The organism is Anaerolineae bacterium (assembly GCA_013178165.1).
In the GTDB taxonomy this organism is placed as follows: Bacteria; Chloroflexota; Anaerolineae; order Aggregatilineales; family Ch27; genus Ch27.
The window spans coordinates 1-57,671 of the sequence record JABLXG010000042.1 but is presented as its reverse complement, the minus strand read 5'-3'; the positions used below and the strand labels follow the sequence as shown (position 1 = coordinate 57,671).

51 protein-coding genes, 1 tRNA gene and 1 rRNA gene (1 of these 53 running past the window's edge) are annotated in these 57,671 nt (G+C 61.9%); 31 read left to right on the top strand and 22 right to left on the bottom strand.

All coding sequences use genetic code 11. From position 1 onward, the window contains the following. The 3 genes in view from HPY64_17205 to HPY64_17195 are tightly spaced (at most 18 nt apart) and all read left to right on the top strand, a layout consistent with a single transcriptional unit that may run on beyond the window. Positions 1-966: the 3' portion of a site-2 protease family protein gene (locus HPY64_17205; protein NPV68869.1), read on the top strand. Its footprint begins 219 nt before the window's first position; only the last 966 of its 1,185 coding nucleotides appear in the window; its start codon lies off the left edge, out of view; it ends in the stop codon at positions 964-966. 18 nt (positions 967-984) lie between these two features. Then, positions 985-1,554, top strand: coding sequence for a 2'-5' RNA ligase family protein (locus tag HPY64_17200; protein NPV68868.1), 570 nt, complete (start codon positions 985-987; stop codon positions 1,552-1,554). Further along, the gene (locus HPY64_17195; GenBank protein NPV68867.1) at positions 1,551-2,348 is read left to right on the top strand and encodes a hypothetical protein; all 798 of its coding nucleotides are present in this window, start codon (positions 1,551-1,553) and stop codon (positions 2,346-2,348) included. The genes HPY64_17200 and HPY64_17195 overlap by 4 nt, the downstream gene beginning before the upstream one ends. Before the next feature lie 6 nt (positions 2,349-2,354). Here HPY64_17195 and HPY64_17190 read toward each other — a convergent pair whose 3' ends face one another. From HPY64_17190 to HPY64_17165, 6 genes are all read right to left on the bottom strand, one after another. Beyond that, the gene (locus tag HPY64_17190) at positions 2,355-2,849 is read right to left on the bottom strand and encodes a toll/interleukin-1 receptor domain-containing protein (protein ID NPV68866.1); all 495 of its coding nucleotides are present in this window, start codon (positions 2,847-2,849) and stop codon (positions 2,355-2,357) included. Positions 2,850-2,889: 40 nt separating this feature from the next. After that, the gene (locus HPY64_17185; protein ID NPV68865.1) at positions 2,890-3,279 is read right to left on the bottom strand and encodes a thioesterase family protein; all 390 of its coding nucleotides are present in this window, start codon (positions 3,277-3,279) and stop codon (positions 2,890-2,892) included. A 17-nt stretch (positions 3,280-3,296) separates the two neighbouring features. Then, positions 3,297-4,913: an MFS transporter gene (locus HPY64_17180; GenBank protein NPV68864.1), complete on the bottom strand. Its 1,617-nt coding sequence runs from the start codon at positions 4,911-4,913 to the stop codon at positions 3,297-3,299. 2 nt (positions 4,914-4,915) lie between these two features. Then, a complete protein-coding gene (locus HPY64_17175) occupies positions 4,916-5,623 on the bottom strand; it encodes an LppX_LprAFG lipoprotein (GenBank protein ID NPV68863.1) in 708 nt (235 codons plus the stop codon). 85 nt (positions 5,624-5,708) lie between these two features. Beyond that, positions 5,709-5,987 carry a hypothetical protein gene (locus HPY64_17170; protein NPV68862.1) on the bottom strand — a complete coding sequence of 93 codons (279 nt, stop codon included), beginning with the start codon at positions 5,985-5,987 and terminating at the stop codon, positions 5,709-5,711. A gap of 16 nt (positions 5,988-6,003) precedes the next feature. Then, positions 6,004-6,429: a hypothetical protein gene (locus tag HPY64_17165; protein NPV68861.1), complete on the bottom strand. Its 426-nt coding sequence runs from the start codon at positions 6,427-6,429 to the stop codon at positions 6,004-6,006. A gap of 153 nt (positions 6,430-6,582) precedes the next feature. On the opposite strand from HPY64_17165, the gene HPY64_17160 reads away from it, so the two are divergent. The 4 genes from HPY64_17160 to HPY64_17145 all read left to right on the top strand — a co-directional run bounded on the left by HPY64_17160 (position 6,583) and on the right by HPY64_17145 (position 10,595). After that, positions 6,583-7,422, top strand: coding sequence for a LysM peptidoglycan-binding domain-containing protein (locus tag HPY64_17160; protein NPV68860.1), 840 nt, complete (start codon positions 6,583-6,585; stop codon positions 7,420-7,422). Between the two features lie 198 nt (positions 7,423-7,620). Beyond that, complete coding sequence (locus tag HPY64_17155) at positions 7,621-8,541, top strand: hypothetical protein (protein NPV68859.1); 921 nt, start codon at positions 7,621-7,623, stop codon at positions 8,539-8,541. A gap of 239 nt (positions 8,542-8,780) precedes the next feature. Beyond that, the gene (locus HPY64_17150; GenBank protein ID NPV68858.1) at positions 8,781-9,890 is read left to right on the top strand and encodes a glycosyltransferase family 4 protein; all 1,110 of its coding nucleotides are present in this window, start codon (positions 8,781-8,783) and stop codon (positions 9,888-9,890) included. 72 nt (positions 9,891-9,962) lie between these two features. Further along, positions 9,963-10,595, top strand: coding sequence for a dual specificity protein phosphatase family protein (locus HPY64_17145; GenBank protein NPV68857.1), 633 nt, complete (start codon positions 9,963-9,965; stop codon positions 10,593-10,595). A gap of 24 nt (positions 10,596-10,619) precedes the next feature. On the opposite strand, the gene HPY64_17140 is transcribed toward HPY64_17145, so the two are convergent. The 5 genes from HPY64_17140 to HPY64_17120 form a co-directional block, all read right to left on the bottom strand. Beyond that, on the bottom strand, positions 10,620-11,144 hold the full coding sequence (locus tag HPY64_17140) for an ECF transporter S component (GenBank protein NPV68856.1): 525 nt from the start codon (positions 11,142-11,144) through the stop codon (positions 10,620-10,622). A gap of 114 nt (positions 11,145-11,258) precedes the next feature. Then, positions 11,259-12,095, bottom strand: a complete 837-nt coding sequence (locus tag HPY64_17135; GenBank protein NPV68855.1) for a hypothetical protein — start codon at positions 12,093-12,095, stop codon at positions 11,259-11,261. Positions 12,096-12,212: 117 nt separating this feature from the next. Then, the gene (locus HPY64_17130) at positions 12,213-13,142 is read right to left on the bottom strand and encodes a proline dehydrogenase (protein NPV68854.1); all 930 of its coding nucleotides are present in this window, start codon (positions 13,140-13,142) and stop codon (positions 12,213-12,215) included. 176 nt (positions 13,143-13,318) lie between these two features. Next, positions 13,319-15,100, bottom strand: coding sequence for a methionine--tRNA ligase (locus HPY64_17125; GenBank protein ID NPV68853.1), 1,782 nt, complete (start codon positions 15,098-15,100; stop codon positions 13,319-13,321). A gap of 259 nt (positions 15,101-15,359) precedes the next feature. Then, positions 15,360-16,433 (bottom strand): glycosyltransferase family 9 protein, encoded by a 1,074-nt coding sequence (locus tag HPY64_17120; protein ID NPV68852.1) that lies wholly within the window; start codon positions 16,431-16,433, stop codon positions 15,360-15,362. 433 nt (positions 16,434-16,866) lie between these two features. Between HPY64_17120 and HPY64_17115 the strand changes: the two genes are divergently transcribed. The 11 genes from HPY64_17115 to HPY64_17065 all read left to right on the top strand — a co-directional run bounded on the left by HPY64_17115 (position 16,867) and on the right by HPY64_17065 (position 35,298). Continuing rightward, positions 16,867-18,366, top strand: a 16S ribosomal RNA gene (locus HPY64_17115). 239 nt (positions 18,367-18,605) lie between these two features. Beyond that, complete coding sequence (locus HPY64_17110; GenBank protein ID NPV68851.1) at positions 18,606-22,880, top strand: hypothetical protein; 4,275 nt, start codon at positions 18,606-18,608, stop codon at positions 22,878-22,880. A 38-nt stretch (positions 22,881-22,918) separates the two neighbouring features. After that, positions 22,919-24,049 carry a hypothetical protein gene (locus tag HPY64_17105; protein NPV68850.1) on the top strand — a complete coding sequence of 377 codons (1,131 nt, stop codon included), beginning with the start codon at positions 22,919-22,921 and terminating at the stop codon, positions 24,047-24,049. A 34-nt stretch (positions 24,050-24,083) separates the two neighbouring features. Beyond that, positions 24,084-26,450, top strand: coding sequence for an SH3 domain-containing protein (locus HPY64_17100; protein NPV68849.1), 2,367 nt, complete (start codon positions 24,084-24,086; stop codon positions 26,448-26,450). Positions 26,451-26,502: 52 nt separating this feature from the next. Beyond that, positions 26,503-27,354 carry a hypothetical protein gene (locus HPY64_17095; protein ID NPV68848.1) on the top strand — a complete coding sequence of 284 codons (852 nt, stop codon included), beginning with the start codon at positions 26,503-26,505 and terminating at the stop codon, positions 27,352-27,354. A 24-nt stretch (positions 27,355-27,378) separates the two neighbouring features. Further along, complete coding sequence (locus tag HPY64_17090) at positions 27,379-30,300, top strand: molybdopterin-dependent oxidoreductase (GenBank protein ID NPV68847.1); 2,922 nt, start codon at positions 27,379-27,381, stop codon at positions 30,298-30,300. 113 nt (positions 30,301-30,413) lie between these two features. After that, positions 30,414-31,244 (top strand): hypothetical protein, encoded by an 831-nt coding sequence (locus tag HPY64_17085; GenBank protein NPV68846.1) that lies wholly within the window; start codon positions 30,414-30,416, stop codon positions 31,242-31,244. Positions 31,245-31,441: 197 nt separating this feature from the next. Next, positions 31,442-32,491, top strand: a complete 1,050-nt coding sequence (gene coxB / locus HPY64_17080) for a cytochrome c oxidase subunit II (GenBank protein ID NPV68845.1) — start codon at positions 31,442-31,444, stop codon at positions 32,489-32,491. A gap of 70 nt (positions 32,492-32,561) precedes the next feature. Then, positions 32,562-34,205, top strand: coding sequence for a cytochrome c oxidase subunit I (ctaD, locus tag HPY64_17075; GenBank protein ID NPV68844.1), 1,644 nt, complete (start codon positions 32,562-32,564; stop codon positions 34,203-34,205). Next, entirely contained in the window at positions 34,198-34,947 is a 750-nt protein-coding gene (locus HPY64_17070; GenBank protein ID NPV68843.1) for a heme-copper oxidase subunit III, read from the top strand. Before ctaD ends, HPY64_17070 begins: the two co-directional genes overlap by 8 nt. Positions 34,948-34,974: 27 nt before the next feature. Continuing rightward, positions 34,975-35,298 carry a cytochrome C oxidase subunit IV family protein gene (locus tag HPY64_17065; protein ID NPV68842.1) on the top strand — a complete coding sequence of 108 codons (324 nt, stop codon included), beginning with the start codon at positions 34,975-34,977 and terminating at the stop codon, positions 35,296-35,298. 82 nt (positions 35,299-35,380) lie between these two features. On the opposite strand, the gene HPY64_17060 is transcribed toward HPY64_17065, so the two are convergent. Then, the gene (locus HPY64_17060) at positions 35,381-36,331 is read right to left on the bottom strand and encodes a sugar phosphate isomerase/epimerase (protein ID NPV68841.1); all 951 of its coding nucleotides are present in this window, start codon (positions 36,329-36,331) and stop codon (positions 35,381-35,383) included. Positions 36,332-36,356: 25 nt separating this feature from the next. Further along, positions 36,357-37,880: a protein kinase gene (locus HPY64_17055; protein ID NPV68840.1), complete on the bottom strand. Its 1,524-nt coding sequence runs from the start codon at positions 37,878-37,880 to the stop codon at positions 36,357-36,359. Between the two features lie 311 nt (positions 37,881-38,191). On the opposite strand from HPY64_17055, the gene HPY64_17050 reads away from it, so the two are divergent. Beyond that, the gene (locus HPY64_17050; protein NPV68839.1) at positions 38,192-39,337 is read left to right on the top strand and encodes a hypothetical protein; all 1,146 of its coding nucleotides are present in this window, start codon (positions 38,192-38,194) and stop codon (positions 39,335-39,337) included. Between the two features lie 84 nt (positions 39,338-39,421). Here HPY64_17050 and HPY64_17045 read toward each other — a convergent pair whose 3' ends face one another. The 4 genes from HPY64_17045 to HPY64_17030 form a co-directional block, all read right to left on the bottom strand. Continuing rightward, a complete protein-coding gene (locus tag HPY64_17045) occupies positions 39,422-39,769 on the bottom strand; it encodes an IS1 family transposase (GenBank protein NPV68838.1) in 348 nt (115 codons plus the stop codon). Positions 39,770-39,813: 44 nt separating this feature from the next. Then, a complete protein-coding gene (locus tag HPY64_17040) occupies positions 39,814-40,170 on the bottom strand; it encodes an IS1 family transposase (GenBank protein ID NPV68837.1) in 357 nt (118 codons plus the stop codon). After that, positions 40,167-40,394 carry a hypothetical protein gene (locus HPY64_17035; GenBank protein ID NPV68836.1) on the bottom strand — a complete coding sequence of 76 codons (228 nt, stop codon included), beginning with the start codon at positions 40,392-40,394 and terminating at the stop codon, positions 40,167-40,169. The genes HPY64_17040 and HPY64_17035 overlap by 4 nt, the downstream gene beginning before the upstream one ends. A 110-nt stretch (positions 40,395-40,504) precedes the next feature. Then, positions 40,505-40,577, bottom strand: a tRNA-Asp gene (locus tag HPY64_17030). Between the two features lie 242 nt (positions 40,578-40,819). Between HPY64_17030 and HPY64_17025 the strand changes: the two genes are divergently transcribed. The 4 genes from HPY64_17025 (at position 40,820) to HPY64_17010 (ending at position 44,790) form a co-directional block, all read left to right on the top strand. Further along, on the top strand, positions 40,820-41,704 hold the full coding sequence (locus HPY64_17025) for a YitT family protein (GenBank protein NPV68835.1): 885 nt from the start codon (positions 40,820-40,822) through the stop codon (positions 41,702-41,704). A 76-nt stretch (positions 41,705-41,780) separates the two neighbouring features. Continuing rightward, positions 41,781-42,887, top strand: coding sequence for a methyltransferase domain-containing protein (locus tag HPY64_17020; GenBank protein ID NPV68834.1), 1,107 nt, complete (start codon positions 41,781-41,783; stop codon positions 42,885-42,887). Between the two features lie 30 nt (positions 42,888-42,917). Continuing rightward, complete coding sequence (locus HPY64_17015; GenBank protein NPV68833.1) at positions 42,918-44,027, top strand: P1 family peptidase; 1,110 nt, start codon at positions 42,918-42,920, stop codon at positions 44,025-44,027. Between the two features lie 79 nt (positions 44,028-44,106). Next, positions 44,107-44,790, top strand: coding sequence for a ribulose-phosphate 3-epimerase (locus tag HPY64_17010; GenBank protein NPV68832.1), 684 nt, complete (start codon positions 44,107-44,109; stop codon positions 44,788-44,790). Between the two features lie 88 nt (positions 44,791-44,878). Here the strand turns inward: HPY64_17010 and HPY64_17005 are convergent, their stop codons facing one another. Next, on the bottom strand, positions 44,879-45,064 hold the full coding sequence (locus tag HPY64_17005; GenBank protein NPV68831.1) for a 50S ribosomal protein L28: 186 nt from the start codon (positions 45,062-45,064) through the stop codon (positions 44,879-44,881). Positions 45,065-45,533: 469 nt separating this feature from the next. On the opposite strand from HPY64_17005, the gene HPY64_17000 reads away from it, so the two are divergent. From HPY64_17000 to HPY64_16970, 7 genes are all read left to right on the top strand, one after another. Then, positions 45,534-45,893: an Asp23/Gls24 family envelope stress response protein gene (locus HPY64_17000; protein NPV68830.1), complete on the top strand. Its 360-nt coding sequence runs from the start codon at positions 45,534-45,536 to the stop codon at positions 45,891-45,893. Between the two features lie 31 nt (positions 45,894-45,924). Beyond that, complete coding sequence (locus HPY64_16995) at positions 45,925-47,622, top strand: DAK2 domain-containing protein (protein NPV68829.1); 1,698 nt, start codon at positions 45,925-45,927, stop codon at positions 47,620-47,622. Between the two features lie 92 nt (positions 47,623-47,714). Continuing rightward, a complete protein-coding gene (locus tag HPY64_16990; GenBank protein ID NPV68828.1) occupies positions 47,715-48,578 on the top strand; it encodes a DegV family protein in 864 nt (287 codons plus the stop codon). Positions 48,579-48,582: 4 nt separating this feature from the next. Beyond that, a complete protein-coding gene (locus HPY64_16985; protein NPV68827.1) occupies positions 48,583-49,425 on the top strand; it encodes a DegV family protein in 843 nt (280 codons plus the stop codon). A gap of 15 nt (positions 49,426-49,440) precedes the next feature. After that, complete coding sequence (gene recG, locus HPY64_16980) at positions 49,441-52,203, top strand: ATP-dependent DNA helicase RecG (protein ID NPV68826.1); 2,763 nt, start codon at positions 49,441-49,443, stop codon at positions 52,201-52,203. A gap of 24 nt (positions 52,204-52,227) precedes the next feature. Beyond that, the gene (coaD, locus tag HPY64_16975; GenBank protein ID NPV68825.1) at positions 52,228-52,755 is read left to right on the top strand and encodes a pantetheine-phosphate adenylyltransferase; all 528 of its coding nucleotides are present in this window, start codon (positions 52,228-52,230) and stop codon (positions 52,753-52,755) included. A gap of 22 nt (positions 52,756-52,777) precedes the next feature. Continuing rightward, positions 52,778-53,311, top strand: a complete 534-nt coding sequence (locus tag HPY64_16970; protein NPV68824.1) for an ATPase — start codon at positions 52,778-52,780, stop codon at positions 53,309-53,311. Between the two features lie 143 nt (positions 53,312-53,454). On the opposite strand, the gene fdhD is transcribed toward HPY64_16970, so the two are convergent. Genes fdhD through nuoF form a run of 3 tightly spaced genes read right to left on the bottom strand, consistent with a single transcriptional unit; the run spans position 53,455 to position 56,754 of the window. After that, positions 53,455-54,279: a formate dehydrogenase accessory sulfurtransferase FdhD gene (fdhD, locus tag HPY64_16965; protein NPV68823.1), complete on the bottom strand. Its 825-nt coding sequence runs from the start codon at positions 54,277-54,279 to the stop codon at positions 53,455-53,457. Positions 54,280-54,282: 3 nt separating this feature from the next. Continuing rightward, entirely contained in the window at positions 54,283-55,002 is a 720-nt protein-coding gene (locus HPY64_16960) for a 2Fe-2S iron-sulfur cluster binding domain-containing protein (protein ID NPV68822.1), read from the bottom strand. Positions 55,003-55,038: 36 nt separating this feature from the next. Next, positions 55,039-56,754: an NADH-quinone oxidoreductase subunit NuoF gene (gene nuoF / locus HPY64_16955; GenBank protein NPV68821.1), complete on the bottom strand. Its 1,716-nt coding sequence runs from the start codon at positions 56,752-56,754 to the stop codon at positions 55,039-55,041. Positions 56,755-56,912: 158 nt separating this feature from the next. Between nuoF and HPY64_16950 the strand changes: the two genes are divergently transcribed. Then, a complete protein-coding gene (locus tag HPY64_16950) occupies positions 56,913-57,335 on the top strand; it encodes a DUF393 domain-containing protein (GenBank protein ID NPV68820.1) in 423 nt (140 codons plus the stop codon). A gap of 40 nt (positions 57,336-57,375) precedes the next feature. Here HPY64_16950 and HPY64_16945 read toward each other — a convergent pair. Further along, a partial coding sequence (locus HPY64_16945; GenBank protein NPV68819.1) for a response regulator occupies positions 57,376-57,671 on the bottom strand: 296 nt, incomplete at its 5' end.

Genomic DNA, 57,671 nt, shown 5'->3' with positions numbered 1-57,671 from the left:
CCCCTGAACCAGTTGCCCCTGTTCCGTGAGAGCGGTGGGAGGCATGTGGTGCGGGTGGTTCCGGGGCGTTTCAACCCGCGCCCGCGCGCCTGGTGGCCCAACGCCATCCTGTTTGTCCTGACGGTGCTTAGCCTGCTCTATACAGGTACGGCCATTGCCCTGGGAGAGGCGTTGCTGGAAAACCCGGAGCGCCAGCTTGCCGAGCTGTGGCGTGGCTGGCCCTATGCGCTGGGGATGGTGCTCATCCTCGGGGCGCATGAACTGGGGCATTACTTTGCGGCGCGTCACCATGGCGTGCCGGTGACGTTGCCTTACTTCATCCCGCTACCGTTTGGTTTCTTTGGAACCCTGGGTGCCTTCATCCAGCTTCGCGCGCCGCTGCGCAACCGCAAGGTATTGCTGGATGTCGGCGCGGCTGGCCCGCTGGCGGGGATGCTTTTTGCCGTGCCGATCCTGTTGATCGGTCTGGCGGCAGCGGAGGTCCGGCCCTTGCCGACGGATATCCCGTTTGTGCTGGAAGGCAACTCGATCCTGTACGCGCTGGCCAAGCGACTGACTTTTGGTCGGTTCCTGCCGGATGGACACCTCGATGTGTTCATGAATCAACTGGCTCAGGCCGGCTGGACGGGGCTGTTCATCACCGGTCTGAACCTGATCCCGGTGGGGCAACTGGATGGCGGGCATGTGGTCTATACGCTGCTGGGGGAACGGGCGCGGCTGCTGTATTTCCCGGCGATTCTGATCATCGCCGGTCTGGCGCTGGCTGTTTCGGATGCGTGGTTTTTGTGGCTGCTGCTCCTGACGATCTTCGGGCGAACTTACGCCACAACGCTGGACACCATCACCCCGCTGGATAACCGCCGCAGATGGGTTGCCATCCTGGCGCTACTGGTGTTCCTGCTGGTGTTTGTCCCTGATCCGCTGCGCGTGGTTCAGCCGCTGAATGTGCCGGTGGAGATGTTCTGAAAGCGGGTGCGAGCGTTGATGGAAGCGAGCGAGGATAGAACACTGGCTTCGGCCATCGTGATCCCGGCGCCGCCGCCTGTCGCCGAATTCGTGGCCGCGTTCCGCAGGGAACACCCCGGCCAGGAGTCGTATGCCCTCCCGCCGCATATCACGGTGATGTGGCCGTTCATCTCGCCGGGGACGCTGGACGATGAGCCAGACGAAGCCTTGTTGCGCCAGACAGCTGACCGCCTGCGCCGGATTTGTCGCTTGATCGCGCCGTTTACGGTTACGCTCGATCGCTACGGGACATTCCCCGGCGGTGTGCTTTACCTGGCCCCCCGTGACCCGGCGCCGATCATCGCCCTGCATAGCCATATCCTGGCGCAATTTCCTGAGTATCCGCCGTATGGAGGCGAGTACGGGGAACTGGTGCCCCATATGACCCTGGGAATCTTCGCGCCGGAGGACGTATCGGCTATTGCCGGGCGTCTGACGCTGGAACCGCTGGCCTTTGTGGTGGACCGTCTGTGTTTCATGTATGGGGATCAGCGGTTCTCGCAGCCATGGAAGACCGCCGCTGTGATTCCGCTGGGAGTAGGGCGATGAACCAGAAACGGGGTGTCCTGCTGCTGGCGTTGCTCCTGCTACTGACTGCCTGCCGGGGATTGGGACAGACGCCGCCACCGCCGCCCTTCAGCCCGGAGTCGCTGGCGACAGCCCTCGCGCTCACGGAGAATGCGCCCCCGCCGGGTCTTGAGACCGCTTCCTTCCCGCAGGTTGACCTGGGGCTGAAGGACCTGCCCGGCTATCGGTACGTGCTGGAACTGCGCTTTGAGGGCACGTATGACCATAACCTGCAGCCGGTTGGCGGTACGATCCGGGCTGAAGTGTGGTGGGATGGCAATGCTCCAGCACGGCGGGTTGTACTGGCAGTCGAAGGGGAAGCTTTCGCTGCCGAAGCGAGTCGCGTCGAAGCGGTGCGCATTGTCGATGACTACTACGTGCTGGCCGGGGCAGGGCGATGCTTGGTAAACCCGGACGAAGCGTTGCGTGCGGTGGCCGACCTGGACGCCGGCGCGTTGATCGGCGGCGTTACGGCGGCGCCATATGGCGGGGTGAAGGCGATCCTGAACGGGGAGCAGGCTTACCGCTACGAGGTCAGCGCCACTATGGCCAACCTTCCGGCGATCCATCAGAGAGCAGGCAACCCGTTCGGGATGGTCGGGGAGCTGTGGGTTGCGCCCCAGGCAGGGGTTGTCGTGCGCTACTATGCTAACGCGGATGTGGCCGGGGTGCGCCTGCTGGATAGCACAGAGACCGTCAGCGGGCAACTGTACATCCGTTACGATGTCTTCGACCTGGGAGTTGTGCCCAATATCAGCATTCCTTATGGTTGCTGAGTCGCATTAGCGCCGCAGCAGCTTGCCCAGGATCGAGCGGTGCGGTTGCTTCCCTTGAGTCTTCGGCGGTTTGGCCCTGTCCTGCTGGTGGAGCCACTGCTCGGCTTCGTCGGCGGAGGCATTCGCGCGTGCTGCGCCGGTGATGTTCAGCATCAGCGCGTCAAGCCCCGCTTCATAGCTGGCCGTAAAATCGGCGACGGAAAGACCGGCCATCCAGTCGCGCCAGGGGATGCGGCGCGTCACCGCCAGATAAACCTGTTTGCCCGCTGTAAAAGCCTGCTGGACTTCGCGTCGCATATGGTCCCGGCGCAAGGCTTCCGGGGATAGCACGGCGATCAGCCCTTCACTAGCTTCAATGGCGGCCCGCTGGGCGGCTTCCCAATCGGCAGTGGCGCTGATCTCCTGCAGGTCCAGCCAGACCTCAACGCCGAGGTCATTCAAGTCTTCGGCAAGCTGGACGGCGAACAGCGCGTCTTCCCGTGTGTAAGCGATGTAAAGCACGATCCGGTTTCCTTTGCCCGACGATGTCTGGTAGCAGAGTCTAGCGTTTTTGTGCCGCTTTTGCCTCAAAACGAGTCTGGTCGACGATCACGCGCTCGTGGGTGGCGCGCCCGATCATCTCGTGGTCATCCCACGCTTCGATTGCAAAGAACAATCGGCGGCCGTCAATGTTAGTCAGCGTGGCGACGGCGCGGACGGTAGCGCCGACAGGGGTGGCCGCCAGATGCTGCACATCGATCCGCGTGCCAACTGACGTCATCCCGGTTGCCAGGCGCCCTTCAAGAGCATTCACAGCGGCGGTTTCCATCAGGCCGACCAGCATCGGGGTGGAGAAGACGGCCACCAGACCGCTGCCGATGCGCGCGGCGGTCATCGCTTCGGTGACCTGCCAGGAAGCCTGCCCGGTCAGACCAGGTTCCAGTACGCTCATGCTCAGTCTCCTTTGTGTCAGGGCTGTGTATTGGCCTGCCCGCCACGTAGCAGCAGAGCCGGGATCAGCGCTAGCAGGCACAGCAACGCCCCCAGCAGCGCCAGTTCGCGGATGACCTGAGCGGTCAGCATGACATAGATGTTGACAGCTTCCTGGGTCATGGCGATGGTCTCGCCGATAGCGGTAGCAGCAAGCGTGGAAATTCGCCGCAGGGCGATGGTTGTCAGAGCGGAGGCGGCCAGGGTCATCCCCAGCAGGCGCAGCATATCGTCGATGGCGGCAGCGATGCCACGCCGATCATCCGGGGCGGCGTTAAGCACGGCGGCGCTGGTGGGCGACATGGTCAGACCCAGGCCAATCCCGGCCAGGATCATGTGAGCGGCCATCTCCTCGTGGCTGACCGCCTCTGTCCAGCGTAGCCCGGCCAGCGTGAACCCCATGGCGGCCACGATCAAACCGGTGGCAGTAGGCAAACGATAGCCAAACCGGTCGCTGAGCCAGCCGCCGGGTATGGCGCTGAGGGCCATCGGGATGGTCAGGGCGCTCATCACGAGGCCGACGGACAGGGCGGTCTGTGTCAGGGTGTCCAGACTTTCCGCCCGGATGTTGATGAGAATCGGCACGATCACCAGGCCGATCATCAATGCAAAACCCACGATCAGGCTGGTGAGATTGCCGGCGGCGAAGTTGCCACGGCGGAAAAGGCCGAGGTCGATCAGCGGGTGAGGGTGGCGACGTTCGATCCAGAGGAAGCCCAGCAAGGCAGCCAGGCCTGCCATTAGCGCCGGTCCGGCGTAAGGCGGAAAGGCAGTCAGTTCGGCGAAGGTGGAGGAGCCGACTGTCACATCGGTATTGGCTCCTAGCCCGATGCTGAAGCACAGCAGAGCCAGGGCAAGCGAAAGCGCGCCGGGAAGGTCAAAGCCGCCACTGGCAAGCGGTTGCTCGACGCCGCGCAGCAGGCGGAGAATCAACGCGAAGATCAGCAGACTTATGGGGATATTGAGCCAGAACAACAGCCGCCAGTCGACAAACTGCACCATGATGCCACCGTACAGATGGCCGACCACCCAGCCAGCCATGTCGATCGCGCCAATCAGCCCCAGCGGCTGGGCACGGCGCTGCGGCGGGAAGAGATCGCCGACCAGTGCCATACTGATGGGCACCAGCGCTCCGCCGCCAAAAGCTTGAATCACCCGTCCGATCACCAGGGATAGCAGGGCAATGGCGGTTGGGTCGGGGCGCTGTCCTAGCCGGCGGGCCAGGTTGTACAGCCATCCGGCGGGCAGCCCATCCGCCACAGCAACCCAGATTGACCCGGCAGTGAAGATCGCCAGGCAGATCAGGTAAGCCCGGCGCCGCCCGATCAGGTCGGAGACGCGCCCCATGAACGTCATCGAGATCGTATAAGCCAGCAAATAACCACTGACCAGCCAAGCGGTGTCATCGAGGCCGCTTTCCAGCGGAATCTGAAATTCAACAATCACTTCTGGCAGGATAGCGGAGATGATCGTCAGATCGAGCGCACCGATAAAAACGGGCAGGCTCACCAGGGCCAGCACCAGCCAGGGTGAAGGCGGCCTGGCCAGGGATGGGGCAGGGTGGGCGAGCGAAGGCTGGGACAGACGCATAGACATGTCTACTCCGGACGCTCGATGCGGTGGCCGCCGTTGTAATCAAAGACTTCAATAGTCCAGGTGCTGGGTTCGGGCTGTGTCGCGTTGACGGTATCAGGCTGGACGATGACCATCCGTTCCGGGTGATGATCGGGGACGCGAATGTACAGATCAACCTGCACATCAGCCCGCGCCGGAATCAGGCCAATGGTCAGCGCGGCAACCTCGCTGCCCGCCGCTGTACCGGTCAGGTGCCAGACGTCGACGCCATCCAGGTTTTCCGCGCCCTGCAGGCGCAGGTCCTTGATCGCGGCCATGGCCCGGGCCAGACCGCTCTCCGACCGGACCAGCTGCTCAGCATTGAAGCCGGGCGAGAACTCCGCATTGATCCAGCGCCCGCCGGTCAGGACGGCATGGCGGTAGAACTGGTCGTCCCCGATGGCAATCACGTCGATATCCCCGGCGATGCCGCTGATGAGCACGCGCACACGCGCCTGAACACGGTCAGGGGCCACGTAGTGGCCGCTGGCGCGGACGAACTCAATCAGACCCGCGGCATCGATGAAGACCGGAGCGCCGCTGCGGACAATGGTGACCGCGAAGCTTTCCGCCTCCTGGATGTGTTGCCCGGCTTCGGTGACCAGTTCAAGCGGATCGGGTGGCTCACCTGCGGCAGGGGCGCAGGCAGCGCACAACAACGGGATGGCCAACAGCGCAAACCAGGTTCTCATCGCTTCAATCTTTCAGTCGGTCAGGCGCGGGCAAGCGGGCTTTCTGTCTCTCTGTACGCAGCCCGGTGAGCGCCGTTGTGTTTGCCTACAGAAAGAAGTCTTTCAGCGCAGCGTCGATCTGATCGATCAGGGCAAACAGCTCAATATCCGGGTGATGGGTGATGATCAGATCATTGCCCGTGATGGTCAGGGCAGCGATGCCGTTGACAGCGAACAGCGTCTGTGCCAGCGGTGAGCCGGTTTCGCCACTGGCAGGGTCCGGGTAGTGTTCTTCTCCTGCCGGGGCCAGGTTCTGGTTGGTGTGAATGATGACTACCTGTGGGTCTTCGGTTGGCTCAACGTCAATAGTGATATATTCCGACATGGTGCTTTCTATCCGATCAGCGTCGCAGGGCAGCAGCGATAATGGCTGGCAACTCTTCCGGCGCGTCCAGCAGGGTGCCGGTGTAGTAAGCGGCACAGTTGAGGTCGTCAAGACACGTTTTGCGCAGGCTCTCCTCGCGGCGGGTGCTCCAGACAATCACTGGCGTGGTCGGGAAGGCCGCCTGTAGCTCCTGGATGACCGTCAATCCGGGGGCGGGGTTGCCCTCCTCCGGAAACGGGGCGCACAGGATCACCTCCGGTGCGGGGTAGCCGCGAGCGCGATATTCCTCAAGGTTGCGAGCAACGTAAAGCCGATGGTTGTACGCCTCTTCCAGCGCCTCATAGAAATTGTCGTAAATCTGCGCCTGCAGCCCGTGTAGTCCATCGCGGGAAGGGGCATTCAGTACCCGGAAGAGACTCTGAATCAGCGCGACGGTCGCCATGGTTACCTCATCAGGTTGTGGGTTTGCCAGGCAGTAAATTATACAGCGGGTACGGGCTAACGGTCACAGGATTTGTCGCGCTTGCGATGCCGCCGTCTCCGGCGCATAATGGAACACGTAGCGGGTTGATAAGGGATGGGTTTGGAGTGAGCAATGGTCAAAGCGACGTTTAGTCGTAGCATTCGCTGGTTGCTGTTGGCGCTGGTGCTGACAGGCTGCTTCCGGCAGGCCGGGCCGAATCTGGATACCCCGATCAGTACGGTGTCGCCGACACCCCTGCCGACCAGCCCGGTCGAGATCACGCCATTTGTCACGCCGTTCGTGCCTGGCGCAGGGCCGGAACTGACGGCGATGCCTACGCTGGCCGGGCCGGAGCCAACCCTGGCACTGATCCAGCCCGGTGCTATTGAACCGACTTTGACTCCCGGCAGTGAGGCGGCAGTGGGTCCTGCACCTTCCGCCACGATCCCGTTTGCTGCCGGGCCGACTTACACGCCGGTGCCCGGTGCGCCGCCAGTGAATCTGAATCCCAACCTGCCTGCCGGTAACCAGACCACTTCGTCGACCTCGACCCAGCCTGTGGCTGACTGCATCTACGCGGTAGAGGCAGGCGACACAGCGTTTTACATTGCCTCAAAGTACAATATTACCCTGGCCGAACTGATCGAATACAACAAGCTGGAGAACGCCAACTACCTGTATGAGGGCCAGGAGCTGAAGATCCCGAATTGCGGTGTGCGTGTGGAGCCGACGGAATCCGGCCTGCCCACGCCCAATATCCCTCCACCTGGTCCGACCCCGACAAGCCCGATCCCACAGACCACTGCTGACGGCCAGATCATTCACGTGGTTGAGCCGGGCCAGAACCTGTTCCGGATTTCCCTGCGTTATGGCGTTACCGTCCAGGAGATTGTGGACGCCAACAACCTGGGTAGCGCCAATGCGATTCTGTCGATTGGCCAGCAGTTGATCATCCCCCGGAAGGCCGATTAGCCGGCGCTGAAGACAACCCTGGGTCAGTTGTGCCGGGGCGATCTGTGATGATCGTCCCGGTGTTTTTTGTCCGGTGGTCGCTGGCGCAGTAAGCCGGTTGGGCTGTACCGCTTCGGTGTTCTATACTAGGGCAAAGAGACCCTGAACCGGTGTCTGCAGTGCGGATAGACGCCGGGCCTACCAGAAACGAGGCGGGCCGTGAGGTGGCGGCTTCATCTTTCAACCCAGCCGGTAGCGGCAGTGCAGTTGATTCCTTCTGATAAACCTCTGGTGGCGGTCTGGGATAGCCGGCATACCGTTCATTACTATACCCAAGCGGATGCGACCCCATCCGGTGAACAGCCTTTTGATCAGGCGCCTCTGCCAGACGATCTGGCAGCTGACTTCTGGCAGGAATTTGCAGCCAGCCTGCAGGCGCCCAACGGGCAGTACCTGCCAACGGTTTTCATGAGCGGGTTGAGTATCTACCAGAGCCGGGATGGCCGGCTGCGACTTTACCATTTTCATGATGGTGATCTTGTCCTGGAGGTGGAAGGCCGCCATATTACCCTGGATCGGGATGGGGATGGCCGCTTCCTGGCTGTGGGGCTGGATCGTTCGCTGGGGCTGTGTGCGGCGATCAGCGAGCGGGGCGGGCTGCATATCTTCCAGCAGCACATCCGGATCACCAGGGTGGCGCTCGATCTGACGCTGGGGATGGAGGCACGTCTGAGCCTGGCGATGCCTGATGGACTTGGCTGGCTGCTGATCAGCGATGGCCGGCGGGTCATGATCGTGGACTCTGCCGGGCGCATCCTGCATCAGTTTGAAGCACATTTCGCCGTAGGGACGCTGGCCGTCTCGCCTAACGGCCAGTATATCGCCCTGGGGGATGTTGACGATAACCTGGTCCGGGTCTACGACAACACCCTGCGACCTACTCACCAGAAGCATGCTATCGATCTGATCGCCAGCGCCAGGCAGGTGCAACTCATTGCCTCTCTGCCGGGGCGCAAGATAGGGATATCGGCGGTAGATATCTCAGATAAAGGGGTGATCGGCTTTGCACTGGGGGGCGTGGTCTGTGTGGTTGACCTGAAGGCGCTGGATGTTCTGCCGCAACCGCGCCCGCTCCTGTGAAGGAAAACGCAACGGGCCTTGCGCGGAGAAGGCCCGTGCACCGGCATGGTTGCACCGCCTGCTAACAGTTAATCTTATAGTCAGCCCAACGTCAATTTTGTCGATGTCCGGTTCAGGGGCGCAACCATGCGATATTATCAGGTTGCCGTGGCGGGACACCTATAGGATAAAAGTCATATTTTGAATGTAAATTATCGGATATTACCCGATGTGATCGGGCGGGTATCTGGAGCTATGCTGTGGATGTTGCTGTTGATGCCAGCCGGGTGACCGTAGCTCGGCGCACCGGCACAGAGCGTTACGCGCTGGAACTGCTACGGGCGCTGCTGGCGCGGGATACGGTCAACCGCTACCGCCTGTATTTCCGCGACACGCTGCCAGCAGAGTTACTGCCTGCCGGGCCGCAGATCACGACCTGCGTAATCCCGTGGCCGCGTCTGTGGACACACACGCGCTTTGCGGCGGCACTCTGGGCCAGCCGCCCGGATGTCACGTTTGTGCCGGCGCATACGTTGCCGTTCGCCTTTCCGGGGCCTGCCATCGTGACGATTCACGATCTGGGCTACCGGTTCTTTCCGGAAGCACATACGGGCTGGTCGCGACGCTACCTGGAGTGGTCGACGCGTCACAGCGCGCGCCGGGCGACCATCGTCTTGGCCGATTCAGAGGCCACCCGCCGCGACCTGACCGTGCTGTATGGGATTCCGGCGGAAAAGGTGCGGGTGGTCTACCCCGGTGTGGATGAGCGCCTGGCTCCGGTGACGGATGGGGCGACGCTGGCGGCAGTGCGGACGCGCTACGGGCTGCCCGACCGCTACCTGCTCTTCGTGGGGACCCTCCAGCCGCGCAAAAACATTCAGCGGCTGGTGCAGGCTTACGCCGTTGCTGAGTTGCACCAGCGCGGGATCGGGCTGGTGCTGGCCGGAGGCCGGGGCTGGCTGTACAATCCGGCCTGGACAGCCGGGGTGCCTGGTGTAGTGGAAACCGGTTACGTAGCGGACGATGACCTGGCGGCGCTGTACAGCGGCGCAGAGGCGCTGGTATTCCCCTCGTTATATGAAGGCTTTGGTTTCCCGGTGCTGGAGGCAATGCACTGCGGGACGCCAGTGATGGCCAGCTGTACGTCCAGCCTGCCAGAACTGGCCGGTGAAGCAGCTCTGCTGGTTGATCCGCTCGACGTAACAGCGATGGCGGCGACGATGCTCCGTCTAACGTCGGATCGGGCGCTGCGTGTCCGGTTGATCGCTGCAGGGAGGGCACAGGCGGCGCGTTTCACCTGGGATCGCGCTGCTGACGCCGTCCTGGCGGTGCTGGTGGAGGCAGCAGAAGCCGGGCGGCGGGGCAGGTAGGTCACGATATTCTCCTGCGCTTGTGGTAACGTTGGTTTCTCGGTGTCTGGCTGACAGTCATGGTGGTTGCCTATGTATCAGCAAGCTGCTGAATCATCGCTGGTTCGCAATGCGCTACGCAAACTCACATTTGCTGTGCTGGTACCGGTCTGGCGTGTTGCCCGGCAAGGGCCGCGCAACACGCTGATCTGGGCATTTGTGCGCCTGCGGCTGGCCCTGACCGGCGTTTCCACCGAACGCTATGCCCGGATCACTCCCACCCTGTATGTCGATGGGCAAATTGGCCGCGAGGGCTGGCGGCGGTTGCAGGCCGCCGGAGTGACGGCGATTGTTAACATGCGCCGCGAACACGACGACCGGGCGGCGGGCATCCCTGTGCCGCCGGAGAACTACCTGCATCTGCCGACCGAGGACGATACCCCCGTTTCCCTGGAAGACCTGCGGCGCGGGGCGGACTGGATCGCCGATCAGATTGCACAGGGTGGGGCGGTGTACGTCCACTGCGCAGCTGGTTCGGGGCGCGCGCCCAGCATGGGCGCGGCCTATCTGATTGCACACATGGGCATGACCACCGATCAGGCCCTGGCAACGATCAAAGCCCGGCGTCCGTTTATCATGCCCAAACCGGCGCAGGTTGAGCGCCTGCGCGAATTCGAGGCGTGGGTGCGTCCGGCTGACCGCGCCCGGGAGAACCCTGCCGAGTAGCGCCGGAATCGAAGGCTAGCCCGGCTAGTCCCTGGTGTTGTGCCAGATCAGCGGCGGGTAGGCGCGGCGCACGGCGTAGTAGAGCGGCACGCTGACAATCGAACCGGCGACGATCTGGGCAAGGTTAGGGGCGATTTCCAGGGCAGCCTGCATCCCTGCCAGGATCAGCCCGGCGACAAAGTAGCCCACAATCAGGATTATCCCGGCAACCACGCAACCCAGAATCAGCCGCCAGAAATTTCCTTCGCCGCGCACGATCATGCCGGCGGCCAGGCCCATCAGCCCATGGATGAGCAGGGTGAAAGGCGCCCACTGGGCATACGGTGAAGTCAAATCGGCCAGGGCAGTGCCCAGCGCCCCGGCGATCGCGCCAACGACCGGACCGAAGGCGAAACCGGTGAACAACACGCCAGCGTCGCCAAGATGGACGTAGCCGCTGATGGGCGTCGGAATCTGTACCGCGCGGGTCAGGATGAAGATGATCGCGGTCATCACACCGGTCAGGGCCAGCGTACGGGGATCGCTGAAAGTCTCACGTTTAAACATCATTCCCTCCAGAAGCGTATGCTGTGATGCGTTGGACAGTCTGCTGAAAGCCTGGCGGCAGCATATCATCGCCGGGTAAGACTGTGCAGGCAAGCAGAATAAGTCACCAGTGCACCCTCAAATCGGCTCGATGTGTTTCTCCGCCCAGGCGTCATAGGCGGCGCTGATCCGCCGGGTTAGCGGGCCGGGCGTGCCGGTTCCGATCGGGATGTCGTCGATGGCGACGATGGGAATCACGCCCCGGCTGCTACTGGTCAGGAAAGCTTCGCTCAGCGCCGGGATATCCGCCAGCGTGACGGCCTGCTCCTCTACTGGCACGATTTCTGGCGCGACCTCCAGCACGATCCGGCGGCTGATGCCGTTGAGGATGCCCGCACCCGCCGTGCGCAGGCGGCCCCCCAGAATGGCGTAGAAATTGCTGCTGAAGCCTTCCAGTATGGTGCCATCGGAGTCGACCAACAGCCCTTCATACATGCCGGGGCGCATCTGCACCTGCAGGGCAGCGCGGCTGGCCATCCAGCTGGTTGACTTGGCGGCGGGATTGGCGCGCCGGGCAGCGAAGGTCTGGACGGCGACGCCGTCGCGCTTGACCGATTCCGGGACAGGCGTCAGTGGTTCGAGCGCGAAGTAGACCTGCTCCGGCGTCTCGGCAGCGATAGTGATGCGGAAGCGCGTCTCAGGATATCCGGCGCGTTCGATCAACGTGCGCAGCGCCGTGCGAATCGCGGCCCGGCTGTGCTGTACGGGGATGCCAGTCAGGCGGGCCGATTCCTCCAGGCGGGCGAGGTGCGCGTCAAGCTCCAGAGCGCCGGTGCGGTGAAAAGTCCGCGTCACGGTATATACGCCGGCCGGCTCATAGCGGATGGCATCATGCAGTGATGCCGCCGTGTAAGGCGTTGGCTTAAGCCCGTCCGGGGTCAGGATGGCGGTCAGGATATGCGCTTGCTCGTTCATGGCGGGCGGATTCTAACGTCAGGTCAGCGGAATAGCAACGCGACCGGCTTGTGTCCGATCGCGTATACAGCGGAATCATAGAATGTCGTGTGCGGCCAGGGCGTTCCTGGAACCTCCTCAGGAACGGAAGAAGTTGCTGATGAAGAACCACAGGTTAGCGGGCCGTTCCGCCAGCCGGCGCATGAAGTAGGGATACCACTGGGTGCCAAAGGGCACATAGACACGCATGGTATACCCTTCCTGGGCCAGCTTGCGCTGCAGGTCGGAGCGGATGCCATAAAGCATCTGGAACTCGAAGCGGTCGCGCGGGATGTTGTTACTGGCGGCATAGGCACGCATCGCGTCGATGATCCGCTGGTCATGAGATGCAACACCCAGGTAAGCGCCGGTGGTGCCGTCAGCGTCGATGAAAGCATGCATGAGCTTGAGGAAGTTGGCGTCAACATCGGCCTTGCGGGGGAAGGCCACATCGGGCGGTTCCTTATAGGCGCCCTTGCATAGCCGCACAAATGCACCCTCCGCCTTGAGGGCGGCCATATCCTGTTCGCTGCGGTAGAGGTAAGCCTGGATCACGGTGCCGACGTGCGCCCTGCCGAAAGCACGATGCATCTCGTAGAAGATACGCAGGGTAGCGTCGGTGTAATGATGGCTTTCCATGTCGATCGTGACATGGTTGTCGAGTTCTCTGGCATGTTCGACGATGCGCCGGAGGTTACCCAGGCAAAGTTCCTCCGAGATGTTCAGACCCAGCTGGGTGAGCTTGAGGGAGACTGTCGCCTGGAGGTTGTTGGAGGCGATCGTATCCAGGATGTGAATGTACTGGTCAGCGGCCTCGCTGGCATCCTGGGCGGACTGCACGGATTCGCCCAGGTAGTCCAGGGTGACTACCAACCCGTCAGCGTTAAGTTTCCTGACCGCCTGTATAGCTTCAGCCAGGGTTTCCCCGGCGACAAAACGCCGAGCGACCCGCCGTGCGACAAAGAAGCGGGTGATCAACGCCTTCGCCCAGGCGGCCTCAGAGAGGTACAGCAAGACGGAACGTAGCATACAGCAGCCCTCCATGCCGCTGATTCCTGCCCGCACAAATAACCTGAACTCATTGTACATCTCGCCCCGGGTCGTATACGCTGATGTTTGACGGCAATAGTCATTGACGATTGGCCGTATCCAGCCGCCGAAACGACTACCCCCGACTGGACAGGCGGTCGGGGGTAGTTGTGGGGCTAAACGTTATGTGGCTTGCCCAGCCTGGCCCGTTCTTCGTCAATCAGGGATTCATCCAGCTTGACGAAGAGCGGTGTGATCGCGCCCAGGCGCTGGCCGGGCGGCAACTCGCTTGGTTCCCACCTGCCGGTTGCGCCTGCCGCATCATAGATCAGGGCTTCGTGACTGCGGCCATCTTCATCATAGGTGACGATCCGTTGCTCGCCAAAGAGCCGACCGGAGTAGCCGAGCATTTCGTGCAACTGCTGCGCACTGAACGGCAAGAAAGGCGCAAGGACGATCTTGAGATTGTCGATCACGCGCAGGATGGTGTAGACAACGGTGGCGGTATCCTGGGGATCTTCCTTGATCAGCTTCCAGGGCTGGCGGCGATCGAGGTAGACATTGGCTTCCTGCACGACGCGCAGCGCTTCCTGCAGGGCGGCGCGCAGCTTGACCGCGCCGAGCAGGTCGCCGACCGAGGTTAGCGCGGCCACGCTCTGGGCCAGGATAGTCTGATCATCTTCGGTCAGGGTCCCCGGCGCAGGCACTGCGCCGTCGAAACGCTTGCTGGCAAAGCCGAGCATCCGGTTAACCAGGTTGCCCCAGGCGGCGACCAGTTCGTTGTTCACGCGGCTGACAAATCCATCCCAGGAAAAGTCGGCGTCGCGGCTTTCGGGGAAGGTCATGGCGACGTAATAGCGGATAGCGTCGGCCTGGTAGCGTTCCAGGATGTCCGGCAACCAGATTGCCCAGTTGCGGCTCTTGGAGAACTGGCGACCTTCGATGTTCATGAATTCATTGGCGGGGACATCATAGGGCAGGTTGATCGATGCGCTGCCGTCGTGGTAAATCCCATCGATGCCCAGCAATTCCGCTGGCCAGATCACGGTGTGGAACGGGATGTTGTCCTTGCCGATGAAGTAGAACATCCGGGCCTTGGGGTTGTACCACCAATCCTTCCAGGCGTCGGGTGTGCCCCGGTTGGTCGCCCACTCGATGCTGGCTGAGAGGTAGCCCATCACAGCTTCGAACCACACATACAGCCGCTTGCTCTCCCAGCCCGGCAGGGGAACATGAATGCCCCAGTCCAGGTCACGAGTGATGGCCCGCGGCTGCAGGTTGGCGACATAGTTGCGGCTGAAATTGAGGACGTTGTCGCGCCAGTGACCGGCTTTTTCTGCCCGGTTCAGGTAATCCTGCAGCGCTTCAGCAAAGCGCGGTAGGTCCAGAAAGTAATGCTCAGTCTCGCGCACGACCGGCGTAGAGCCGTCGATCTTGCTGCGCGGGTTGATCAGGCGCGTGGCATCAAGCAGGGTGCCGCAATTGTCACACTGGTCGCCGCGGGCGTCGGTAAAGCCACAGACGTAACAGGTGCCTTCCACCAGGCGATCGGGTAGGAAGCGGTTCTGGGTTTCACTGTAGAGTTGCTGCTGGATCTGCTTAAAGAGATACCCGCGTTCCAGCAGGATCGTAAAGACATCCTGCGCTACCCGGTGGTGGTTGGCCGTATCGGTGTGGGTGAAGAGATCATAGCTGATGCCGATGTCGCGCTGGGTGGTCAGGAAGCGTCGGTGATACTTCTCGAACAGCTCGCGCGGGCTGATGCCCACTTTGTCGGCCTCGACCGAGATCGGGGTCCCGTGGGAGTCTGAGCCGCTGACCATCAGCACGTGGTTGCCTTTGAGGCGGTGGTAACGGGCGAAGATATCAGCCGGGAGATAAGCGCCCGCCAGATGGCCGATGTGCATGTCGCCGTTGGCATAGGGCCAGGCGACTGATACGTGAATGTACTCAGGCATACTGTGAACTCCTTGCTTGCGTAGACCGCCGGGTATTATGCTGCAGCAGACCGGAATGGCAACAAAAAACCGCCTGCGAGACAGGCGGTTGGTTTACCGAGCCGCTGGGTCGTGTGGCTAGGCAGGCGCGCACGACCGCTGCCAGACGGGAGTCTCGCATCCTGTCCGGCACGGCTCGTTACACATCATGCCCATCACAGTATTCTGCCGTATCCACACGTTCATAATGCCCGTAGTGTACGGGGTTGGGGCATTGTTGTCAAGCAGACTCATTTCCGTTGTTTGCACGATCTAGCAGGGTCTGGGCCGCTTCCCAGACTCCCTGTGCACTGACGCCGTGCCTTTCCCATGACCAGTCTGTGGGCGGCCCGGCGGCAACCCCGCCTTCCGGCAGGGGATAGGGCTTCCAGGCAACGGCGGCGCGCCCCGGTGGCACGAATGGCCCGTAGCGACGAGGATCGGACGGCCCGAAGATCATCACCGTGGGCGCGCCAGCGGCAGCCATCAGATGCAGTACGCCGGTATCCGGGCCGATGGCCAGGGCAGTGACCCGGCTGAGCGCCGCAATTTCGGCGAAGCTGAGCACCCCGACCAGCGAGAGCAGGTTCATGCCGGGCAGGGCGGCGTGCAATTCATCGGCGCGGGGGCGGTCTTCGGGGCCACCAAGGATGGCGATACGGGTCTTCAGGTGGGCGGCGGCGCGGGCAGCGACGGTGGCCAGTAACGCTACTGGTGGGCGCTTCTCCGTCATGATCATGCCAGGATTCTTGCCGCCGCCGACATGGACTACCACCAGACCATTGGCAGTGCGGAGAGGATGGGGCAGGGCGGTTACCTGTTCCTCGCTGACCGGTAGATTAGCCCAGCAGTTGGCCGTATCGAGGTTAAGGGCACGGGCGATATCCAGATAGATCTCGGCTTCGTGACGGACCACGCGGGGATCGACCGGGACTTTGACACTGTAGAATCGCCCACGCCCGGCTGAGTCCAGCCCGGCGCGGGCACGGATGCCAGCCAGCCAGACGGCCAGTGCAAGAGCTGGAGAGCGGTCGGGCACCACGGCCAGGTCAAACCGCCCCTGGCGGAGCTGGAGCGCCAGGCGAAGGAGGCCGGCAGGCGAGCGGGCAGGATTGGCGGCTGGGCCGGTGGGCAGAACAGCATCCAGCAGCGGGTGATTCTCAATCACGGGTGCGCTATGGGTGCCTACCGCCCAGGTGATATGCGCAGCAGGAAAGGCGCGGCGCAGGGCAGCCAGTAGCGGCGTGGTGAACACCACGTCGCCGATGCAGCATGGTTTGAGCAGCAACAAGCGGGAAGGTTGGGGAGAGGGCATCTTTACACGGAGGCTTTCTATGACATAATAGGGATGTACTCTACCATAAACCGAGCGTTGTACCGGGAGGGTATCGGCTGCCCGGCAGCAGATACACCTTGCCTGAGGATTATAGCAGGGGGCAAAGTCCCGCCGAAAAACGGGAAATTGCCTCTTGCGCCCAGACCAAAACACTGTATAATGCAAAGTACAGTATGGGCAGTGCGAATGTGGCGCTGCGCATCGCTAAAAACTGAACAAGGGGGAGGTGGCAAACACAACGACACACCGAAGTTACAGGCTGTTGTTCTCGTGTGTTTGCGACCGACAGAAGTGTCGGTTTTTGTTTCCCCCGTTGCCGGTGGAACTGGCCCTGCACCTTAACAAGAGAATAGTGGGAAGGAAGGACGCCAGACGAGGCTCAAGTCCACCTGAAGGGTGGATGAGGTCGAATACGGAGAGTTTGATCCTGGCTCAGGATGAACGCTGGCGGCGTGCCTAACACATGCAAGTCGAACGGCAGCCTTGACTCAGGTTGAGGCGAGAGTGGCGGACGGGTGAGTAACACGTAGCTGACCTGCCCTGGAGAGGGGGATAACTGCTGGAAACGGCGGCTAATACCCCATATACTCGTGGAGGTTAGAGGGCCACGAGGAAAGCGGTAGTGCTCCAGGATGGGGCTGCGGTCCATCAGCTAGTTGGTAGGGTAAAGGCCTACCAAGGCGAAGACGGATAGGGGGCCTGAGAGGGTGACCCCCCACACTGGGACTGAGACACGGCCCAGACTCCTACGGGAGGCAGCAGTGAGGAATATTGCACAATAGGCGGAAGCCTGATGCAGCAACGCCGCGTGGACGATGAAGGCCTTCGGGTTGTAAAGTCCTTTTCTGTGGGAAGAGGCGGACGGTACCACAGGAAGAAGTGTCGGCTAACTACGTGCCAGCAGCCGCGGTAAAACGTAGGACGCGAGCGTTATCCGGATTTACTGGGCGTAAAGCGCGTGCAGGCGGTACCCAAAGTCGTGCGTGAAAGCTCCCTGGCTCAACCGGGAGAGGTCGTACGAAACTAGGGGACTAGAGGGCAGCAGAGGCGTGTGGAATTCCGGGTGTAGTGGTGAAATGCGTAGATATCCGGAGGAACACCAGAGGCGAAGGCGGCACGCTGGGCTGTACCTGACGCTCAGACGCGAAAGCGTGGGGAGCGAACGGGATTAGAAACCCCGGTAGTCCACGCTGTAAACGATGTGCACTAGGCGTATGGTCGGAAAGGGCTGTGTGCCGAAGCAAACGCGATAAGTGCACCGCCTGGGGACTACGGCCGCAAGGCTAAAACTCAAAGGAATTGACGGGGGCCCGCACAAGCAGCGGAGCGTGTGGTTTAATTCGAGGCTACACGAAGAACCTTACCTGGGTTTGACATAACGGTGGTAGGGAACCGAAAGGGGACCGACCTTCGGGAGCCGTTACAGGTGCTGCATGGCTGTCGTCAGCTCGTGCCGTGAGGTGTTCGGTTAAGTCCGGTAACGAGCGCAACCCTCGTCGCTAGTTACACGATGTCTAGCGAGACTGCCCGTGATAAGCGGGAGGAAGGTGGGGATGACGTCAAGTCAGCATGGCCTTTATGCCCAGGGCTACACACACGCTACAATGGCCGGTACAATGGGTCGCCAACCCGTGAGGGGGAGCCAATCCAGGAAAGCCGGTCACAGTTCGGATTGCAGGCTGCAACCCGCCTGCATGAAGTCGGAGTTGCTAGTAACCGCGCGTCAGCCATAGTGCGGTGAATACGTTCCCGGGCCTTGTACACACCGCCCGTCACGTCATGGAAGCTGGTCATGCCCGAAGCCGGTGTGCTAACCGCAAGGGGGCAGCCGTCCAAGGCAGGGCTGGTAACTGGGACGAAGTCGTAACAAGGTAGCTGTAGCCGGAAGCTGCGGCTGGATCACCTCCTTTCTAGAGTTGTTGTCATGGCTTCACTTGCTGAAGGCCATGACTACCCATCACCAGTTTCTCTCTCCCGCGCCCTTCCTCCCACTACTCTCTCGTTAAGGTCAAATCGCTTCTCAAAACGCCGCCTGATGTGTTCAGGTGGCGTTTCTTTTTGCCTGAGTGGCCTCCCCCCTTTTAAGGCTGCTGGTTTGACGCCGGGTGTCCCCCGCGTACAATAGAAGGCGGCTCAGGAGGGGGTGTGTGCATGACCCGTGAAAACCTGTTTGATGGTCGCTATCGCTACGATCATATTTACCCCCGTGGTCGCAGCGGCGAGGTCTTGCGCGCGGTTGACACCCATCAGAATGACCGGCCGGTGGTGATCAAGCGTCCGGCGCCGCATGACGCGCCGCCAATTCGGGCCGGTCAGGAGGTCAACATCCGTACGGAGCGGCGCGCCCTGCTGCAGCTTAAGGGCCATCCTGTGCTCACCGACCTGCTGGCCGAGGGGACTTTTCACGTTGGCGGGCAGGCGCACCTTTACATTGTCCTTGAGCGCGCTGAAGGCGTGATGCTGGAACAAGAGGTTCTGGAACTGGCCAAGGCTAACGAACGATTGCCAGAACTGGAGATGCTGGTCATCGTTGACCGGTTGCTTGATCTGCTCACCATTGCCCATGAGCATGAGATTGTTTACAACGATGTTGACGCCAAGCATCTGTTCTGGGACCGCGCCAGCTACCAGCTGAAGGTGATTGACTGGGGCAATGCCGTCTTTCTGGAAGGGGATGATATCACCCCGCAGGGCATCAGCCGCCAGAGCGACATTTACCAAACCGGGGAATTGCTGTACTTCATCCTGACCGGCGGGCAGCGCCTGATACTGAATGGCGAGACGGTGGATTTTGGCCCGGATGCCTCACGCATCCCAACCCGCCTGCAACAGATCATCCAGCGTGCTGTCCATCCTGCGCTGGATCATCGCTATCCGGGTGTTCACGCCCTGCGCGAAGACCTCGCCCAGTATCGCCGACCGCTGGAGCGTGACCGCGAGGCCAAGCTGGAGCGCATTGAGACCCGGTTGCAGAGGCAAAACAACCAGCGAGACCTGGAGCGTCTGCTGCAAGAAGTTGAGGCAGTTCAGGCCCGCGACCCTGGCTATCCACGTGCACGGGCGTTGCACGAACAGATCGCGGAAGAACTGCACCGCCTGGCCATCCTCGCCGATCTTGACGCGGTGCGCATTTACATGGAAAGTGCCAACTGGGCGCGCTCAGAGGCACTGCTGGCCGAGATCGTGGAGCGGGCCAGGGGGCCGCAACGCGATCGGGCGCGGCTGCTCAGGGAAATCGCGGCGATGTTGCAGGCCAGCAACACGCGTCCGCCGGCAGGCCTCATGCCCGCCCTGGAAGCGATCTTCCGGGATGATCTGGCGGAGGCGGCGCGGCGTTTGCTGGTGACACCCGAAACTCATCCAGAGGCGCGCAACCTGCAGTGGTTGCTAGCCGAGCGCCTCCAGGCTTATGCGCCGGATGTCCTGGTTTTGCGGCCTCATCTCCTTCGCCTGCAGATGAGTCTGAGCGCCCTGCAGCGGCCCTACGCACCGCCGAACGCCGCGGATACCGTTATTGATGCGGTAGCCGCGCTGGAAGAGCCTTCGTCCGGGCGGCTGGAACACCTGACTGTGGTTTACCAGCAGCTATCTGATACGTTGCTGGCGCTGGTCGACTCGCTGGAGGAGCGCGCCGGCGCTGTTCTGCAGGAGCCACAACAACAGGCTATCGCTTCGGCACGTCTGGCCGCGGGGACGGCGCAGGCGATTGTGACGCAGCTCAAGGTGGTGGCCGCCCAGGCGACTGCCAACCCTGCAGCGGCCAGCGCCGCTCTGGAGGCGGCGTGTGCGCTCGATCCTGTCAATCCTGCGTTCGACAGCATCCGCGAAACGCTGCACAGTCTGCGGCGCACCTTTGACGAGATCGCCCGTTACCGCCCCCAGGCCGACGGCGGAGACCTGCATGGCTGGCTTGAAGGAGTGCTGGGGAAGCTCCAGCCGTTCGCCGACGCTCTGCCTGACCCACGGCTGGACATCCTGATTGCCAGCGTTCAGGATGCCCGGGCGTACTGGATCGCTTTTCAGGATGCTGTGGTGGTCGGGAACCGGCTGGAGGCGCTGGAGGCTCTGCGACGAGCTGCTGATGGCATCCGCCGCCTGCACCCGGAACTGGCCGCCTGGTTGCTTAACGTTCGCGGGGCGATTGAAAAGGCGCGTTACGTGCAGCGTCACGCCCAGAATACGGCATTCGGGCGGGCCATGGCCGATGGCTGGGCGGCCTGGGACCGGGGTAGTGGGATCGAGGCGGAACGGCTGGCCCGGCAGGCGCTGGAAGAAGTGACCAACGACCGGGAGGCGGCAGCGGCAGATCGGCTGGTGCGGCTGGGTAACCTGTTGCGTAGCTGGAAAGAAGGCAATGGCGAGGGCGATCCTGATCTGACCGCTCATACCGATGCGGCGCTGCTAGCGCTGTTGACGCCGGAGGAAGAGCGTTACTGGCAGCATTTCACCCAGCAGATGCCTACCGCGCAGGCTTACCTGGAAGCGATGGGGCCTCGCCTGATCGACCATTTTGAGCAGACGAGCACAGCCGGCCAGCGCATCCTGTTCTTTCACTTTGTCCTGCGCGGCGTTCTGGACATGTATGAGGACACGCCAGAAGACGCTGAGTTCTGGCTGGAAGCAGCCAGACGTGCCCTGCCCAATGCAGAGCAGCACGTCGCCTGCATGGCCCTGGCTAACGTCATCCGCGATCGGCAATCCCTGCGCGATCTGGCCGGGCGTATTGACGCCATTCAGACGCCGGATGACGTGCTCAGTGTGCGAAAACAGGTTGAGCGGTCGGCACTGTATCTGTTGCTCAGCCCGCTGGTGGACGCGCTTCGCGCTGTGGAAAACGGCCTGGCTGCCTGGCAACAGGGGGACTTCCGCGCAGCCGGTGGGGCGCTGGAGGCCGCACTTCATCGCCTGGCTGATGGTGAGCGACTGGCTCATATCCGGCTGGAGCGATTCCGCGCCTGGTTGGAGCATCTCAGCCGTCTGGCGGCGGAACTGCATGTGGTGCGCGAGCACATCGCTGATGTGGCCGAGCAATGCCCGGAAGAGCCTGATCCACGCCTGGCCGAGTGGCATGACCGTCTGGTGCGCGAGACAGAGGCTGCGCTGGGCGCTGCCTACGCCAGACCGACCTTGGCGGTCTGGCAGAAGGTGTATGCTACCGTCACAGGCATCTACACTGACCCGGCCAGGCGGCGTACGCGCAAACTGCGCGACATGGATGAGCTATTCAACGCCACAGCGCATATTGACTTTCATCCCGCCTATCCTCTCTACCGGGGGTGGCGGCAGATCATCGATACGCGGCCAGAATTCCCGGCGCCACCGACTGACCAGCCGGTACCGCAGTATGAAGAGGGTGGCACACGCAGGCCGCGCTCACCGCTGTACACCCTGGATGACTTCTCCCCACGGGTTCCCCGGCGGCGAGTACAGCCGGTGACTGTTGTACTGGGGGCGTTGGCTGTGCTGGCGCTGGCGGCAGTGGGCGTGCTATTCGTATTGAGCGGCGGCACAGGAGGGACGCCGGCGATTGCGGTGACCTGGGAGACGTTGACCCCTACGCTGAGCGATACCCAGATTGTTGCCGCCACGGAGGCGGCCATCGAGACAGCTACCGCAGCTGTTGCGGCGCTCCTGCCTACGGCTACTGATACGCCGGTTCCCAGCCCTACGCCAACGTTCACAGCCACGCCGACCCAGACGGCGGTGCCAACCCTCGATCCGGGCATCAGTTTCCTGCCGACAACTGCACCGCCGCCCACGGCGACGCTGACAGTCCCCCCGGAGTTGCCTACCGCCACGCCACCGATAGCGCCCGTTGCGGCTGTGGAGCCGGTACGCGGGCAACAGAACGTGCTGCTGGCCCTGCAACAATCCGCGCAGGTTTATCCCTGGCCGCAGGCGTGGTTCAAGCCTGGCGATCTGGGTGGAAGCTGGGTGCTGGGTGTAGCGGAGCCTGACAGTGGGGATAACCTGCTGCGGGTAGTAATACCGGCTGATCTACTGGCGCAGCTTTTTGGCCCGGAGGCGGCCACGCGCCTGCGCCGTCTGGAGGCAACGCTGACCCTGCGGCAGTACGATCCGGCTTTGATCACGGAAAACATGGTATATTTCGGCCTGGGCCTGCAGGGCGCGGACGAAAGCCGGGTTGCCGTCCAGGTGCAATTAATCCGGGCGGACGCAATCAATGTGGGCGCCAGGGTAGGCGATGAGTTCCGCGCCCGTTCAACGGTCCCTGTTGGTGAAGGGCGAGTCAGGCTGGCGCTTGAACGTTACGCTGATGGCACGGTAGGGCTATACCTGGGCGATACCCCGCTTGGCGCACCACGCTTCCTGACGGCTCCTAACGCCCCGGTGATGCCATTCCTGTTTGTCCAGCAGGGTGGGGTGGTGGTCAGCGTGACCGACCTGGTGGCTACTTTTGACTGAGTGGTTCTTGTTTTAGCGGAACATGACAGGATGGGTCTGTGCAACAGGCTAATCTTCACGATCTGTATCGTGTTGAGAACTTCAACGACAGCTTTGCGCCGGGCCACTATGCACGGGTGCTCGACGGTGTTGACCGGCGAACTGGCAAAACGATCGCCCTGAAGGTGCTCCGGCCAGAGCACATGGCTTATGCCGATCAGCCCACCTGGGAATATCGGGCGTTTGCCAATGAAGTTGATCTGCTGATGCGCATGGCGGGCAGCCCGTATGTGGTGCGGCTGCTGGATTGCGGCTATCTGGCCACGCAGGAAGAGCGCCCGGTCAGGGGGGCATGTGTCTCCTACCAGGCTGACATGCTGGGTTTCATCCGGGATGCCAACATCTTTGCGGAACGGCGCTGGCGGCCGTATCTGGTGCTTGAGAATCTGCCCCGGATGCATAACCTGCTGTACCTGATGAAGCCCAATACCGCCGGTGTGCGCTGGCGGCTGCCGACGGAGGAAGGGTTGGAGCTGGCGCTGCAATTCGCAGCAGTACTTAAGCTGGCTCACCAGCAGCGGATTGTCTACCTGGATCACAAGCTGGAGCATGTGTACTGGGATGGGGCGACCCTGCGAGTGATCGACTGGAACAGCTCCCGCCTGATTGAGGGGACGACCAACCAGACGGCGCAGCTCTTCCAAACCGACATCCACGATCTGGTTGTGGGAGTGTTGTATCCGATTTTCACCGGTCTTTCGCCCCAGCAGGGAAGCCTGACCGCCCAGCCCGGTTCACCGGCAACGGTCAGCCAGCGTTATGCAAACATCAACTACCTGGACTTTGGCGTAGAGCCGACGCTCAGCCGATCGTTGCGAGACCTGATGCAGAAGGGAGCCGCCCGTGGCTTTGCCAGCATTGAGGCGTTTATTGACGAGTTGCAAAATGTGGCAGGGCAGTTCGGGTGGACTTTTCCTCACCGCCCGGCGGCAGATCCGCTGATCCAGGCGCGGGCGCAGATGCGCCAGGGGTTGGAACGATTGCGCGCCGGCCAAGAAGCCATCCGCGAGGCGCGCGAATTGCTGCGCGAAGCGGCGATCACTGACGGGATCAACGATGAGATCGAGCAGGAAGTACGCCGGTTGCTCGGCGCGATCAATGATATGCTGGCGCGGCGGGTGATACCATGATGGGCGGGGAGCTTGCCAGGGAACCGGAGGAGCCATGGACGATCTGAACCGGCTAATCGCTGAATTACGGGCGCGGATTGAGCGGCTTCCGGCAAATGCTGATCAGGCGGAGATCACCACTCTGGAGAGTGAGGCGCGTCGCCTGCTGGCGGCAGCCAGGAATACCCCCTTTGAGGCTGAGGCTCAGGCGCTCTTCGGCCTGCTGGCCCGGCGCACCGCGGCAGCTAGCGGGCAGTCGCCGGTCGATGACGGTGCGATTCGGGGGTTGTTGCGTCGCGCGCGCATCCGGATCGAGCTGGCCGGCGACGAAGACGACATCGACGATGCAATTGACATTCTGGCCCAGGCGCTGGACCGCGACCCGCATCACCCGGAAACGTATGATCTGCTGCGCCAGGCCGCTGCTCACAGCGGTATGCTGGCCATGAAAGTCCGCGATCTGCTGGATCGTTACGGGCTGGATATTGATCTAAGCCTGCCGGAACCACCGGTTGAACCGCCACTGCCGCCGCCAGTGAAACAGATCGAGGAACTACCGGTGGTCAAGCGCGGCGGTGAGCCGTCCGCTATGGCGTCGCCTGTGCCGGCTGCGTCTGGCGGCTCGGATGTCACGGCGCTGATTTCGCAGATGACACAGATTTACTACGCCGGTGATTACCAGCAGGCGGTGGAATACGCCAACCGGGTGCTTGAGTTGCAGCCGGATAACCCGACGGCGCTGGAATATCGCCAGAAGGCTGAGGACAACATCCTGCGCGGCATTGTGCCCGATCATCGTATTCCATTTGACGCGCGGGTGGCCTATAACCGCGCTAACTCGCTGGTGCGGGCCGGGAATTACGAAGAAGCCGAGCGGCTATACCGTGAGGCTCGCGATCTGGCGGAGGCCGCCGGGATTCCTTCCTGGAAGGATGCCGAGACAGCCCTGCTGGAGATTCAGGACCTGGCGCTCTCCCGTGAGCTGCAGAATGAAGGCGACCGCCTGATGGCAGCTGACGACTGGCCGGAGGCCATCCGCAAGTACGAGGGTTCGTTGCGTGTTGTGCCCAACGATCCGGTAGCTCAGGATCGGCTGGAGCGGGCGCGGTATGTAATGAGCCAGTATGAGCAGGCTCAAGCGCAGCTGGCAGGGATGTCCGGCTCGCTGGTGGAGCGGGCACAGACTTTGCAGCAGGTGATCGGCAAGCTGGCCATGCTGCGCCAGCAGTTGCCGGGGAGCACGCGGCTGGCTTCCCTGATGCAGGAAGCGAACAGCCGTCTGCTGGCGATCAAAGCGCAGCTGGGTGAGCAGGCGCGCGGCGCGCTGGGGCGCGCCGAGAGCACCATGGCGCTGGACGAACGGCTACGCATGACCAGCGAGGCGGTCAAAGCCTTGCAGGCAGCCTCCGAGCTTGATCCCAGCGACCAGTCCATCACCGCCCAGCTGCAGGAGGCGCGGCAGGATGAGGCCCGGATGCAGGAGGCGCGGACGTTGATCGAGCGTGCTGCCGCGCTGACCGCCCAGAATGTCGACGCCGAGCTTTCCCAGGCGCGTACGATGCTGGCCTCGCTAGGGCGTTTTTCGCAGGACTCGCGCTATCGGCAGGTGGTCAACGACCTGATGGAACGCTTCATCGATCGGGTTGAAGGCGCGATTATGCAGAACGACGTGGCCGCCGCTGAACGCTGGCTGGGCGTGCTCAAGGACGAGCCATTTCGCGTCCTGGGTCGCCGTACAGATCTGCTGCGGCTGGAAACGGCGGTGCGCAGTATGCGCCAGCGGCGTAGCCTGCGCACGGCCCTGGGTATCCTGGCCGGGGGGATCATCGGTATCATCCTGCTCCTGATCAGCCGTCCGGTGTGGGAGCCAACCGTCCAGGCGATTGTGAATCCGCCAACAGCCACGCCGACTTTCACACCCACGATGACCTTCACCCCCAGCGCTACGCCAACGCCGACAGTGACGCCATCACCGACTCTTACGCCGTCGCCCACGATCACGCCAAGCTGGACGGTCACGCCTTCGCTCACGCCGACCCATACCAATACTCCGACGCATACGTACACACCGACGATGACCTACACACCCTCGGACACGCCCACACCGTCCGATACCCCAACGATCACTCTGACGCCGTCGATCACCCTGACACCCAGCAATACCCCGCCGCCGCCAGTGTTGTGCCGCGTGTTTGTCCAGCGGGAGGGGGGCGTCAACATCCGCAGCCAGCCGAACCTGAACCGCAGCCGAATCATCACTGTAGCCCTGCAGGGGACAGCTATGAATGTCATCCAGCAAACGCGCGGTGATGATGACCGCGTCTGGTTCCTGGTGGATATCAATCTGGATGGCGCGCTGGTACAGGGCTGGGTGCTGCGCGAACTGGTTGTCGAACTGACCGAGTGCCCGCCCACGCTTTAGCTGCGGCGGGGCAGGCTGTTTCTCAGGCTGGTAATCATTTCAAGGAGGGGAGATGCCGAATCCAACCGGTTACTACCGCCCCAGGACGATTGACGAGGCCGTGCAACTGCTCTCGCAGCCGTACATCAAGACTGCTTTGTTGAGCGGTGGGGCCTTGCGTCTGGCCACAGATGATCTGCCGTATGAGGCCCTGATCGATGTGCAGGCCATCGAAGGATTGTCGAGTATTGTCAGCATGCCCGATGGGGTGCTCGCCGTGGGCGCGGCGACTTCGCTGGAGGCGGTGGTGCGTTGGCCGGAGGTCCCGGCGCTACTGCGCGATACTCTGCGACGCTGCCTGACGTGGAACCGGCGCAATGCCATCTCCATCGCTGAACTGGTGGAGTATCCAGAGGCGCTGCCGGAAGCGATCGCGGCTCTGCTGGCCCTGGATGTGACGCTGGTGTTTGCCATGCCAGAGGAACGGCGCATCCGGCTGCAGGATCTCCAGCAGAGTGTCTCTCAGCCACGGTTGCCTGAAAAGGGGCTGATTGTGCGCTTCGAGTTTGCCGCGACTAATCCCTGGCAGACCTGGGGGCAGGCGCATGTCGCCCGCACACCAGCGGATACGGCAATCGTCAGCGCGGCGGCGGTGCTGATAGTGGACAACAGCGGCACGGTGGCACAGGCGCGGATCGCGCTCTCCGGTGTGTGGGATGTCCCGGCGCGCCTGGCGGAAGGCGCTTCAGTGGCTCTAACAGGTCGTCTGCTCGATGCCGCCGCGATTGCCCGCGCTATAGCTGCTCTGAACGATGAGATTGCGCCGGTCGCGGATTACCGGGGCAGTGTCGCTTACCGGCGGGCGATGGCGGGCGTCGTCACTCGCCGCGCTCTGGAAGCATGTCAGGCCCGCCTAGCTGGATAGTGTGACGCACACAGGTAGGTGACCATGGAAATCAGGGTGACAATTAACGGCGAAGCGAGAACGCTCACGGTTTACCCGTGGGAGCGGTTGCTTCATGTCCTGCGCCGGGCCGGATACAAGAGCGTCAAATTTGGCGATGAACTGGGTATGAGCGGGGCGTCTACGGTATTGCTGGATGGCAAGCCGGTTGACAGCGCCGTGATGCTGGCTGCCCAGGCGGATGGCCATCGGATCACGACTGTTGAAGGGTTGGGGACGCCGGATCGCCTCCACCCGTTGCAGCAGGCCTTCATCGAGACTGGCGCGATCCAGTCGGGCTACAATACGCCGGCGCAAATTCTGGTGGCCAAGGCCCTGCTGGACGAGAACCCCAACCCGACCGAGGCTGAAGTGCGCGAGGCGTTGGCGGGCGTGCTGGATCGCGAGACGGGGTATGTCAAGCCGGTGCAGGCGGTACTGCGAGCCGCCGCTATGATGCGTGGCGAGCCGCTTGAACCCTTTGCGCCGCTGGAACGGGCGATCCCCATTCACGCCGAATTCTTCGATCATCCCCATGATGAAAACTTGCCGGATAGCGATGGCCCTGCCGTGCAGACACGCACCCGCCGACCGCTGGTCGTCACGCCTCCGGAAGTCAGACCGCGCAGCGTAGTCGGTAAGGCTGAGCCAAAAGTGGATGCGCTCAAGCTGGCGCTGGGCCGCCCGGTGTTCACCGACGACTTCGAGATGCGCGGCATGCTCTATGCAGCGTTGCTGACCAGCCCGCACGCCCATGCCCGGATCAGGGATATTGACACGTCGGCGGCGGAAGCGCTCCCCGGTGTCCACGCTGTGCTGACCTACAAGAATGTGCCACGGGTGAAGTATGCCAGCGGCGGCCAGACGTATCCCAATCCACCGCCGCATGACCAGGTCAGCCTGGACAACAAGGTGCGGCATGTGGGGGATCGGGTGGCGGTTGTAGCCGCTGAGACTCCGGAGATTGCCCGGGAGGCGCTCAAGCTTATCAGGGTGGATTATGAGGTGTTGCCCGCCGTCTTTGATCCTGAAGCGGCGATGCAGCCCGGCGCGCCGGTGATCCACGACGAAGAAGACACAGTCGGGATTCACGATCGGACGCGCAATATTGTCCACCACATCGAGGCGGCGGTAGGGGACGCGGAGGCGCAATGGGCAAAAGCGGATCGCGTTTTTGAGGGCGAGTATCGTGTGCATCAGGTGCAGCAGGCGCATATTGAGCCGCACGTGTGCATCACGTACTGGGATGAAGACCAACGGCTGGTGGTGCGCACCAGCACGCAGGTGCCGTTCCATGTGCGGCGAATGCTTGCGCCGCTGATCGGCCTGCCGGTGAAGCGCATCCGGGTGATCAAGCCACGCATCGGTGGCGGCTTTGGCGGCAAGCAGGAGATGCTGATCGAGGACCTGTGCGCCCATCTGACCATCGCCACCGGGCGACCGGTTCGGCTGGAGTACACGCGCGAACAGGAGTTCACCAGCGCCCGTAGCCGTCACCCGCAGATTCTGCGTTTCAAGACAGGCGTGACCAATGACGGCGAGGTTGTGGCCGCTGAACTCTACCTGATCGGTAATACCGGCGCTTACGGCACACATGGCCTGACGGTACAGATGGTCAGCGGGTTCCGGGCGTTGACGACCTACAACGCACCGTACAGCCGCTTTGTGTGCGATGTGGTGTATACCAACATCCCTACGCCCGGCGCATACCGGGGGTATGGCGCTCCACAGGCGCTGTTCGCCTTAGAAGTTCACATGGAGGAAATCGCCGAGGCGCTGGGCATGGACGTCGTCGAGTTCAAGCGCAAGAACTGGATCAAGGTCGGCGATGTGATGGTGATGTCCAGGGCGCTGGGCGAAGGCCGGGAAGGGTTTGAACAGGTCGTCCGGAGTAGCGCCCTGGCAGAAGCAGTGGAGATCGGTCTGCGGGCCGTGCAATGGGAGCGGAAGCGAGGCCGGCCCGGTGATGGACCGGTCAAACGGGGAATCGGCATGGCAGTGGCCATGCATGGCTCCGGGATTGCTGGCCTGGATATGGGCGCGGCGACGATCAAGATCAACGATGATGGTTCGTTCAACCTGCTGGTTGGCGCGACCGACCTCGGCACTGGCTCCGATACGGTGCTGGCCCAGATCGCAGCGGAAGTGCTGGGTGTGCCGCTGGAGGACATCATCATCTATTCCTCGGATACCGATTTCACGCCGTTTGACACTGGCGCTTATGCCAGCAGCACCACGTATATCAGCGGTGGCGCAGTTTACAAAGCGGCGATGGAGGTGCGCCGGCAAATACTGGAGCACGCAGCGCAGCACTTCCTGCCGGGTACCCGTCTGGACGATCTCGACCTCCTCGATCGACATGTTGTGGCGCCCGATGGCCGCCAGGTGTCGCTGGAGACTGTGGCCCTGCACAGCCTGCACCAGGCGGATCAGAAGCAGATCATGGCTTCAGCCTCGCACATGAGTTACGAAAGCCCGCCGCCTTTTGCCGCGCAATTCGCCGAGGTGCTGGTCGATACCGAGACGGGCCAGGTTACGGTTGAGCGATTGCTGATGGTGGTTGATTGCGGCGTGGCGATCAACCCGATCACTGCATCGGGGCAGGTCGAGGGCGGGATGACCCAGGCGCTGGGGTATGCCCATTGCGAGGAAATGGCCTATACCGATACAGGACGGGTCATCAACACGCGCTTCGGGGATTATCACATCTATCAGGCCAACGAGATGCCTGATCTGCAGGTGATCTTCGTCGAGACCTACGAGCCAACGGGACCGTTCGGTGCAAAGGCGGTGGCGGAAATCCCCAAGGATGGCGTCGCGCCGGCGCTGGCCAGTGCCATCCATGATGCCACTGGCGTATGGATTCGTGAGTTGCCATTCACGCCAGAACGCGTGTGGCGCGCGCTTAGAGCCGCCGGGCGGGGGTAGGGTAGGCGACTGGCAGGGAGAAAAAGGGCGGTTCTGGATTATGAGCCGCCCTTTTTCAGTCTGTCTGCCCGCAGCTGGTTGACCTTGCGCCATTGCCAAAGGTGCACGACAATATGGCCATGGTCGAACCATGCGCTTTTGTGGTCATCCGATACGAAGATCTGCCGTCGCTGGTGCGAGCGATCTTGCAGATCAACATCACCCGCCGCCAGCGTTTCTTTTACCGCTCGCTGGTATTGACGGCGCCACGTCACGGCTGGGTAGCCTTGCTCCTGGGCGAGGGCGGGGGCATGGTCGACCATCTGCTGATGCGCAACCTGAGCGGGCGGTTGCGCACGATGGCCTTTGAATTACGCCTGGGGCAGCAGGACCTGGCCTATCGCTTTCACCAGGAGGGGCGCACCGTCAGCGCCTTTGAGTCGAATCTGGCGGCTTATGTCAGCCAGCGCCTGCGCAGTATTGAGGCCAGCCGGGATGCCAGTGTGCTGGACCTGAGCGAGCCGCTGGAACGGTTTGTGCTCAAGCGCTACCACGAGTTGCAGCACCCTGACACCGTGATCACGCTATCGCTGAAGATTCCGGGCGTCCTGCAGGCCCACTACAGCAGTGACGCTGCAAACCTGACGCCGCTTTTCCGCGATCCCGCCATGGTTGCCGAGGTTACTGCCCTGCTGGCGCCTGGTTTCAGCCCTGAGCAGGCCTTTGAGGGGCTGGTGTCTGCGCTCGATCTGCCATTTCTCCCGCCAGATACCCTGGTCATCAACGCGCCTGACGGAGAACGGTCGATCAGCGGTCTCGAGATTGTACGGCCCGATCGCTGGATCGATGTGTTGCCGGAGGGCTGGTTGCGCATGCCGGCTGTACCGCCGCCACTGGCCGGGCAGAAGGTGATTTATCGCACCTCTGCGCTGTCCGGTGAGGGTGGTACCGGGACATCAGGCTGACTTGCAGTCGTGGTGGAGGGCTGCAGCGCCGCCTGGCAGAAGCGAGAGGCGTACTTTTTCTGGCAAAGTTAATTTGACAATTACGGTTTCTTTTGTTATATTTTGTCGCGAATTGTGAATTATGACACTTTTTATCTATATATTTATTGTTCGAACTGCGCAGGACGTTTCACTTATCTCCGGGCAGGGTAACAGCAATGAACTATAGACGGGTTTTGAGGCACTGGGCGCTGCTGGCGGCAGGGGGGCTGGCCCTGCTGGGGTGGCCAGGCCGGGTATGGGCGCAGTCCGGCGGGCAGCGTGGCTCGCTGGATGCGGGGGATATTGCCACGCTTTTCAACATTGTTCTGGTGCTGGCGGTTGGGGTTTTCGTGCTGGTTGAGGGCCTGCTCATCTTCGCGTTGGTGCGCTATCGCCGCCGCAGCCGGGATGAGATGCCTGAACAGGTACATGGCAACAACCGGCTGGAACTGGGCTGGACGCTCGGCTCGGCGGTTCTGGTGATCATCCTGTTCTTTTTCACCCTGGGATTCTATCAGCAGCCGCGTGGGCTGCCCCAGACCGACGATGTGCTTACGGTGGAAGTCACCGGTAATACCTGGTTCTGGGAGTTCCACTATCCGGATACCGGGGTACGTACTACCGGGGAGTTCAACGTGCCGGCAGGGCAGCCCGTAGTGTTGGAGATCACGTCTCGCGACGTGCAACACAGCTTCTGGTTGCCGGAACTGGCGGGCAAGGTTGACGCCATTCCGGGTCGTGTGCAGCGGCTTTGGTTCCAGGTGGATGAGCCACGGATTTACATTGGCCAGTGCGCGGAGTACTGTGGTCTGCGTCACTATGACATGCCCATTCGTCTGAATGTCCTGCCGGTGCAGGAGTTCGCAGCCTGGATGGATGAACAAGCCGCCGCCGTAGCTGCCGCGCAGGAGGTTGACCTGGAAGCCGAAGCTGCCGGGTTGACAGGCAATGTGGCCGCCGGGCAGGCGCTCTATACGGCGCTGGGTTGTGTAGCCTGCCATTCGCTGGATGGCACGCCGGGCGTTGGCCCGTCCTACCTGGGGCTTGGGGAACGCGCCGGGACGATGATTGAGGGGTACTCGGCTGAGGAGTACGTCCGCGAATCGATCCTGCGGCCCTGCGACTATGTGGTTGAGGGTTTCAACTGTGTGATGCCGCAGAACTATGGCGACCAGCTCAGTGCACAGGACCTGGCCGATCTGGTGGCGTTTGCCCTGTCCAATTGAGCCGCAGACGGATCGTAGCCGACCGGTTAACCTGCTGGTTGTGAAGATATTGTTTAGGGAGTGAAATGGCATGGCGACTTCTGTAGCGACACCGCAGGCGCTGGCTCAGGCAGAGCCGCGCGGCCTGGTGAGCTGGATCACGACGGTCGATCACAAACGGCTGGGCATCATGTATGTGGTGACGGCCATTGGCTTTTTCATTTTGAGCGGGATTCTGGCGCTGGTCATCCGGACGGAACTGGCGATGCCCGGTGCGACGATCATCACGCCGGAACTCTATAACCAGTTCTTTTCCATGCATGGCACCGGGATGATCTTCCTGTTCGTTATCCCGATGCTGGTGGGGCTGGGCAACTATCTGGTGCCGCTGCAGATCGGGGCACGGGATATGGCCTTCCCCCAGCTTAACGCCCTGAGCTACTGGCTATACCTGTTTGCCGGGTTGTTTCTGTACAGCAGCTTCATGGTACCACTGGGCGCGGCTGCAGTGGGCTGGACCGGGTATCCTCCCCTGAGTACGAACACGTTCTCGCAGGGCGTGGGGACGGATATGTGGATTGTGGGGCTGCAACTGCTGGGTGTGTCGTCGTTGATGGGGGCAGTCAACTTTATCACGACGGTGATGACCATGCGAGCGCCGGGGATGACACTCTGGCGCATCCCGGCCTTCACCTGGACGGTGGTGGTGATGGCGTTTATGGTGCTAATCGCGACGCCGATGCTCAGCGGGGCGTTGCTCCTGCTGCTGGCGGATCGCAACCTGGGGACCCAGTTCTTCAGCGTGGCCAGCGGCGGCGACCCGGTGCTGTGGCAACATCTGTTCTGGTTCTACTCCCACCCGGCGGTGTATATCATGGTGCTTCCGGCGATGGGCGTGATCTCGGAGGTGCTGCCTGTATTCTCCCGCAAGCCGCTGTTTGGCTACAAAGCGATTGTCTGGTCGTCGATCGCGATTGGCGGAATGGGGTTTGCCACCTGGGCGCATCACATGTTCACCACCGGATTGACGCCGGTCACGCAGGCATTCTTTGTGCTGTCGACCATGGCGATTGCCGTGCCAACGGGGGTGAAGATGTTCAACTGGATCTTCACCATGATCGGCGGCTCGATCAGGCTGGACACCCCTTTACTGTTTGCCGTCGGGTTTCTGAGCACATTTCTGGTGGGGGGTATCAGCGGGGTCTTCCAGGCTATCCTGCCCATTGATGCGCAGGTGCATGACACCTACTGGGTCGTTGCCCACCTGCATTATGTGTTGTTTGGCGGTTCGGTGTTTGCCATTTTTGCCGGCATGTACTTCTGGTGGCCCAAGATCACCGGCCGCCGGCTGGGCGAAGGGCTGGGCAAGCTGCACTTCTGGATCATGTTCGTCGGCTTCAACCTGACCTTCTTCCCTATGCATATTCTGGGGCTGATGGGTATGCCGCGCCGCATTTATGACTACAGTCCAGATCGCGGCTGGAACACGCTCAATCTGGTGGCTACTATTGGCGCCTTCCTGATCGCGGCGTCGGTGGTGGTGTTTCTGGCCAACATCTTTGTTTCGCGCAGCCGGGCAGAGGCCGGGGATGACCCCTGGGAGGCAGACACGCTGGAATGGCTGACCGCTTCGCCGCCGCCAGTGTATAACTTCGCCGAGATTCCCATTGTGCACAGCCTGCGTCCGGCGCGTGACGCCCGGCTGGGGCTGATTGGGGAGGAACGCCATGAGTAGCCATCTGCCTTCGGTCGGTCATGCTTATGAGGAGATTCACCTGCCACCGCCAAGCTGGGCGCCGCTGATCGTTGGCTGCGGAGCGACCCTGATCGGAGCCGGGTTGTTGTTCCCGTTAGCGCTGCCGGTGGGATTAATCGTGTTTCTGGCGGGAATCTGGAAGATGGGTCACTTCACGCTGCTGGAGAATCCCCACCCGTCGCTCAAAGTGGATCATCGCCTGCTGGGTATGTGGGTTTTCCTGGCCTCGGAGATCATGTTTTTTGCCGCGTTGCTCTCCACGTTCCTGGGCTACAAGGCACGCGCTGGTGCGGCAGGGGCGTTGTTGAATGTGCCGCTGATGACCATCGGGACGTTCGTCCTGCTTACCAGCAGTTTTGCGGCTGTCTCGGCGCTATCAGCCATCCAGGCTAACCGCATGATCGCCTTCCGCAACTGGCTGATCACGACAATGGCCCTGGGTGGTCTATTCCTGATCCTGGAACTTACCGAGTGGCTGGAACTGATCGGGCACGGCATCACGACTGGTACGCTGTATGGCTCAGCCTTTTTCACTCTGACCGGTCTGCATGGCATGCATGTCCTGATCGGGATCGGCTGGATGGTCTTTTTGCTGGTTCGCACACTGCGCGGCACGATGTCGTCCGGCGACTCAACCGGTGTCGAAATCTTCGGGCTGTACTGGCATTTTGTGGATATCGTCTGGATCGTCCTGTTTACCATCATCTACCTGCTCCGCTGACGATCCCGCTTTGAAGGAGGGCAGACCATGACTGAATATACGCCTCAACTCGTTCAAGCTGAACATAAGAAGCCAAAGTACCTGCTGGTCTTTTTCGCTCTGGCTGCAATCACGCTGGTTGAAGTGACCGTGGCAACCAGGATGCCGGCTGTCCTGGTGGCGCTGTCGCTGTCCAAAGTGGTGCTGGTCGCCCTGTATTACATGCACCTCAAGTTCTCCAGCGGGCTTTTCTCCGCGATTTTTGCCATCCCGCTGCCATTTGTGCTGTTGATTCTGGTGGCGCTTGTTGTGGCGCTGGCTCCTGGCCCGGACAATACCGCTGCTGCCGCTGGTGTGTGCTCATTCTTCTAGGCAGGCCGTGGTGACATGACATACAACACCGGGGGAGGCGCGGGCTGCGACCTCCCCCGGACGCGTTTGAATCCGCGGGAGGTCAGGCGCTGCCGAGCAGTTCATGGCGGATCAGGCGGATCTCATCGCGGACAAGCCCTGTTTCCCGGACGATATCCAGCGCCGCCAGGCCGTGCCAGCCCGCACGGTTCATGTATTCAATGCTGATTGCGCCGCGGTAGTCATTGGCGATCAGCAGTGAAAGCACCTGGCGGAAATCAAGCGTGCCTTCGTGGTAAGGGGTCTGCAGGCGGCCACGCGCCGCCTGCCGGAGCTGGACATGAGCCGCGTGCTGAAGTAGCGGCTCGATCTCGCGAGCGGCGATCCCCTGCGCTGTGAATTGCGCCCAATCTAGAGTCAGACTCAGGCCGGGGACAGCCTCCACCAGGGCCAGCGCTCTGTCCGGCGTGGCGGCCACCGAATCCAGGTGCGGCTCAATGCTGATCCGCAGGTCGGTATCTTCAGTTAATTCCACGATGCGCTGAAACGAGTCGATGGCATTCTCAAAGGCTCCGGGGTTTGCCGGTTCACCGGCGCCGCCAGATGGATGAGGGCGCGTGTACGTGACCAGCTCAGCGTTTTCCTCGGTTCTTTCAGGCGGGTGCAGATGGATCGCTTCCGGGCGTGGCATGCGCGCTTCGGTGATCTCCGGGGTTTCGATCCCCGGTGACAGGGTAACGCCGGGGACGCCCAGGTCGAGGATGAACGGCAATAGACGTTCGAAGAGCTTGACTTCGTACAGTCGGCGGCCTTCATCTGCCGAGGCCAGTGCCGGCAGTAGAAGGTAGAGATCGGTGATCTGAAGATGAAAATCGTCCAGCAAGATGCTGATTCGGGTGACTTCACGACGGGGATTCTTGGCCGCGGCGTCAATGTCCAGGTGGGGGCCGCTGCCGAGATCAAGGTAATTGAAGCCCAGCCGCGCGATGGTCTGCACGGCGTCTTCCAGCGCCAGATCGCTGAAGCCCCAAGTGTGGCACGCTAGCTCGAACATGAACCGTCCTGTTGGCGCGCTCTGATCAGTGCTGACGCGCTTCCTCGATTGTGATCCAGCCTTTGCGGAGGGCCACCAGGGCGGCCTGAGCGCGGCTTTGCGCGCCAAGTTTGTCGATGGCGTTCTTCAGGCGCTGGATCACTTCCTGCTCGGTGCAGCCCAGCTTATCGGCGATCTGGGTGTTGGTGTCTGCGCCGCTGACGATGCAGAGCAACACCTGGCGCTCGTCATCGGTGAGGGGGTCACGCTCCAGCGGGGTCAGCAGGCCGGAGACGACCTTCTCAGTCACATCGGCGCCGAGCACCATTTCCCCGCGCGCGACCTTGTAGACGGCGTCCAGCAGTTCCTCCTGTGAACTGGTCTTGAGCAGATAGCCATGTGCCCCGGCCTGTAGCGCCCGGATGATGTAAGCGTCCTCTGTGCGCCCGGTCAGGACCAGTACCCGCGTTTGAGCATGGTTGCGCCTGATCTCCGGCAGGATGTCCAGCCCACTTCGATCGGGCATGTTGAGGTCAAGCAGGAGCAGGTCGGGGGCGTGCTGTTCCACCAGCGCCAGCGTCTCCTGGCCGGTTCCGGCTTCAGCGACGACCTGCAGATCGGGCTGATCGTCCAGGTAGAAAGCGATGCTGGTGCGCAGGATGGCGTGATCATCGGCGACAATCACACGGATGGGAGCGGTGTGTTCCGGGGCCACCGGGGCGGGAGGGAGAGTCGGGCGTGGCGCTGACCCGGCGGCCGTTGTGCCGGGCGTAACTCGACTCTGATTAAGCGCCTGGGCAAATTCGGCGGCGGACTGGTAGCGTTGCTCCGGTTCGCGCTGGAGTGCGCGCATGATGGCCGCGTCCAGCCAGTCGGGAATGTCCGGGTTAAGGGTTCTGGGCGGCTCAGGATCGCTGGAGACTTTCTTCAACAGCAGTGCCCCAATGTCGTTCATGTCAAAGGGCAGTCTGCCGGTGGCCATTTCATACAGCAGGACGCCCAGGCTGTAGATATCGGAGCGGTGGTCGATGTCGAGGCCGCGGGCCTGTTCTGGCGACAGGTACGCCGGCGTGCCGATGATTGAGCCGTGGGCAGTGATGTGTTTGGCGTCGCGCGGCATCGCCAGGCCGAAGTCCATGATCTTGACCACGCCTTCTTCGGAAACTTTGACGTTCGCTGGCTTGATGTCCCGGTGGATGATGTTCATCCGGTGGGCGTATTCCAGGGCGCTGCAAAGCTGGATTCCCAGGTCAGCGACGACTTCCGGAGGAGACGGAATCAGGTCGGTCAGCGGCCGGCCTTCGACGTATTCCACTACCAGAAAATGGTAGTCATCCTCCTCGGCCTCATCGTAGATAGCCATGATATTCGGGTGGTTGAGGGCAGCGGCGCTACGCGCTTCCCGGCTAAAGCGTGCCTGGGCGATGGCGCGCACATAGGGCAACAGGACTTTGATCGCCACGTGGCGCCCCAGTCGCTCATCCCTGGCCAGGTAGACTGTGGCAGTAGCGCCTTCACCAATGAGTTGCTCGATGACATAGCGGCCCAAGAGCTTATGCCCGATTTTCACTGGCGACCCCTTTTCATGCGGACGCCCTGTGGCGTTCTTGGTCTGTGGACCTGCTGTGCTTGACGCTGATCTCGTTCGGAGCGCGGTGGCGAATTTGACACAGGTGCCTATGGATATTGTATCTGTTTTCGTGATCGGCGCTCAAGCGGTGTGATGACGCCGGGCGAATCATCTTGCTGAATGCTGCGGTTCTTCAGCCCCCAAACAATGGGGGGCAGGCGCGGCGGCAGACTGTGTTATAGTGAAGATTAGGTCTGGGATCAGCAACAGGCCCAACAGCAGCAGGTTATACACAGGGAAAGGTTGCACAAATGCTTCGCAGATTAGTGTTCGTTCTAGTGGTCATTGTGGGGGTAAGCCTGCCTTTGTCCGGCATCCAGGCGCAGGGCGAGGGGCAGCCGCCGGTCTTTTGCAGCACGTTGAGCGAAGCCGATTGCGCGATTCTGGAGCAGGCGCAGGCCGCTATGGCCGGAATCTCGGCGGCGGCATTTGAAGCCGGGCTTGATCTGGTTGTCAGCAGCAGCGACCCGGAGATCGGGCGTGTTGCGGTGACCGTGGCGGGGAACGGCGCTATGGCTGCCGACATGACGTTGATGGCGGCTTTTCCGCAGCCAGGGGCTGCCATGGCTGAATTCATGAGCCAGGCTCCCCAGAAACTGGTGGAGTTTCTGCGCACGGTGAACGGTCGGGTGAACCTTCTGATCACCCTTCCGAAGGAACTGGCAACGGAAGCGGGCATCCCGCAGGAGGGCCTGCCAATTGAGCTGGTTGTGGTGGGCGGCGTTGTCTATGTCAATACGGCGGCGCTGATGCCTGCTGGCGAGACAGAAGGTCCGGCCTGGATCGGTCTGGATGTGCCGTCGATGTACGAGAGCATGCTGTCCATGGCTGAAGGCGGTGCCCCCGGTGAGATGGCAGCAGTGTTAGAGTCGGAGGCCTTCCAGGCGCTGGTCAACTTCCAGAATTATGTGGATTTTGTGCGCATCACGCGCCTGGCGGATGTTGAGATCGGCGGTCAGCCAGCCGCGGCCTTCCAGACGGTGGTCGATTACGCGGGCCTGTTCTCCAGCGAAACCTTCCAGAAAGCTTTCCTGGACTATATGGCTTCTGTTATGGAGATGCAGGGCGAATCGCTGGAGGAGATGCCCGAAGGGTTCATGGACGTGATGGCGGCAATCATGGCGGGGATGAGCCTGCAGTCCACTCAATGGGTGGATCTGAAGGATTACCATATTCGCCACACCGACATGACGTTTGGCTTCGAACTGAACCGGGAAGCCATCCAGCAACTGGAACCCGAAGCGGCAGAAGATATGCCGGAAGACCTATCGATCAGCCTGTCCATGAACATTGACCTGAGCGATTTCAACGTCCCGGTGGAAGTCACCGCGCCGGAGGGCGCCCAGGTATTCAACCCCATGCTGTTCATGTCATCGATGGCGGAAGGCAACGACTGACCGGCATCGTAACAGTTGAACAGTATCAAGCCCCCTTCTCAGCAGGTTGAGGAGGGGTCTTTTCGTTGTCGGGAGTGTCTAATTTCAAGGATACACGAAATCTTTCAGGTGAGCCGGGTAAGCCGGGAACTGGCGTTTGAATAACTGGCGGCGGTTCCAGGCAAACACAAACAACCTGACAGAACGCCAGAGGGCGTGAATGCACCGAGAAAAGCAACATGACTGACGTGCCAGCCGCGCCAGATAGTGACGGAGTTCAGCATTGTTTGCCTCAACGGCATAGGTCTGGCTCTTGTCGGTCAGGGCCTGATGACGACCGGGATAGTACACCAGCGTGTGATAGGTTGAGAAGTCGTCCGAATAATACCGCCGGGCCTGAGGACTACGGTCGAGCATGGCTTGCAGCGCCTCCGTGCTCCTTTCCCAGACCACATCCCAGCCGACAATGCAGCGACTAGCCCGGTCGACCTGGGTGATCACGTAGACGACGTTTTTTTGCGCTCAACGAAGGTGAATAACTCATCGAGTTCTTCCACCTCAATGGGCTCGGCAGGAGCCGGCGGCGGATCGGGCAATTGATCAGCGTGGGCTTTGACCCAGTTGGCGACCGTTTGATGGTTGACTTTAAGCAGGCGCGCAATACGCCGAAAGTTCAGCCCATCAACATACATCTCCAGCGCCTGGCGCTGTATTTCAGCCGGATACCCGATGTCATTCGGCTGGGGCGTGTACTTGCGGCGGCACACCTTACACAGATAGCGCTGGCTGCCTGAGGCATTCAGCCCCGCTTTGACCTGCTGTTCGGTTCGGTGACAGTACGGACATTGGTTCATAGTTCTATTTTACCCATATCCCTATTTTTAGACACCCCCAATCCCTGCGCCCTATCGACCACGATGAGCTGCATGAGGCCACCGATTTGATCCGCAACTTCTGCACATATTGGGAGCAGTGCGCCGAAACGGACGAACCGGATGAAGCACGCCAACAGCTTCTGGCCAAGATCGTCGAGCAGGTGATCGTCTACGACGACCATGTGGTGGCCATTGCGTTGCATGGTGACTTCAATGTTATTCTGGATGGGGAGGAGTCAATGCCGGTCGAAATTGCGGAGGTTTTAGGGGAGAAAATCACCGCGCGCCATTCTGAAATGACGCGCGGTCGGTGCGGGAGCGACGGGATTCGAACCCGCGATCTCCGGCTTGACAGGCCGGCATGTTAACCGCTACACTACGCCCCCAGTCAACGGGGCGCATTATAGCAGTGCCCTTCCGGGCTGTCAATGGTTTTGTGCCTGAGCAGAGCCTGTATGAAGAAGGGCATTCCCCGTAAACGGCTGCTGCGCTATTCCGGAATTCTATTGTTCGCTGGCCGCCTTCCCTTTGCTGCACCCGCCGGTATAGCCACTACACAGGCTTTCCCCCAGCCATTGCCGATCTTCTATCCGCGAGTATGATCAGCCCGTATCTAAGGACGGCGGCGATGACCACAATCGATATCAAACGCCCGGCGCTCTGGCGTGGGATCATCAGTGACCTTCTCTTGTTGACGACAGGCGGCGTACTCTCCGGGATTTCGCTGAATATCTTCTACGCACCATACGAAATTGCGCCCAGTGGTGTATCCGGCCTGTCAGTGATCTTCAACCATGTGGTTGGCACGCCCATCGGCCTGATGGTGCTAATACTGAATATCCCGATCCAGATGCTGGCTTACCGGATGCTTGGCGGCTGGCGGATCGTCCTCAAGACAATCTATGTTGTTGGGGTTTATTCGCTGGCGATTGATATGCTGGCGCCCTACCTTCCTGCCCATGGCATCACCAACGATCGGCTGTTGAGCGCCATCTTTGGCGGTATCCTGGGAGGCATTGCCGGTGGGCTGGTGTACCGCGCTGGCGGTTCTTTTGGCGGCAGTTCAACCATGGCGCTGATCCTGCAGAAAAAGCTGGGGACTGCCTTTAACGCCACTTATCTGTATACGGATGGCCTGGTTGTCACCCTGGCTGGCCTGGTCTTTGGCTGGGAAAGCGCCCTGTACGCCATCGTCGCCATCTATGTGGATGGCACCGCTGCGGATTACGTGCTGGAAGGGCCAAGCACCATCCGCACGGCAATGGTGATCACCAACCAGCCACAGGAGATCGCCGATCTGATCATGACCAGGCTGGCACACGGTGTGACCTGCTGGACCGGCACCGGGATGTACACCGGCCAGACTCGTCATGTGTTGTTCGTGACAGTGCGTCGCCCTGAAGTGGCCGACCTGCGACACCTTGTCTACTCTGCCGATCCGCGGGCGTTTATGGTGGTAGGCCAGGGGCACACCGCCTATGGCGAAGGGTTTCAGTCAACCGATGTGCGCTGAACCGTTAACGTCCGGCATTGTGTGCGTTCTGGCTGCTTATGCAGGTCACAGCACAACGGTCTGGAGCTAAGCCATCATGATGACACACCGGCCACAAAAACCTGCCCCAAAACGGAAGTCGCGGCCCCCGGCCCCGGAGGTACGCCGCTTTGAGGCCAATGTGGTCGAAGGGCTGGAGACGATCGCTCGCCGCGAATTGAGCGTTCACCTGGACAAACGTGTCACGCTTCACCGCCTGCCAAAGGCCGGGACCGCATCGGGCGCTTTTCGCTTCGATTATGCCGGTGGTTTGCGCGCCCTGCTGCGGATGAAGACCGTGCAGGCAATCTACCTGGTTCGCTTCTATACCATTCCCCGCCCACGCGCCCTGCTGGGCGATCAGACGTTCCGGTCTTTGCTGGAAGATATCGCCCTGGTTCGCGCGGCGCATCCACCACAGGCTTTCCAGACGTTCTTCATCAGCGCCGCTGGTGAGAACACGGCTGTCATGAAACGCCTGCGGACGGCGATAGCGGAAGCAACCGGCCTGAGCGAGGGCTTCGAGGAAGGCGATCTGTTGCTACGTGTGCGGCGGCCCCTCGACGGACGTGAGGGCTGGGAGGTGCTGCTGCGTATTTCGCCGCGTCCCCTTGCCACGCGATCCTGGCGGGTCTGTGACATGGAAGGCGCGCTGAACGCTACAGTCGCCCATGCGATGGTGCTGATGACGGATCCGCGACCCTATGACATCTTCCTGAACATTGGCTGTGGTTCCGGCACGTTTCTGGTGGAGCGTCTGCTGGCAGGGCCGGCCCGCCGCGTGCTGGGCTGCGACATCAACCCGGAAGCGCTGGTCTGTGCGCGGGAGAACCTGACAGCAGCCGGGTACACGCAGGTCGCCGAGCTGCACGACTGGGATGCCCGGCAGCTTCCGCTGGAGGACGCCAGCGTTGACGCGCTGTGTGCCGATCTGCCGTTTGGCCATCTGGTGGGTTCCCATGCCGACAATGTAACGCTCTACCCGGCGCTGCTGGCTGAAACGGCGCGGGTAGCTCGCCCCGGGACATTGTTTGCTCTGATCACGCACGAGGTCAGGCTGATGCAGAGCTTACTCAGCGCAAGCACGGTCTGGCGTCAGGTCAGCGAACAGCGGATCGCGCTGGGTGGCCTGAACCCGCGCATCTTCGTCCTGCGGCGCGTTTAAGTCCCTCCCCTGCCGAGAAGGAGGTATCAGATGCCCCGCTTGCGTGATCTGGGCGTGACGCCTGGCGTGACGCCTGGCGTGTTGCCGACGGGCCGCCACAACGCCATCACCGATGTTGCTGGCGTCCTGGTCGGGCAGGTTACGCTGATCGCTGGCGAGGGGCCGTTGCATCCGGGCTACGGGCCGATCCGTACCGGCGCGACCGCCATTCTCCCACACGGGGGCAATCTCTTCCAGGAGAAAGTTGTCGCCGCTGTGCAGACCTTCAATGGCTTTGGCAAGGCGATGGGCTTTGAACAGGTCCGCGAACTGGGCACGATCGAGACGCCGATTCTGTTGACCAACACTCTCAACGTCCCGCGAGTAGCAGACGCGGTCATCGACTACATGCTGGCCAGGAACCCGGATATTGGCCTGACAGCTGGCACCGTCAACCCGGTGGTAGGGGAATGCAACGACGGCTTCCTCAATGATATCCGGGGGCGGCACGTCCGGGCGGAGCATGTGCTGGCGGCCCTGCAGCACGCCAGCGACGGGCCGGTTGCGGAAGGCGCAGTCGGTGCGGGTACGGGAACCGCGTGTTTTGGCTTCAAAGGCGGCATTGGCACCGCTTCGCGCCTGACGCCAGCCGGGTACACGCTCGGTACACTGGTGCAAAGCAACTTCGGCTCACGCCAGCACCTGCAGGTGCTGGGCGTTCCAGTAGGTCAGCACTTCCAGGATCGCCTGCTCCCGCTGACCAGTCCGCCTCCTGGTTCGGTCATGATTGTGCTGGCTACCGATGCGCCGCTGACAGCCCGGCAACTTGGCCGTCTGGCCAGTCGCGCGGCACTGGGGTTGGCCCGCACCGGCGCAATCAGCGCGAGTGGTAGCGGCGATTTCGTGATCGCTTTTTCCACAGCCAACCGTCGTCCGCAAAGACCGGCACAGGACACGCACACCCTGCGGGCAATCGCTGAAGAAGGTCAGGTTGCCATTGACGATCTATTCCTGGCTGTGGTGGAAAGTGTGGAGGAAGCAGTGCTCAATTCGCTGACAGCAGCCACCACCATGACTGGCCGGGATGGGCATACGCTGTACGCCCTGCCGCCGGACGAGCTGGTCGACCTGCTGCGCCGCTATGGCCGGGCGGCAGGATGATCCTCCGCCGGGGGCGACTGATTGCGTCGGGCAGGTGCCGTCAGGTACTATTGCGGCAAGCCAGAATGAGGAGAGCAGCATGAATACGATCAAGATCGCCCCATCCCTGCTATCCGCCGATTTTGCGCGTCTGGGCGAGCAGATTCACGAGGCTGAAGCCGGCGGAGCGGATGTGATCCACGTAGATGTCATGGATGGGTGCTTTGTCCCGAACATCACCGTTGGGCCACTGGTGCTGAGCGCAATCCGCCGGGTGACAGCGCTACCGCTGGATGTGCACCTGATGATTGTGGAGCCAGAGCGCCACCTGAACGCATTTGCCGCCGCCGGGGCGAACACTCTCACTGTCCATGTGGAGGCCAGCATCCACCTGCACCGCACCCTGCAGCAGATTCGCGACCTGGGCTTGCGGGCCGGGGTAGCGCTCAACCCTCATACGCCGGTCACGATGATCGAAAACGTGTACGACCTGCTGGATCAAGTATTGGTGATGACAGTCAACCCCGGGTTTGGCGGGCAGACCTTCCTCCCGACCATGCTGCCCAAGATTCGCGCCGTACGCGAGCGCAGTACGGCCCTGGGACATCGACTGGATATCGAGGTTGATGGCGGTATCGCGCCGGACACCGTGGGGGCGGTGGTGGCTGCCGGAGCCAATGTCCTGGTAGCCGGGAATGCGATCTTCGCCGCGCCGGAAGGGATCGCTGCGGCGATCCAGGCGATTCGCGCTGGTGCGGCAGCAGCGCGGTATGACGCCGTCTAGCTATCTGATGACGCCGGACAGGCTGCAAAACAAATAGCCCCGTCGCGGCGGGGCTGTTTGCTAACCTGCCAGGGCGGGCCGGGGTCAGTTACGCTTGATCTTTGACCAGGGTCTTCAGGCAACGCATGCACACGTTGCGGCTGACGAGGCGGCCATTGACCATAACCTTGACGCGCTGGATATTCGGCTTGAACTGGCGCTTGGTTGCCCGCATGGAGTGACTGCGGCTGTTGCCGTGCATGGGCGTCTTGCCACAGTAATCGCACTTCGCCATGGTGAATGCCTCGTTTGCTGATCTACGCACTTGGAAACTTGCGGCTTGGATGCTACCATAGCCGACCGGCTTTGGCAAGGGTCAGCCGGGTGCCGCGCCATACGCCCGACCCACGCTTACGCTGATGATTCGGCCAGGGTAGTGTATCTTTCGCGGTTGAAATTCAGATGCCGGTTGAAGGTTGCCCATCTACGCACCAAATCGCATGTGTATTTTCTCTCAAAATGACACGCGACTTCATTCTGTTGCAGGAACATGAAAACCATTCCACGAATTTCAACCGAAAAGGATACAGTACCTTCGGCCAGCGACAGGGTGTCGTTTGTCCGTCGTCTGCTATAATTAAGGTGCCTGTGCTGGCGACTGCGCTGGTCTGTGTGCTGCACACGGGCGAGCACCGGGGGCAAGGCTTCGCGCTTCCGGTCACGTAGCATCTGCAGGTTGTTCCAAGTCGATTGGATCAATGACCATGACCCAAGAACAAGTCATTCCTGGCGACATTCACATTGCTCCGGCGGTGATTGCGGCGATTGCCTCGCGGGCGGCGCTGCAAAGCTATGGGGTGGTGGGGATGACCATGCCCAACCTGGCCTCGGAAGTCGCCGCTGTCCTGTCGCGGGATATCCATCGCGGCGTTGAGGTCACGGTAAACAACGGCGAGATCACCATCGACCTGTATGTCATCATCGAATATGGCACCCGGATCGCCACCGTTGCCAACAGCCTGATCAATGCTGTCCGTTATCAAGTGGAGAAGACCGTTGGCTCCCCGGTCGCTCAGGTGAATGTCCATGTTCAGGGCCTGCGCGTGACACACCCTGACTCCTGAGTTCCAGAGCAGCCACAGAGAGAACCGACGTATGACCGAGCAGACGCCAACCCAAGATGCGTGCCTGAAACTGGATGGCCATCAGCTCAAACAGTTGCTGCTGGCCGGGATGTCCTGGCTGGAGCAGCACTATCAGATTGTGAACCAGCTCAATGTGTTCCCGGTGCCTGACGGCGATACCGGGATCAACATGTTGCTGACCATGCAAAGCGCCTATGCTGAGGTTGCCGAACTGGATGAACCGCATGTCGGCTCTGTGGTGCGGCGCTTCGCTAAAGGTGCGGTGAACGGCTCCCGCGGGAACTCCGGCGTAATTCTGTCACAGATCTGGCGCGGCTTCGGGGTGGCCCTGCGCGAGTCAGAGACGGTGGATGCTAGCGGCCTGGCCAGCGCCCTGCAGATGGGTACCACCTTTGCCTATGACGCTGCCCCCAAGCCGCCTCGCGAAGGTACCATCCTTACCGTTGTCCGTGAGGTAGCCGAGCGCGCGCAGGTGGTGGTACGTGAGGAGAGCGATATTGTCCGCCTGTTTGAGGCGCTGGTGGTGCAGGCCAACGAAACGCTGCAGCGTACACCGGAACTGCTGCCGATCCTCAAAGAAGCCGGGGTGATCGATTCAGGTGGGCAGGGGTTGACCTACATTCTGGAGGGCATGTTGCGGCAGCTACGCGGCGAGTCCCTGGAATCCGACCTGGTCAGGGCTGCCGCTGCGGCCCCGGCCCGCAAGCTCGCCCATGTGATGAGCGCGACCGAATTCGGTCACCCGTACGATGTGCAGCTCTTGCTGACCGGCGAAAAGCTGGATGTCGACCGCATCCGCGCGGCCATCCAGGCGATGGGCGATTCGGCGATTGTCACCAGCGATGGCGAAACTACCGTCAAGATTCATGTCCATGTCTACGATCCGGGCCAGCCAATCAGTTACGCGGTCAAGCTGGGCGTGGTCAGCGATGTGGTCGTCGAGAATATGTATGAGCAGTACCTGGACAACATCGGAGCCTCACAGCCAGTGCAAGCGCCTCCGATGCCCAGTGTGGAGCTGCAGCCGGACGACGTAGCCGTGATTGCGGTGGCTCCGGGCGATGGTCTGGCCCGCATCTTCTACGAGCAGGGCGCGGCCCGGCTGGTCAGCGGCGGCCAGACCATGAATCCCAGCACGGAAGAAATCTACAAGGCCCTGAGCGACGTGCCGGTCAACAAGGCAATCATCCTTCCCAACAATGGCAACATCATCCTGGCCGCTCAGCAGGCCGTCCGCAAGGCCCGCAACAAAGAGGTTGTGGTGGTCCCCAGCAAGAACGTCCCTCAGGGGATCGCGGCCATGCTGTTCTATGCCAACGCCCGCCTGCATGAGGATCGGCGCGGGGACCTGGCCTACATTGCCGAGGGTATGACCGCCGCGCTGGATGATGTCGTTTCCGGCGAAGTCACGGTGGCCGTGCGTAGCGTGGAAATGGATGGCGTGCGGGCCAGAGCCGGGCAGGTGATCGGCCTGCTGGAAGGCAAGATCGTGGCGGCCCATGACGATCTGAGCCAGTTGATGCATGACCTGATTGGCAAGCTGGACCGCAACGCCTACGAGCTGGTCACGCTCTACTATGGTGCGGATGTTAGGCCGAAGGATGCCGAGGCGCTGGCAGAAGTGCTGGCCTCCGCCTATGACTCGTTTACGTTTGAGGTCATTCCCGGAGGACAACCTCATTACTTCTACCTGTTGAGCATCGAATGATTAGCGTCCGGTGTGCCGGGGGCCACTGGCTTCCAGCACCGAGCACGGGCGAGCGAGAATCTGGCAACATACACGTTTAGAGGGGGAAGCGCTTGGCTAAAGTCAGTATTGTTACCGATAGCTCGGCGCAGTTTCTCGATCCGGCGTTTGTTAGTCAGCATGATATCACGGTGATCCCGGCGACCATTCGCCTGGGAGAACAGACCTTCCGGGAAGGCGTCGATCTGGACGCCGAAGGCTTCTTTCGGCGCGTGCTTGCTGAAGGGGCGCCACCTCCCATCCTGGAAGCGCCCACAGTGGCTGAGTATGTGGAACTCTTCGGGAGGCTGGGCGAACAGGCCGATCACATTCTCGTCCTGCCGATGGCCAGCGGCCTGAGCCAGTCGTACCGTAATGCGCAGACGGCTGCGGAGATCATGCGCGGACGCTCGGACATTGTGGTCATCGATTCGCTGACGGCTTCGGTGGGGCTGGCCTTTCTGGTGGAAACAGCGATCCAGGCGGTGGAAAGCAATGCGTCACTGGAAAGCGTGGTGCGGATTGTGCGCGCGGCGGTGCCGCGAGTTTACAGCGTGTTTTATGTGGAAACGCTGGAGTATCTCTTCCGTGGCAATCTGATCGGCGAAGCGCAGGCGATCCTGGGAAAAATCCTGGGTATCAAGCCCTTCCTGACCATTGAAGATGGCTGCCTGGTGCCTATGGAAAAAGTGCGGACGCGCGCCCAGGCGGTCGACAAATTGCTGGAGTTTGTGACCGAATTCGCCGATATCCAGCAGTTGGTGATTGTGCAGAACACCACCCAGATCACCGAGCAAACCCGCCTGATCCAGGATCGGCTGGCCCTGGAATTCGGCGAGCGGGACTTTCCGGTGGTGGTATACGGCCCTTCCCTGGCTGCTCACCTCGGCCCGGATGGGGTAGGGATTGTGATTTGCGAGGCTGAAGAAGAGGCGTAAGACGGTGGCAATCCTGAAAGTGCTGGCGGATAGCGTGTGCGATGTACCGGCGGAGGTAGCCAGGCAGCTGGATATCACCCTGATTCCGGCTGTTGTGGTTATGGATGGCCAGAGCTACCTGGATGATGGTGTGCAGCTCACGCGGGAGGCGTTTTACGCCAGGATGCCCAGCCTGTCGCAACTTCCAACCACCTCGGCCTGTCCGCTGGGTGTGACGCGGGAGATGATCGCCCGCAAGGCAGCCGAAGCCGATCACCTGATCCTGATTGCCGCCCCGGCCCGTCTGAGCGCCATCTACAACACCTTTTACCTGGCGGCGGAGGAAGTTGTGCCGGGCCGCTATACCCTGATCGACTCCGGGCAGGTGACTATGGGAGCTGGCTTCCAGGTGATTCAGGCAGCGGAGATGGCTGCCGCCGGGGCGAGTGCCGCGAAGATCGCATTAACGCTGGCGCGGATGCGCCCTCGTGTTCATGTCTTTGGGGCGCTCAACACGCTGGAGAATCTGCGTCGTAGCGGGCGGGTCGGCTGGGTAACGGCTATCGCGGGGCGCTTGTTGCAGATCAAACCGGTCGTCCAGTTGACCGAAGGCAATGTAAAATCTCTGGATAACGTCCGCACATTCAAACGGGCGGCTGCCCGGCTGGTGGAACTAGCCCGGCAATACGCGCCGCTGGAGCGGCTGGCCATCCTGCACACGAACAATCAGGTGATGGCCGAGGAACTGTGCGATACACTGGCGGATGTTACTCCGCCCGGCGACACGCTGATTGTCAATGTGAACCCGGCTCTGGGCACGCACGTTGGGACCGCCGCGCTGGGCCTGGCGCTGGTAACGGCGGGATAGCGAACTGAGACAGGTATGCCTTCAGCACTTGAAACCCTGATGAAAATCCTCAAGCTCGAACGCGAGCAGGGGTACAAAAACACCGCTGTGATTGGCGGCCTGGGCGCATTCACCGACCGGTGGCAGAGCGACGCGCACGCTCAGGCCAAGCGACCTGAGCACCACGCGCTGGTAGATGAACTGGCCGGTCTCATGCGCCGCTATGAGCAGCTCACCAGCCACGACGAGCGCCATGAGGCGGTCAAATACATGATCGGTCGCATTACCGGGCGCATCCCGCCAGCCGATACACCTGCACCACCGGGGCCTGCCGCCACGCCAGCACCCGTTCGGGAACAGCCACCTGCCAGATCTGCGCCGCGTCCTCCCGCACAGCAGGAGCGGATCGCCGAACCCCGGCGTGAACGCCCCCGGCCACCTGCTCCAGCGGTCGAATCCCCCCACCAAGCAACGCCGACGCCCCCTCCGGCGCAGGGGCCTTCCCCTGCCGAAGCGATGCCCCCCGTGGGCGCCGGGCCGGTGGAGGCCGAAGCTGCGCCGCTGGAAGCGGTGGAGCCGGAGACAGTAGCGCTGGAGATGATAGCGCCGGAAGAACCGGCGGCGCCCGCTGAAGCCGGGATGGAAGAGGCAGGACAGCCGGTTGAGCCATCCCGCCCTAAACCGCGCCGCAGACCGCGCCGTCCGCGCGAGTTGGCCGAGGAGCTTGACCTGCTGCGCGGGCTGGAAGCGCCGGTGACCGTCATCGAGGGTGTGGGGGAAAAGAACGCCGAAAAGCTGGCCCAGCTGGGCATCCGCACTGTGGGCGATCTGCTCTACCATGTTCCGCGTCGCCATGATGATTACACGCGCCTGTTGCCGATCAACCGCGCCCGACCCGGCGAGGTCGTGACGCTGATCGGCACAATAGTCAACAGCCGGGTCTTTAAAGGGCGCAGTGGCCGGCAATCCCTGCAGATCGTGATGGATGATGGCACGGCTACCCTGACCGTCTTCTTCTTCGGGCAGCCGTATTTGCAGGATCAGCTCAAGCGCGGCGAACAGGTGGTCGTCAGTGGCCGGGTCGAGCAGTACCTGGGCAGACCATCGATGAACAACCCGGAATGGGAGTTGCTGGAGTTCGACAACCTGCACACGCGGGCGATCGTCCCGGTGTACCCGCTGACCAAAGGGCTGCCCGCCCGCACCCTGCGCCGGATCATGAAGAGCACGGTGGATTACTGGGCGCCGCGGCTGCCCGATTACCTGCCGGAAAGCGTGCTGGATCGCGCCGAACTGGTCGATCTGGGCTGGGCGCTGCGGCAGTTGCACTTCCCGGAGCACTGGGATTATCTGCGCTACGCCCGCGAGCGGTTGGCTTTCGACGAACTGTTCCTGCTGCAGACCGCCATGCTGACGCGGCGGCGGGCCTGGCAGAAGGAACCGGGCGTGCCCCAGCCGGTGACTGATAGCTGGCTGGCGGGCGTGCTGGCTAACCTCCCCTTCCCGCTGACCGCCGCGCAGGAACGCGCCGTGGCCGAGATCCGGGCGGATATGGCCCGCGCTGTGCCCATGAACCGCCTGTTGCAGGGCGACGTGGGATCAGGCAAGACGATTGTGGCCGTGCTGGCCATGCTGATGGCGGTGGAGAATGGCGGACAGGCGGCGCTGATGGCGCCAACAGGTATCCTGGCCGAGCAGCATTTCCGCGCCATCACCCGCGCCCTGGCCACCCTGATGCCGGAACGCGAGATCGCCGTGCGGCTGTTGACCGGCGCGACGCCGCCCGCCGAACGGTCGGACACGCTGGCGCGGCTGGCGGCGGGGACGGTCTCCATCGTGATCGGCACGCATGCCCTGATCCAGCCTGATGTGGACTTCGCCAACCTGACACTGGCGATCATCGATGAGCAACACCGCTTTGGCGTGGCGCAGCGGGGCCTGCTGCGCGGCAAGGGGGCCAACCCGCATCTCCTGGTGATGACGGCTACGCCTATCCCGCGCACCCTGGCCCTGACCATCCACGCCGACCTTGACCTGACGGTGATCGATGAGTTGCCGCCAGGCCGTACGCCGGTGGAAACTCACCTGCTCACCGAACTGGAACGGGAACGGGCCTATAGCTTCATCGACCAGCAGATCGACAGGGGCCGGCAGGCGTTTATCATCTACCCCCTGGTCGAGGCGGAAGACACCGAAGATGAAAGCCGCGCCGCAGTGGACGAGTACGAGCGCCTGAGCCACGAGATCTTCCCGCGGCGGCGGCTGGGCCTGCTCCACGGGCGGATGAGCGCCGATGATAAAGATGCCGTCATGGCACGCTTCCAGGCGGGCGAACTGGATATCCTGGTCAGCACGGCGGTAGTGGAAGTGGGCATTGATGTGCCCAATGCCAGCGTGATCTTGATCGAAGGCGCCAACCGCTTTGGCCTGGCCCAGCTTCACCAGTTCCGGGGACGGGTGGGACGCGGGCCGCATCCATCCTATTGCCTGCTGATCAGCGACGCCGACGGAGACACTGCACGGGCGCGCCTGGAGGCGATGGTGCGCACAACTGATGGCTTCGAGCTGGCCGAGATCGACTACCGCCTGCGTGGCGCAGGAGACCTCCTGGGCACGCGCCAGAGCGGTTACGCGCTGCGCTTCCGCTTTGCCGAGGGCTTCAGCCCGGAGCTGGTCGCGCTGGCGCAACGCGAAGCGCGGGCGCTCCACGCGGAAGACCCCGACCTGTCGCTACCTGAGCACCGTCTGCTGGCGGAGCGCATCGCCATGTGGCAGGCGGCAACGACGGACCTGAGCTAGGCCGCCAGCCTGAGGAGGGCATCTATGCGCCGGGCGTTGTATCCTGCTTCCTTTGATCCGATTCATTACGGCCACATCGACATCGCCATGCGGGCGGCCCGCCTGTTTGACGAGTTGATCGTGGCAGTCTACGATCGACCGAACAAGCGCCTGCTGTTCAGCGCAGAGGAACGGCTCAAACTGGTCGAAGAATCGCTCCGCCATATCCCCAACATCCGATTTGCGATTTATAGCGGATTGACTGTAGACTATGCGCAGAAAGTGGGCGCTATTGCGATCATTCGCGGCCTGCGCGTGTTCTCCGATTTTGAGCTGGAGTTCCGCATGGCGCTGGCCAACCGCCGTCTGGCGCCCAGCCTGGAGATCGTCAATCTTATCGCCGGGGAGGCGTATGTCCACCTGAGCTCCAGTACCGTGCGCGAGATCGCCTCGCTGGGCGGGGAAGTCAGCACCATGGTCCCGCTGCACGTCCAGGAGGCGCTGCGCCGCAAGTTCAGCGAGCTACGGCAGAATGGCGATAACCCGGTGTACATGGTCAGTATGACCGACTGATTCGGGGGAAGGGAGTCTTGATATGGATATTCTTCATCTGGTCGACCGCCTCGAAGACCTGATCGATGAGGGGCGGCACATCCCGCTCAGTAAGTACACGATGATTGACGAGGAACGCGCGCTGGAGATCATCGACCAGATGCGCATTTCGATCCCGGAAGAGATCGAAAAGGCGAATCGGGTGCTTCAGCAGCGCGATCGCCTGATGGCCCAGGCCAATGAAGAAGCGGCGCGTCTGGTGGAACTGGCCCGCGAGCGCGGCGATAGCCTGATCTCCCGCGAAGCGATCGCCCAGGCCGCCCAGAGCCGCGCCGCCAACATCTTGGAACAGGCCCGTCAGGAAGCCGAGGCGATCCAGGCTGATGCTGACAAGTATGTCATGGATGTGCTGAGTGAGCTGGAAAGCCAGCTCATCCGCACGTTGACGGTTGTCCGCAACGGCATCAACACGGTCAATCAGCGTCAGGCGGCTTCCCGCCAGGCGCCAGCCGAAGCCAGCCCGGAAGCGCCTGTACAGCCTTCAGTCGCCGTCAGCGCGGAACAGGCGGCCAACTAAGCCTGGCTGGCGCTGCCGTCAATTTCCCAGAGGGCAATCCCCTTCCCCGGACGGCAGGTTGATTGCTGCCTGTTGATCACCGGACAGGGCGCACCTGTGTGCAGGCGCGCCCTGTTTCGTCCTCTTCGCGGGTAACGAGCACCTCAGTCTTCTGCCTCCGGCGGGAGGTCATTTCCTTCGCTGATCGGCGGCAGGGCCAAGCGCTGCGGGTGGGTGTAGATGCGCATACTGTTCTGCCGCACGTAGCCGATCACGCAGATCTGCCAGGCCTGGGCCAGCCGGACGGTCATGCTGGTGGGCGAGGTGTGGCTGGCAACAAGCGGCACGCCCATCATCCGCGCCTTGTTGAGCATCTCCGAGCTTATACGGCCACTGGTGACCAGGATGCGATCGCGGGTCTCAATGCCCGCCTGGAGCGCCTTGCCGGCGATCTTGTCGATGGTATTGTGGCGGCCTACGTCCTCGGCAACCAGCAGCAGCCCGCTTTCATCGCCCAGGATGGCAGTATGGACTCCGCGCACCCGATTGTAGAGGTGCGCGGCGCTTTTCATCGCCCGCATCAGCTCGAAGATGACTTCCGGCGTGGTAGTCCGGTCGGTCTGCAACGGCGGATGAGTTCGCTGCAGGTCCTGAAAGGTCACACCGCCACTACAGCCAGAGGTCAAGATCATGCGGCGTGGTGGATCGAACCTGTCACGGTTAAGGAAAATATCTACCGCGGTACGGCTGGCGTTGGGGCGGATCAGGCGAATCTCAGCCAGCGAGCGAATCACACCCTCATTGAACAGAAAGCCGAGCGCCAGTGCCTCCTGATCCAGCGGGCTGCACATGAGGGTCGCCAGTTCCTGAGCATTCACGTAGATGCTCAGCAGCAGTTCATCCACGACTCCGCCGGGGACGGCTTCGAGCCGGTCGCCGCTGAGGGTGAGGTAGGTGTAGGGGAAGGCGCCCGGCGTGTTGTCGGCCATGGCTCATTCCACCCGGATCGGTTTCTGGCGGCGGCGCATACCGCGACTGGTCTCCCGGATCTGGTCAGGGCTTAAGCCCTGTTCCAGGCCCCACTCGATCTTGGGTTTGAGGGCGTTCGTCGGGCAGACGCCCACGCACTGCCCGCAGAACACACAGGTGGACTCCGGCATGGGGATGTCGAAAGCAGTGGTGATGTGACTGCTGAAGCCGCGTGCGTCAATGCTCAGGGCGAAGATGTACTGAGCATCTTCCGCGCAGACCTGCATGCAGCGCCAGCACATCACGCACTTGTTGTAGTCGCGGATGTAAAAGGCATTGTCGTCAAGAACCGGATGCTCGCGCCTGCGACCCTCCGGGAAGCGCTGTGGATCAGCGCCATACTCGGCCATATAGCGCTGAATCGCTGGAGCCTGGGAGAGGTCAACAGCCGAATGAAGCATTTCCAGAATGGTGCGGCGGCTCGTCCGGACACGCTCATTGGCGGTTTCTACCACCATACCGTCCTGGCACGGCACGATGCAGGCCGGCTGCAGCAACCGGCCCCTGTTGATGTCTACCACGCACAACCGGCACAGGCCGCGGGGAGTGGTGGCGTCATGGGCGCAGATGGTCGGGATGTCGACGCCGATGCTGCGGGCTGCTTCCAGGATGGTGGTATTGGCTGGCACAGTGACCGACTGTCCGTCGATCGTGAGGGTGACAGTTGAGGCTGGCTCTGCCATACGGCACTCCTCTCTCAGCAATCAGGCATCGCTGCGCTAGGCGGGAAACAACTCCGGCCACTGGCGCATGGCGCTCAGGACGGCTGCCGCCGCCGTCTGCCCCAGCCCGCAGAGCGACGATTCGGTCATCGTTTGCCCGATGTCAGCCAGGCGCTGGCGATCGCCGGGCAAAGGAGTCGCCAGCCGATCCAGGATTTCCTTCTGGCGTTGCGTGCCAAGCTGGCAGGGATAACATTTGCCACAGCTTTCATGCTGGAAGAACTCACCGATCCGGCGCAGCACATCCCGCAGGTCAACGGTATCGTTGAAAACCATGATCGCCCCGGAGCCAAGCGTGCTGCCGATGGCCCGCAGGTCTTCAAACGTCAGGCGCACGTCGATCTCCTCCGGCCTGAGGAATGTCCCTGCCGCGCCACCCATCAGCACCGCCTGCAACTCGCCCACCACACCGCCGCACAGCGCCTCCAGCACATGGCGCAGTGTGACACCCAGCGGGATTTCATAGACTCCGGGCCGTTGCACATGCCCGCTGACAGCTACCAGCTTGATCCCAGTGCTGAGATCAGTCCCCCACTGGCGGAACCAGCGCCCGCCGCGATTGATGATACCGGGGACTTTGCAGAGCGTCTCGACATTGTTGATCACCGTCGGCTTGCCGAACAAGCCGTGCGTGGTCGGGAAAGGCGGCTTGATCCGCGGGTAGCCGCGCTTGCCCTCAATGGCTTCGAACAGGGCCGTCTCTTCCCCGCAGATGTATGCCCCAGCTCCGCGCCGCACCTCCACGTGCAGGGAAAAACCGCTGCCCAGGATGTTCTCTCCTAGGTAACCGGCGGCTTCCGCCTCGGCAATAGCTTGCTGCAGGCGCTCGGTAGCCAGCGGGTATTCCCCCCGGATGAAGATATAAGCCTGCTCCGCGCCAATGGCATAGGCGCAGATCGCCAGCCCTTCCAGCAACAGGTGCGGCCGGATCTCCAGCAGCACGCGATCTTTGAACGTGCCCGGTTCGCTCTCGTCGGCGTTACAGACGACGTAATGCGGGGTGCCCGGCGCCCGCCGCGTGAACGACCATTTGAGGCCGGTAGGGAAGGCCGCGCCGCCGCGCCCGACCAGCCCTGATGCCTCGATTTTGGCGATGACTTCCTCCGGCATCAGGTCGCTCAGCGCCCGCTGGAGTGCAACGTATTCGCCGTATTCGGCCAGCGTTTGCGCCCGGTCGGTGGGCAGGTCTCTGAGCAGCACCCGGGTCATACTGCCGATCACGCCGTTGTGGTGACCCGGCTGCCCGGCCAGAATAGCGTCAATATCGATCGGGGCATACTGCTGCTCGCCTGCGCCCTGGCGGCTAACCAGCGCCGCCGGGGCGTGCTCGCACAGGCCCAGGCAGGTGGTCTGCTCAACCGTGTACTGACCGTCGGGGGTGGTGCCACCGGGGACGGTCCCCAGCCGATCACACAGGGTATGCAGCGCCCGGTCCGCCCCGGCAAGGCCACATGAAGGGCTGGTGCACACCCGGATGATCGTCCGGCCAGCAGGCCGATCGTAGAACATGCTGTAGAAGCCGATGACGCCGTAAATATCCGCTTCGGGGATGTCCAGGGTCTGCGAGAGCACGCGAACGGCTTCCGGGCCGATGTACCCGTAAGCCGTCTGTACCGCCCACAGCGCGGGTAGCAGCGCATCGCGTCCGCGCCCGGCAAAGTCGGCGGCAAGGCGTTCCAGCGTGACCAGTTCCGGGGAGGTTTGATCGACCACAGGGTTACCTCGCTTGGGCAAGGAGGCAGACAGGAGTCTTCCAGGCAGATTCTACTATACTGTAACTGAAGATGATCGGTCTGGGAAGTTCTCTCTAATTGTGGCGACAGTGTCGGATGACCCTCACTGTTGTGGTGGGACAGAATGGTGAATGAGCAATGGGCCGAACGGTGATGATCTACGATGGCCTGTGTGGGCTATGTGTTGGCTCGATGCGGGCGATACAACGGTTAGACTGGCGGGAGCGGATTGACTATCTGGATGCCCAGGACTGGGCAGGGGTTCAGGAACGGCTTTCCGATGCAGCGATATCGCTGACTCAGGAGGCGCTGCTTGGTCTGATTCATGTCGTGACGCCAGATGGCCGGGTGCAGACGGGCTATGCGGGGGTGCGCGCCCTGCTACGTGAATTGCCGCCTCTGGCCTGGCTTTCTCCACTGCTTGGCCTGCCAGGAATTGCCTGGCTGGGACCTCGGGTTTATGGCTGGATCGCCGCCAATCGCTATCGCTTTAATCGCTTGCTGGGGCGCCCCGATCCCTGTCAGGACGGCGCGTGCCGGGTGCACGCCCCCAGGCTGTAAGGAGATAGAGAGAACGCGGGGGATAGGCTGGCGAGGGGGGCTACTGCCATTCCCACACGGGTTCGCCGCTCAGGATGCACCGGATCTGATTGGGGAAACGATCCGGGTCCAGAGGCTTACCCAGGAAGCCGTCGAAGCCGGCCTGCTGGGCGCGTTTCATCTGTTCCTCGCTGGTCTCGGCGGTTACGGCAACGACCAGGGTATTTTGCAACCGGTGATGAGCGCGGATTTTCTCCAGCGCCTGGTAGCCGTCTTCATACGGCAGGCGGATGTCCATCAGGACCAGATCCACACGCGGCAGGGTGTCGGCGAATTGCACAACCTGCCAGCCGCTGG

Excerpts from the sequence above, each read along its gene's own strand:
- HPY64_16970 (NPV68824.1), top strand. The coding sequence starts at position 52,778 with ATGGATATTCTTCATCTGGTCGACCGCCTCGAAGACCTGATCGATGAG.
- HPY64_17050 (NPV68839.1), top strand. The coding sequence starts at position 38,192 with ATGCTTCGCAGATTAGTGTTCGTTCTAGTGGTCATTGTGGGGGTAAGC.
- HPY64_17035 (NPV68836.1), bottom strand. The coding sequence starts at position 40,394 with ATGCAACGCAATGGCCACCACATGGTCGTCGTAGACGATCACCTGCTC.
- recG (NPV68826.1), top strand. The coding sequence starts at position 49,441 with ATGCCTTCAGCACTTGAAACCCTGATGAAAATCCTCAAGCTCGAACGC.
- HPY64_17125 (NPV68853.1), bottom strand. The coding sequence starts at position 15,100 with ATGCCTGAGTACATTCACGTATCAGTCGCCTGGCCCTATGCCAACGGC.
- HPY64_16960 (NPV68822.1), bottom strand. The coding sequence starts at position 55,002 with ATGGCAGAGCCAGCCTCAACTGTCACCCTCACGATCGACGGACAGTCG.
- HPY64_17185 (NPV68865.1), bottom strand. The coding sequence starts at position 3,279 with ATGAGCGTACTGGAACCTGGTCTGACCGGGCAGGCTTCCTGGCAGGTC.
- HPY64_17025 (NPV68835.1), top strand. The coding sequence starts at position 40,820 with ATGACCACAATCGATATCAAACGCCCGGCGCTCTGGCGTGGGATCATC.
- HPY64_17010 (NPV68832.1), top strand. The coding sequence starts at position 44,107 with ATGAATACGATCAAGATCGCCCCATCCCTGCTATCCGCCGATTTTGCG.
- HPY64_17145 (NPV68857.1), top strand. The coding sequence starts at position 9,963 with ATGTATCAGCAAGCTGCTGAATCATCGCTGGTTCGCAATGCGCTACGC.
- fdhD (NPV68823.1), bottom strand. The coding sequence starts at position 54,279 with ATGGCCGACAACACGCCGGGCGCCTTCCCCTACACCTACCTCACCCTC.
- HPY64_17140 (NPV68856.1), bottom strand. The coding sequence starts at position 11,144 with ATGATGTTTAAACGTGAGACTTTCAGCGATCCCCGTACGCTGGCCCTG.
- HPY64_17100 (NPV68849.1), top strand. The coding sequence starts at position 24,084 with ATGGACGATCTGAACCGGCTAATCGCTGAATTACGGGCGCGGATTGAG.
- HPY64_17060 (NPV68841.1), bottom strand. The coding sequence starts at position 36,331 with ATGTTCGAGCTAGCGTGCCACACTTGGGGCTTCAGCGATCTGGCGCTG.
- HPY64_17000 (NPV68830.1), top strand. The coding sequence starts at position 45,534 with ATGACCCAAGAACAAGTCATTCCTGGCGACATTCACATTGCTCCGGCG.
- HPY64_17110 (NPV68851.1), top strand. The coding sequence starts at position 18,606 with ATGACCCGTGAAAACCTGTTTGATGGTCGCTATCGCTACGATCATATT.
- HPY64_16995 (NPV68829.1), top strand. The coding sequence starts at position 45,925 with ATGACCGAGCAGACGCCAACCCAAGATGCGTGCCTGAAACTGGATGGC.
- HPY64_17135 (NPV68855.1), bottom strand. The coding sequence starts at position 12,095 with ATGAACGAGCAAGCGCATATCCTGACCGCCATCCTGACCCCGGACGGG.
- HPY64_17175 (NPV68863.1), bottom strand. The coding sequence starts at position 5,623 with ATGAGAACCTGGTTTGCGCTGTTGGCCATCCCGTTGTTGTGCGCTGCC.
- HPY64_17195 (NPV68867.1), top strand. The coding sequence starts at position 1,551 with ATGAACCAGAAACGGGGTGTCCTGCTGCTGGCGTTGCTCCTGCTACTG.
- HPY64_17085 (NPV68846.1), top strand. The coding sequence starts at position 30,414 with ATGGCCATGGTCGAACCATGCGCTTTTGTGGTCATCCGATACGAAGAT.
- HPY64_17015 (NPV68833.1), top strand. The coding sequence starts at position 42,918 with ATGCCCCGCTTGCGTGATCTGGGCGTGACGCCTGGCGTGACGCCTGGC.
- HPY64_17130 (NPV68854.1), bottom strand. The coding sequence starts at position 13,142 with ATGCTACGTTCCGTCTTGCTGTACCTCTCTGAGGCCGCCTGGGCGAAG.
- HPY64_17120 (NPV68852.1), bottom strand. The coding sequence starts at position 16,433 with ATGCCCTCTCCCCAACCTTCCCGCTTGTTGCTGCTCAAACCATGCTGC.
- HPY64_17070 (NPV68843.1), top strand. The coding sequence starts at position 34,198 with ATGAGTAGCCATCTGCCTTCGGTCGGTCATGCTTATGAGGAGATTCAC.
- coxB (NPV68845.1), top strand. The coding sequence starts at position 31,442 with ATGAACTATAGACGGGTTTTGAGGCACTGGGCGCTGCTGGCGGCAGGG.
- HPY64_17005 (NPV68831.1), bottom strand. The coding sequence starts at position 45,064 with ATGGCGAAGTGCGATTACTGTGGCAAGACGCCCATGCACGGCAACAGC.
- HPY64_17095 (NPV68848.1), top strand. The coding sequence starts at position 26,503 with ATGCCGAATCCAACCGGTTACTACCGCCCCAGGACGATTGACGAGGCC.
- HPY64_17090 (NPV68847.1), top strand. The coding sequence starts at position 27,379 with ATGGAAATCAGGGTGACAATTAACGGCGAAGCGAGAACGCTCACGGTT.
- HPY64_17170 (NPV68862.1), bottom strand. The coding sequence starts at position 5,987 with ATGTCGGAATATATCACTATTGACGTTGAGCCAACCGAAGACCCACAG.
- HPY64_17160 (NPV68860.1), top strand. The coding sequence starts at position 6,583 with ATGGTCAAAGCGACGTTTAGTCGTAGCATTCGCTGGTTGCTGTTGGCG.
- HPY64_17165 (NPV68861.1), bottom strand. The coding sequence starts at position 6,429 with ATGGCGACCGTCGCGCTGATTCAGAGTCTCTTCCGGGTACTGAATGCC.
- HPY64_17020 (NPV68834.1), top strand. The coding sequence starts at position 41,781 with ATGATGACACACCGGCCACAAAAACCTGCCCCAAAACGGAAGTCGCGG.
- HPY64_16950 (NPV68820.1), top strand. The coding sequence starts at position 56,913 with ATGGGCCGAACGGTGATGATCTACGATGGCCTGTGTGGGCTATGTGTT.
- HPY64_17040 (NPV68837.1), bottom strand. The coding sequence starts at position 40,170 with ATGAACCAATGTCCGTACTGTCACCGAACCGAACAGCAGGTCAAAGCG.
- HPY64_17180 (NPV68864.1), bottom strand. The coding sequence starts at position 4,913 with ATGTCTATGCGTCTGTCCCAGCCTTCGCTCGCCCACCCTGCCCCATCC.
- ctaD (NPV68844.1), top strand. The coding sequence starts at position 32,562 with ATGGCGACTTCTGTAGCGACACCGCAGGCGCTGGCTCAGGCAGAGCCG.
- HPY64_17200 (NPV68868.1), top strand. The coding sequence starts at position 985 with ATGGAAGCGAGCGAGGATAGAACACTGGCTTCGGCCATCGTGATCCCG.
- HPY64_17065 (NPV68842.1), top strand. The coding sequence starts at position 34,975 with ATGACTGAATATACGCCTCAACTCGTTCAAGCTGAACATAAGAAGCCA.
- coaD (NPV68825.1), top strand. The coding sequence starts at position 52,228 with ATGCGCCGGGCGTTGTATCCTGCTTCCTTTGATCCGATTCATTACGGC.